Origin of the sequence: Paraburkholderia sp. DD10 (assembly GCF_049177125.1) — a bacterium.
In the GTDB taxonomy this organism is placed as follows: Bacteria; Pseudomonadota; Gammaproteobacteria; order Burkholderiales; family Burkholderiaceae; genus Paraburkholderia; species Paraburkholderia terricola.
Map to the genome: position 1 here is coordinate 3833493 of NZ_CP185393.1, position 57671 is coordinate 3891163.

Annotated in this window: 48 protein-coding genes (2 of these 48 cut by a window edge); 34 read left to right on the top strand and 14 right to left on the bottom strand. The window is 64.0% G+C overall.

Annotated features, from left to right (window positions below):
• Both ACOCG7_RS32755 and ACOCG7_RS32760 read left to right on the top strand, forming a co-directional pair.
• A protein-coding gene (locus ACOCG7_RS32755; protein WP_073432560.1) for an MDR family MFS transporter crosses the window boundary here: on the top strand, positions 1-1568 show its 3' portion. The gene continues 28 nt to the left of window position 1, outside the view; the window shows 1568 of its 1596 coding nt (coding positions 29-1596); its start codon lies off the left edge, out of view; its stop codon occupies positions 1566-1568.
• Between the two features lie 31 nt (positions 1569-1599).
• Positions 1600-2106, top strand: coding sequence for a MarR family winged helix-turn-helix transcriptional regulator (locus ACOCG7_RS32760; protein WP_114161864.1), 507 nt, complete (start codon positions 1600-1602; stop codon positions 2104-2106).
• Positions 2107-2191: 85 nt separating this feature from the next.
• On the opposite strand, the gene ACOCG7_RS32765 is transcribed toward ACOCG7_RS32760, so the two are convergent.
• Positions 2192-3469 (bottom strand): amino acid deaminase, encoded by a 1278-nt coding sequence (locus ACOCG7_RS32765; RefSeq protein WP_073432562.1) that lies wholly within the window; start codon positions 3467-3469, stop codon positions 2192-2194.
• A gap of 146 nt (positions 3470-3615) precedes the next feature.
• Between ACOCG7_RS32765 and ACOCG7_RS32770 the strand changes: the two genes are divergently transcribed.
• The 3 genes from ACOCG7_RS32770 (at position 3616) to ACOCG7_RS32780 (ending at position 6447) form a co-directional block, all read left to right on the top strand.
• On the top strand, positions 3616-4506 hold the full coding sequence (locus ACOCG7_RS32770; protein ID WP_073432563.1) for a MurR/RpiR family transcriptional regulator: 891 nt from the start codon (positions 3616-3618) through the stop codon (positions 4504-4506).
• Positions 4507-4509: 3 nt separating this feature from the next.
• On the top strand, positions 4510-5991 hold the full coding sequence (locus ACOCG7_RS32775; RefSeq protein WP_073432564.1) for an N-acyl-D-amino-acid deacylase family protein: 1482 nt from the start codon (positions 4510-4512) through the stop codon (positions 5989-5991).
• 69 nt (positions 5992-6060) lie between these two features.
• Complete coding sequence (locus tag ACOCG7_RS32780; RefSeq protein ID WP_073432565.1) at positions 6061-6447, top strand: RidA family protein; 387 nt, start codon at positions 6061-6063, stop codon at positions 6445-6447.
• 60 nt (positions 6448-6507) lie between these two features.
• Here the strand turns inward: ACOCG7_RS32780 and queF are convergent, their stop codons facing one another.
• The 3 genes from queF to ilvA are packed head-to-tail and all read right to left on the bottom strand — an operon-like array spanning position 6508 to position 9778.
• Positions 6508-7332 carry an NADPH-dependent 7-cyano-7-deazaguanine reductase QueF gene (gene queF, locus ACOCG7_RS32785; protein WP_073432566.1) on the bottom strand — a complete coding sequence of 275 codons (825 nt, stop codon included), beginning with the start codon at positions 7330-7332 and terminating at the stop codon, positions 6508-6510.
• Entirely contained in the window at positions 7329-8231 is a 903-nt protein-coding gene (locus ACOCG7_RS32790) for a 5'-nucleotidase (RefSeq protein ID WP_073432567.1), read from the bottom strand. The genes queF and ACOCG7_RS32790 overlap by 4 nt, the downstream gene beginning before the upstream one ends.
• Before the next feature lie 23 nt (positions 8232-8254).
• A complete protein-coding gene (gene ilvA / locus ACOCG7_RS32795; protein ID WP_114161865.1) occupies positions 8255-9778 on the bottom strand; it encodes a threonine ammonia-lyase, biosynthetic in 1524 nt (507 codons plus the stop codon).
• Between the two features lie 502 nt (positions 9779-10280).
• On the opposite strand from ilvA, the gene ACOCG7_RS32800 reads away from it, so the two are divergent.
• The 18 genes from ACOCG7_RS32800 (at position 10281) to ACOCG7_RS32885 (ending at position 33055) form a co-directional block, all read left to right on the top strand.
• Entirely contained in the window at positions 10281-14375 is a 4095-nt protein-coding gene (locus tag ACOCG7_RS32800) for a DUF3683 domain-containing protein (RefSeq protein WP_073428290.1), read from the top strand.
• 34 nt (positions 14376-14409) lie between these two features.
• Positions 14410-14838, top strand: a complete 429-nt coding sequence (locus ACOCG7_RS32805; RefSeq protein WP_073428289.1) for an HIT family protein — start codon at positions 14410-14412, stop codon at positions 14836-14838.
• A gap of 84 nt (positions 14839-14922) precedes the next feature.
• Complete coding sequence (locus ACOCG7_RS32810) at positions 14923-15336, top strand: gamma-butyrobetaine hydroxylase-like domain-containing protein (RefSeq protein ID WP_073428288.1); 414 nt, start codon at positions 14923-14925, stop codon at positions 15334-15336.
• A 66-nt stretch (positions 15337-15402) separates the two neighbouring features.
• The gene (gene ubiE, locus ACOCG7_RS32815; RefSeq protein WP_073428287.1) at positions 15403-16134 is read left to right on the top strand and encodes a bifunctional demethylmenaquinone methyltransferase/2-methoxy-6-polyprenyl-1,4-benzoquinol methylase UbiE; all 732 of its coding nucleotides are present in this window, start codon (positions 15403-15405) and stop codon (positions 16132-16134) included.
• A gap of 38 nt (positions 16135-16172) precedes the next feature.
• Entirely contained in the window at positions 16173-17162 is a 990-nt protein-coding gene (locus ACOCG7_RS32820) for a Tim44 domain-containing protein (RefSeq protein ID WP_114161866.1), read from the top strand.
• 154 nt (positions 17163-17316) lie between these two features.
• Positions 17317-17961 carry a ubiquinone biosynthesis accessory factor UbiJ gene (locus ACOCG7_RS32825; protein ID WP_114161867.1) on the top strand — a complete coding sequence of 215 codons (645 nt, stop codon included), beginning with the start codon at positions 17317-17319 and terminating at the stop codon, positions 17959-17961.
• 15 nt (positions 17962-17976) lie between these two features.
• Complete coding sequence (ubiB, locus tag ACOCG7_RS32830) at positions 17977-19554, top strand: ubiquinone biosynthesis regulatory protein kinase UbiB (protein ID WP_073428284.1); 1578 nt, start codon at positions 17977-17979, stop codon at positions 19552-19554.
• Positions 19555-19594: 40 nt separating this feature from the next.
• Positions 19595-20215 (top strand): thiopurine S-methyltransferase, encoded by a 621-nt coding sequence (locus tag ACOCG7_RS32835; protein ID WP_073428283.1) that lies wholly within the window; start codon positions 19595-19597, stop codon positions 20213-20215.
• 223 nt (positions 20216-20438) lie between these two features.
• Positions 20439-20834 (top strand): FmdB family zinc ribbon protein, encoded by a 396-nt coding sequence (locus tag ACOCG7_RS32840; protein ID WP_083084632.1) that lies wholly within the window; start codon positions 20439-20441, stop codon positions 20832-20834.
• A gap of 75 nt (positions 20835-20909) precedes the next feature.
• Entirely contained in the window at positions 20910-21563 is a 654-nt protein-coding gene (locus tag ACOCG7_RS32845; protein WP_073428281.1) for a DUF502 domain-containing protein, read from the top strand.
• 76 nt (positions 21564-21639) lie between these two features.
• Positions 21640-23439, top strand: coding sequence for an aspartate--tRNA ligase (aspS, locus tag ACOCG7_RS32850; protein WP_114161868.1), 1800 nt, complete (start codon positions 21640-21642; stop codon positions 23437-23439).
• A gap of 169 nt (positions 23440-23608) precedes the next feature.
• Complete coding sequence (nudB, locus tag ACOCG7_RS32855) at positions 23609-24163, top strand: dihydroneopterin triphosphate diphosphatase (protein ID WP_114161869.1); 555 nt, start codon at positions 23609-23611, stop codon at positions 24161-24163.
• On the top strand, positions 24160-25419 hold the full coding sequence (gene clsB, locus ACOCG7_RS32860) for a cardiolipin synthase ClsB (RefSeq protein WP_073428278.1): 1260 nt from the start codon (positions 24160-24162) through the stop codon (positions 25417-25419). Before nudB ends, clsB begins: the two co-directional genes overlap by 4 nt.
• Positions 25420-25650: 231 nt before the next feature.
• Positions 25651-26250 (top strand): TetR/AcrR family transcriptional regulator, encoded by a 600-nt coding sequence (locus ACOCG7_RS32865; RefSeq protein WP_073428277.1) that lies wholly within the window; start codon positions 25651-25653, stop codon positions 26248-26250.
• 114 nt (positions 26251-26364) lie between these two features.
• Positions 26365-28152, top strand: coding sequence for an acyl-CoA dehydrogenase C-terminal domain-containing protein (locus ACOCG7_RS32870; protein WP_114161870.1), 1788 nt, complete (start codon positions 26365-26367; stop codon positions 28150-28152).
• A 110-nt stretch (positions 28153-28262) separates the two neighbouring features.
• Complete coding sequence (locus tag ACOCG7_RS32875; RefSeq protein WP_114161871.1) at positions 28263-30698, top strand: 3-hydroxyacyl-CoA dehydrogenase/enoyl-CoA hydratase family protein; 2436 nt, start codon at positions 28263-28265, stop codon at positions 30696-30698.
• A gap of 293 nt (positions 30699-30991) precedes the next feature.
• Positions 30992-32191 (top strand): acetyl-CoA C-acyltransferase, encoded by a 1200-nt coding sequence (locus ACOCG7_RS32880; RefSeq protein WP_114161872.1) that lies wholly within the window; start codon positions 30992-30994, stop codon positions 32189-32191.
• A 93-nt stretch (positions 32192-32284) separates the two neighbouring features.
• Positions 32285-33055 carry an enoyl-CoA hydratase gene (locus tag ACOCG7_RS32885; protein ID WP_114161873.1) on the top strand — a complete coding sequence of 257 codons (771 nt, stop codon included), beginning with the start codon at positions 32285-32287 and terminating at the stop codon, positions 33053-33055.
• A gap of 36 nt (positions 33056-33091) precedes the next feature.
• Here ACOCG7_RS32885 and fdhD read toward each other — a convergent pair whose 3' ends face one another.
• Positions 33092-33922 carry a formate dehydrogenase accessory sulfurtransferase FdhD gene (gene fdhD / locus ACOCG7_RS32890; protein ID WP_421380613.1) on the bottom strand — a complete coding sequence of 277 codons (831 nt, stop codon included), beginning with the start codon at positions 33920-33922 and terminating at the stop codon, positions 33092-33094.
• Positions 33923-34100: 178 nt separating this feature from the next.
• Between fdhD and ACOCG7_RS32895 the strand changes: the two genes are divergently transcribed.
• Together ACOCG7_RS32895 and ACOCG7_RS32900 are read left to right on the top strand one after the other, a co-directional pair.
• Entirely contained in the window at positions 34101-34577 is a 477-nt protein-coding gene (locus ACOCG7_RS32895) for a nitrate reductase associated protein (RefSeq protein WP_073428271.1), read from the top strand.
• A 184-nt stretch (positions 34578-34761) separates the two neighbouring features.
• On the top strand, positions 34762-37872 hold the full coding sequence (locus tag ACOCG7_RS32900; RefSeq protein WP_083084624.1) for an EAL domain-containing protein: 3111 nt from the start codon (positions 34762-34764) through the stop codon (positions 37870-37872).
• Between the two features lie 43 nt (positions 37873-37915).
• Here the strand turns inward: ACOCG7_RS32900 and ACOCG7_RS32905 are convergent, their stop codons facing one another.
• On the bottom strand, positions 37916-38530 hold the full coding sequence (locus ACOCG7_RS32905; protein WP_114161875.1) for a glutathione S-transferase N-terminal domain-containing protein: 615 nt from the start codon (positions 38528-38530) through the stop codon (positions 37916-37918).
• A gap of 161 nt (positions 38531-38691) precedes the next feature.
• Between ACOCG7_RS32905 and ACOCG7_RS32910 the strand changes: the two genes are divergently transcribed.
• Complete coding sequence (locus tag ACOCG7_RS32910; RefSeq protein ID WP_114161876.1) at positions 38692-39621, top strand: LysR substrate-binding domain-containing protein; 930 nt, start codon at positions 38692-38694, stop codon at positions 39619-39621.
• A gap of 53 nt (positions 39622-39674) precedes the next feature.
• Here the strand turns inward: ACOCG7_RS32910 and ACOCG7_RS32915 are convergent, their stop codons facing one another.
• Positions 39675-40070 (bottom strand): acyl-CoA thioesterase, encoded by a 396-nt coding sequence (locus ACOCG7_RS32915; RefSeq protein WP_073428267.1) that lies wholly within the window; start codon positions 40068-40070, stop codon positions 39675-39677.
• Between the two features lie 319 nt (positions 40071-40389).
• Here ACOCG7_RS32915 and ACOCG7_RS32920 point away from each other — a divergent pair, with 319 nt between their 5' ends.
• A complete protein-coding gene (locus ACOCG7_RS32920; RefSeq protein ID WP_114161877.1) occupies positions 40390-42279 on the top strand; it encodes an ABCB family ABC transporter ATP-binding protein/permease in 1890 nt (629 codons plus the stop codon).
• Positions 42280-42332: 53 nt separating this feature from the next.
• On the opposite strand, the gene murU is transcribed toward ACOCG7_RS32920, so the two are convergent.
• Both murU and ACOCG7_RS32930 read right to left on the bottom strand, forming a co-directional pair.
• Positions 42333-43046, bottom strand: coding sequence for an N-acetylmuramate alpha-1-phosphate uridylyltransferase MurU (gene murU / locus ACOCG7_RS32925; RefSeq protein ID WP_421378863.1), 714 nt, complete (start codon positions 43044-43046; stop codon positions 42333-42335).
• A gap of 3 nt (positions 43047-43049) precedes the next feature.
• Entirely contained in the window at positions 43050-44138 is a 1089-nt protein-coding gene (locus ACOCG7_RS32930) for an aminoglycoside phosphotransferase family protein (RefSeq protein WP_114161879.1), read from the bottom strand.
• Positions 44139-44360: 222 nt separating this feature from the next.
• On the opposite strand from ACOCG7_RS32930, the gene ACOCG7_RS32935 reads away from it, so the two are divergent.
• The 4 genes from ACOCG7_RS32935 (at position 44361) to rsmA (ending at position 50150) form a co-directional block, all read left to right on the top strand.
• On the top strand, positions 44361-46727 hold the full coding sequence (locus tag ACOCG7_RS32935) for an LPS-assembly protein LptD (RefSeq protein WP_083084614.1): 2367 nt from the start codon (positions 44361-44363) through the stop codon (positions 46725-46727).
• Positions 46728-46800: 73 nt separating this feature from the next.
• Complete coding sequence (locus ACOCG7_RS32940; RefSeq protein ID WP_114161880.1) at positions 46801-48165, top strand: peptidylprolyl isomerase; 1365 nt, start codon at positions 46801-46803, stop codon at positions 48163-48165.
• Between the two features lie 5 nt (positions 48166-48170).
• Positions 48171-49181 carry a 4-hydroxythreonine-4-phosphate dehydrogenase PdxA gene (gene pdxA / locus ACOCG7_RS32945; protein WP_114161881.1) on the top strand — a complete coding sequence of 337 codons (1011 nt, stop codon included), beginning with the start codon at positions 48171-48173 and terminating at the stop codon, positions 49179-49181.
• Positions 49182-49277: 96 nt separating this feature from the next.
• Positions 49278-50150, top strand: coding sequence for a 16S rRNA (adenine(1518)-N(6)/adenine(1519)-N(6))-dimethyltransferase RsmA (gene rsmA, locus ACOCG7_RS32950; protein ID WP_114161882.1), 873 nt, complete (start codon positions 49278-49280; stop codon positions 50148-50150).
• A 93-nt stretch (positions 50151-50243) separates the two neighbouring features.
• Here the strand turns inward: rsmA and ACOCG7_RS32955 are convergent, their stop codons facing one another.
• Positions 50244-51179 carry a DMT family transporter gene (locus tag ACOCG7_RS32955; protein WP_114161883.1) on the bottom strand — a complete coding sequence of 312 codons (936 nt, stop codon included), beginning with the start codon at positions 51177-51179 and terminating at the stop codon, positions 50244-50246.
• A gap of 287 nt (positions 51180-51466) precedes the next feature.
• Between ACOCG7_RS32955 and ACOCG7_RS32960 the strand changes: the two genes are divergently transcribed.
• From ACOCG7_RS32960 to ACOCG7_RS32970, 3 genes are all read left to right on the top strand, one after another.
• Positions 51467-52588: a porin gene (locus ACOCG7_RS32960; protein WP_114161884.1), complete on the top strand. Its 1122-nt coding sequence runs from the start codon at positions 51467-51469 to the stop codon at positions 52586-52588.
• 87 nt (positions 52589-52675) lie between these two features.
• On the top strand, positions 52676-53062 hold the full coding sequence (gloA, locus tag ACOCG7_RS32965) for a lactoylglutathione lyase (RefSeq protein WP_073428257.1): 387 nt from the start codon (positions 52676-52678) through the stop codon (positions 53060-53062).
• Positions 53063-53095: 33 nt separating this feature from the next.
• Complete coding sequence (locus ACOCG7_RS32970) at positions 53096-53494, top strand: DUF4440 domain-containing protein (RefSeq protein WP_073428256.1); 399 nt, start codon at positions 53096-53098, stop codon at positions 53492-53494.
• A gap of 6 nt (positions 53495-53500) precedes the next feature.
• Here the strand turns inward: ACOCG7_RS32970 and ACOCG7_RS32975 are convergent, their stop codons facing one another.
• The 4 genes in view from ACOCG7_RS32975 to glyS are tightly spaced (at most 44 nt apart) and all read right to left on the bottom strand, a layout consistent with a single transcriptional unit that may run on beyond the window.
• Entirely contained in the window at positions 53501-54403 is a 903-nt protein-coding gene (locus ACOCG7_RS32975; protein ID WP_114161885.1) for a M48 family metallopeptidase, read from the bottom strand.
• 44 nt (positions 54404-54447) lie between these two features.
• Complete coding sequence (locus ACOCG7_RS32980) at positions 54448-55206, bottom strand: lysophospholipid acyltransferase family protein (protein WP_073428254.1); 759 nt, start codon at positions 55204-55206, stop codon at positions 54448-54450.
• 40 nt (positions 55207-55246) lie between these two features.
• Entirely contained in the window at positions 55247-55801 is a 555-nt protein-coding gene (gene gmhB, locus ACOCG7_RS32985) for a D-glycero-beta-D-manno-heptose 1,7-bisphosphate 7-phosphatase (RefSeq protein WP_073428253.1), read from the bottom strand.
• A gap of 10 nt (positions 55802-55811) precedes the next feature.
• Positions 55812-57671 carry the 3' portion of a glycine--tRNA ligase subunit beta gene (gene glyS, locus ACOCG7_RS32990; RefSeq protein ID WP_114161886.1) on the bottom strand. It continues 240 nt past the right edge of the window, so only the last 1860 of its 2100 coding nucleotides appear in the window; its start codon lies off the right edge, out of view; it ends in the stop codon at positions 55812-55814.

Genomic DNA, 57671 nt, shown 5'->3' on the forward strand with positions numbered 1-57671 from the left:
CGAGTGGGCAAGTCTTACCTTTCCGCGAATCGCTGCTGGCAATGCTCGGCATTTCCTTCGTCACGATGCTGGTCGCGCTCGACCAGACCGTGGTCGGCACCGCATTGCCCACGATCGTCGCCGAACTCAAGGGCTTCGAACTCTACGCATGGGTCGCCACGTCGTATCTGCTGACCTCGGTGATCACGGTGCCGATCTTCGGCCGCCTTGGCGACTACTATGGACGCAAGCCCTTCGTGATCGCGTCGATCGTCGTGTTCACGGGCGCGTCGGTACTGTGCGGCGCCGCCGACAACATGCTGTTCCTCGTGCTGGCGCGCGGGCTGCAAGGCATCGGCGGCGGCATGCTGGTCGGGACGGCCTTCGCTTGCATTCCCGACCTCTTCCCCGACTCGGTCGTGCGCCTGCGCTGGCAGGTGTTGATGAGCTCCGCATTTGGGATCGCGAACGCAGTGGGGCCGTCGCTCGGCGGTTTCCTCACGCAGTATTACGGCTGGCGCTCGGTGTTCTATGTGAATCTGCCCGTCGGTCTGCTGTCGCTATTTTTCGTCTGGCGCTTCCTGCCGCATCTGCGGCATGTCGAGCACGAAGGCAAGATGCGGCTCGACTGGCCGGGCGCGGTGCTGATCGCGGTGGCGCTCGGCTCGCTGCAACTCTTCGTCGAATTGCTGCCGAAGCACGGCGTCACGTTCAGCGCGTTTGCGCTGCTTGCGTTGAGCATCGCTTCGGCCTACGCGCTGTGGCAGTGGGAAAAGCGCTGCCCGACCGCGATCCTGCCGGTCGACATGTTTCGCAACCGCAGCCTCGCCGCGCTCTTCACGCTCGCGGTGCTGGGCGGCTTCACGATGTTCTCGCTGCTGTTTTACGCGCCGTTGCTGTTCCAGGGCGGCTTCGGCATGTCGCCGAAAGAAGCGGGGTTCGTCATCACGCCGCTCGTCGTGTTCATCACGATCGGCAGCATCGCCAACGGGCGCATCGTTTCTCGCGTGCGCAACCCGAATCTGATGCTATACGTCGGCTTTGCGCTGGTCGCGCTCGCGTGCCTCGGCATGGTGGTGGCGACGCGTTCCATGCCGCAATGGCTACTGATGTCGTTCATGATGGTCGGCGGCCTCGGGCTCGGTTTCGTGATGCCCAACCTCACGATCTTTGCGCAGCAGACGGCCGGTCGCGAACATCTCGGCATCGCCACGGCGCTGCTGCAGTCGTTGCGGATGATCGGCGGCATGATCGGCACGGCGCTCACCGGCACGCTGGTGAGCCACATGTACGCAAGCGGCGTGCGCAGCGCGCTGGAAAACGATCGCGCATCGCAATGGTTCGCCGATCTGGGCGATCCGCAAATCCTGATCAATCGTGACGCGCAAAGCGCCGTGCTCGGCCAGTTGACGCATGCCGGCCACGACGGCGCGATGCTGCTCGAAAGCGCGCGCGAGGCGCTCGTCGCGGCGATTCATCTGGGTCTCGCGCTGGCGGCGATCATCGCCGTGGTGTCGGTGTGGCAAAGCCGCCGCGTTCCGCCGATCAAGCTCCAGCGCAAGCTCGAGCCGGTGGTTCACGCGGACTGATTTTTTAGACTTACCGTTTTACTGACAAATCATGGAAGAACAGGACCGCGTCGCCGTCATGCAGCAATTCGGCCGCACTTATCGGGCGTTCATGTCGGCATTCGAGGCGCACGTCGGCCACCCGTTGCCGCGCTGGCGCATTCTGCTCGCGCTGCACGAGCAGGCGGGCGAGTCGTCGCAGAAGCGGCTGGTCGAGCGCTTGCGGGTCGATCCGGGCGCGCTCACGCGGCAGTTGAAAACGCTGGAGGGATTAGGCTGGATTGCGCGCAGCATGGATACGCGCGATAACCGCGTGACCAACGTGCGCTTGACCGAAGCGGGACTCTCGGCAACCGAAGCGAGCCTGCCGCGTCGCAATGCCTTTTTGCACGACACGATGGCCGCGTTGCCGGACGACGCGCTGAGCGCGCTGTCCGGCGCGTTGAAGATGCTGGAAGCGCGGATCGGTGAAGTGGCGGCGACGGCCGGCGTTACCGATCCGGCTGGTTCTTCTCAGGTGTCTGAAGCGGCGGTGAACAACGAGGGATCGCCGCGATAACCGGCGCGATCGCGACTGCATCAGGCGGTCGGCGACAACCGCGCGGCGCGCCACGTTGCCGTGAAACGCGCCGTTCTCGTCGAGATCAGAAGAACGTCTCGATCACTTCCGTGACCCGATACGACGGATCGACCACCAGCACCTGGCGCCACTTGTCGAACGTCAAGCACGGGTGCGAGATGTCGAACGCGATCATGTCGCCCACTTTGAGATCGGCGCCTGCGGGAATCCGCAGATAGGCGTGCTGGTCCATCAAGCCGAAAATCTCCCAGCCTTCGCTCGCCGCGATGTCGCGCGGCGCTTCGTTGCCCGGACGATAGTGGCGCGCCGGCTCCGGCATGCCGGCGTCGAACGCGGAGTCGCGCTTGCCCAGACCGATGATCGCGCGATCCGGCTCGGGAATCGACTGCACGTACGCCCATAGTTGCAACGCGGGGAGCAAGCCTTCGCCCATTTTCTTCGCGACCGGATTGCGCGCAAGGATGTCTGTCTGCGCCTTGCGGTAGATGCCGACGTCATGCGTCAGATAGCAGCCGGGACGTAGCACGACCTCGACCTTACCGGCTTCCGAGGCCTTCACGAATTCTTCCGCGACCACGTCGTACCACGCCGACCCCGCGCCGGACAACACCGCCGGCGTGCGAGCAAACCTCCCTTCGTCGACGAGTTTGCGCGTGAGCGCGACCGCGCTTTGCAGGAACGCGCGCACTTCGTGCTCTTCCTTCAACACGCCTTCGTACAACTCCACACCGGCGAGCTTCAATATGTTCGGATAACGCGCGATCGCGGAGAGCACCGCGTTGCGCTGTGCTTCGTCGCGCACGCCGGTGCGGCCGCCCGGCACACCGAGTTCGAGCAGCACCTGCAGCGGCTTGCGCACCGACGTGAAAAACTGGCCCAACTGATCGACGCCTTCAACCGAATCGACGAGGCAGAAGAATTCGAAATCCGGATCGCTCAGCAACTCGGCGACCATCATCATGTTGCGGCGGCCGACCAGTTGATTGGCCATCAAAATGCGCGAGACGCCGCCGTGATACGCCGCGCGCACCTGGTGCGCGGTGGCGAGCGTGATGCCCCACGCGCCGGTTTCCAGTTGACGCCGGAACAGTTGCGGCGCCATGGTGGTCTTGCCGTGCGGCGCGAGCTTGACGCCGTATTCCGCGACGAACGCCTGCATCCACTTCAGGTTGTGTTCCACGCGATCCGCGTATAGCACCGCGGCGGGCAGGCTCACGTCTTCGTTCAGCAGATTCCACTCGAGGCGCGCTGCATCCGTGAGCTGGATGCTGGTGCCCGGCACCATGCCGAGACCTTTGCTATAAGGATCAATCGTTGCGCCCTGATAGTTTGTAACTTTCATGTCACCCAGCTCCATCGTCCGGTTAAATTGAATCAGATTTGACTTTATCATGTTACCGAAAGTACGATGGATGAAGAAATGTTATTTAGTACCACGGCTTTGCGCCGGCTCGATATGAGCCGGTGCGCGGCCTTCCACGCTCTGCAATGAACTCAACCGCCGAACCGCTCGCTTTCGACATCGTCGCGCGCATCGCCGAATGCGCGCCGGAATTGCGCTCGGCCGAACGCAAGGTCGCCGCGCTGATTCTCGACGATCTCACCGGCGCGTCGCGCGCCAGCATCGGCGCGCTCGCACAGCAGGCGCAGGTGAGTGTCGCGACCGTCACGCGCTTTGCCAAGGCGGTCGGTTGCCGCGACGTGCGCGAACTGAAACTGCGGCTCGCGCAGGCCGCGGCGGTCGGCCAGCGGTTTCTGCAACCGGGCGGCGCCGTCGGCGCGCCCGAGCCGATCGCCACCCGCGTGTTCGACGAATTGCAGACCGCGCTTGCGCATAACCATCAGTTGCTGCGCCAGGCGCCGCTCGGCGAAGCGGCCGCCGCCTTGCGCGCGGCGCGCATGATCTACGTATTCGGCATGGGAGGCGGCTCGACCGCCCTGGCCGACGAAATGCGCTTCAGGCTGGTGCGTCTCGGCCGGCCGGTCGCGACCTATCAGGACGGCTTGTTGCAGCGCATGGTCGCCAGCACCGTATCGCGCGACTGCGTGGTGCTCGCGCTGTCCACCACCGGGCGCGTGCCCGAGATGGTCGAGAACTGCAAGATCGCGCGCAGCTACGGCGCGACCGTGATCGCGCTGACCGCGCCGGCCTCGCCGCTCGCGAAGCTTGCGGAATGGGTGATTCCGATCGTCGCGTTCGAGACCGATTTCATTTACAAGCCGTCGTCGTCACGTTACGCGATGATGATGGCGCTCGATGTGCTCGTCACCGAGCTTGCCGTCAGTCAGGGTGACGAGAGCCGCGAATTGCTGCGCCGCATGAAGCACGCGCTCGACGCGCACCGCGGCGGCGGCGATCGACAACCGTTAGGAGACTGATCCATGCATTCGCATCCTGAAGCCGCCGACACACTGATCGTTGGCGCGCAACTATACGACGGCACGGGCGCGCCGCCCGTCGAGCGCGACGTCGCGATCCGCGACGGCCACATTGTCGCGATCGGCAATCTGTCGAACTGGCTCGCCGAAGAGGTGATCGAGGCCAACGGCCGTGCATTGGCGCCCGGTTTCATCGACGTCCATACGCACGACGACACGCACGTGATCCGCTCGCCGCAAATGCTGCCGAAGATCACGCAGGGCGTGACGACGGTGATCGTCGGCAACTGCGGCATCAGCGCCGCGCCGGTTTCGCTGAAGGGCGATCCGCCCGATCCGATGAATCTGCTCGGCGAGCGCGACGCCTTTCAATACCCGACTTTTGCCGCTTACGTCGAAGCGGTGAACGCCGCGCGCCCGGCGGTGAATGTGGGCGCGCTGATCGGCCACACGGCGTTGCGCAGCAATCAGATGGACCGGCTCGATCGCGCGGCCACGCCGCAAGAAATCGAAGGCATGCGCGCTCAGTTGGAAGAGGCGTTGTCGCACGGCGCGCTGGGTTTGAGTTCGGGTCTCGCCTACGGCTCGGCCTTCGCTGCGCCCACCGAGGAGGTGATGGCCTTGGCCGAACCGCTCGCCGCCGCCGGCGCGCTGTACACGACGCACATGCGCACCGAATTCGACGCGATTCTCGACGCGATGGACGAAGCGTATCGCGTGGGACGTCACGCGCACGTGCCGGTGGTGATTTCGCATCTGAAGTGCGCGGGTCCGTCGAACTGGGGACGCAGCGAAGAAGTGCTGAAGTCGCTGGAAGGCGCGCGCCGCATGCAGCCGATCGGCTGCGACTGCTATCCGTACAACCGCAGTTCATCGACGCTCGATCTGAAGCAGGTGAGCGGCGACATCGACATCACGATCACATGGTCCGAGCCGCATCCCGAGATGGCCGGCAAGCTGTTGAAAGAGATCGCCGCCGAGTGGAGCATCACGCAGCAGGAGGCGGGCAAGCGTCTGCAGCCCGCGGGCGCCGTCTATCACAACATGTCCGAGGAGGACGTGCGGCGCATCCTGTCGCATCCCGCGACGATGGTCGGCTCGGACGGCTTGCCGAACGATCCGTTGCCGCATCCGCGCCTGTGGGGCGCGTTTCCGCGCGTGCTCGGCCACTATTCGCGCGACGCCGGCTTGCTGCCGCTCGAAGAGGCGGTGCGCAAGATGACCAGCTTGTCGGCGCGTCGCTTTGGTCTCGCGCAGCGCGGCGAGGTGCATATCGGCTATCACGCGGACCTGGTGTTGTTCGATCCCGCCAAGGTGCGCGACGCGGCGACGTTCGAGAAGCCGCAGCAGGCGGCGGACGGCATCGACGCGGTGTGGGTGAACGGCGTGTTGTCATACCGCGACGGCGAAGTCACGGGCGAACGCGCAGGCAAATTCGTGGCGCGTGGCGCGGCGTCGAAAGGCGACGCGCACGGCGCATTCTGATTTTTTGATGGATCGAGGCGCGCGGCGGTTTTGCCCGTCGCGCGCGAACCTTTTGTGAGGAGTTGGACGATGAAGCGATATGGCGTTGAAGGCGGGAAGGGAACGGGCGGTCAGCATATGCCGTTTGCCCGGGCAGTCGAAGCGGATGGTTGGCTGTTCGTTTCTGGACAAACGCCGATGGAAAACGGCGAGGTGATCAACGGCGGGATCGTCGAGCAAACGCACAAGGCGATTCAGAACGTGTTCGCGATTTTGAAGGAAGCCGGCTATGGCGCGGAGCATGTCGTCCGCTGCGGCGTGTGGCTGGACGATCCGCGCGATTTCGCGTCGTTCAACAAGGTGTTTCGCGAGTACTTCGGCGACAATCCGCCGGCGCGGGCTTGTGTCGTTTCCTCGATGGTGATCGACTGTAAGGTCGAAGTGGATTGCGTGGCTTATAAAAAGCCATCGGCGTAAAGCTTTCCTCGTTCGCCGCGAGCATGGATCATCGCCCGCGGCGCGCGAGACATTGACAGGCTACTGCCGGGCGAGCCGCATATTGTCCGGCATCGGCAAGTTGTAATTGGTGCGGAACGGATTGATGTCCAGCCCGCCGCGCCGCGTGTAGCGCGCATATACCGCGAGTTTCACAGGCTTGCACGCCTTGAGCACGTCGATAAAAATCTTCTCGACGCACTGCTCGTGAAAGCCGGTGTGATTCCGATACGAGATGATGTAGCGCAGCAAGCCCGCGTGATCGATCTGCGGGCCAATGTAATGAATCTGCACGCTGCCCCAATCGGGCTGCCCGGTCACGGGACAGTTGGACTTCAGCAGATTGGAAAACAGCGTTTCCTCGACCGGCGCTTCATCCAGCGCCGCCTTCAGCAACGAAGCATCCGGCTGATAAACGTCCGTATCCAGATCCAGCCGATCCAGCGACAAGCCCTCAAACTCTTCCATCTGCAACTTGCCGAACTCGTAAGGCGCCGTTAGATGAACGGAAACCGTTGCGCCGCAAGAAGCGGACACGTCTCGCTTGATCGTCTCCCGCACCGCGTCCATCGACTCGAAAGCCGTCTGCGCGAATGAGCCGAGATACAGCTTGAACGATTTCGACTCGACGATATTCGGCGAATCGGCCGGCACGAAAAAAGTCGCCACTGCGATCTGCGGCTTGCCGCGCGCGTTCAGCCAGGAAAGCTCATAGGCATTCCAGATATCGGTGCCGAAGAAGGGCAATGGCGCACTGATGCCGATCGCCTCGCGCGCATTGCCGCGCGCGATCGGGAACAGCAGCGAAGCGTCGTATTGTTCGGTGTAAGCGGAAGGCTTACCCAGCGGTGACTGTTCAGGTGTCATGATGCGTTCACGATGCCACTCAGCACGTGCCCCGTCGCCGTCACGACGCGGGCCGATTCGCAATGGCCGATTTGGTCGTCGAAGAAAAAGTCCGGCTCGAATTCGCGCAGGAATGCGCTCTTGTCGAGGCCGCCGAGGAACATCGCTTCGTCGATTTCGATGTTCCACGCCATCAAGGTGCGGATCGCGCGCTCATGTGCGGGGGCCGAGCGCGCCGTCACCAATGCGGTACGAATATGCATGGGCGCGGCTTCGTCCGCGAGTTTTTGCAGCCGGTGCAGCGCTTCGAGCAGCGGCTTCAACGGCCCGTCCGCGAGCGGCAGGTTTTTGTTGTGAATCTCGTGTCCAATGAATGCGCGCAAGCCATCTTGCTGGAACACGCGTTCGGCTTCGTCAGAAAACAGCACGGCGTCGCCGTCGAACGCAATGCGGATTTCGTCGGGATACTTGCTCGCCATTTTCGCCGATTCGGGCAGGACGCGCGCGGCCGGAAAACCAGCGGCGAGCGCGTCGCGCACGTCGTCCTGATTCGCGGACAAAAACAGCGACGCGTTCAGCGGCTTCAGATAGCCGAACGGCGCGCGTCCGCGTGTGAACACGCCGCGCTCGATCGCCAACCCGTGTTCGCGGCACGAATGAAACGCGCGCAGTCCGCTGATCGGATCGCTGCGCGACAGGATCACCACTTCCACGCGATGCCCGCCGGCGTTCAGCGCCAGCAGCTTGCGGATCAGCGGAAACGCTACGCCCGGCTTGGCGGGCACGGTCAGGCGGTCGCGCTGCAGCGCTTCATATGCTTGCAGATCGCCTTCCTCGTACACGCGGTTCTCTTCCTCGAAGTCGAACAGCGCGCGCGACGAGATTGCCACCACCAGTTTGTCGACAAGCGAAAGAGCCATCTGCGCGTTTCAATCCCAAAAGATCAGGCGAGGAATAAGCGGTACACCGGATTGCCGGTCTCTTCCCAATACGGATACCCCAGCGTCGCGAGAAAGCGTCCGAACTCGCTGTTCTCGCTGTCGGGCACCTGAATGCCGACGAGAATCGAGCTGTAGTCCGCGCCCTGGTTGCGATAGTGAAAGAGGCTGATATTCCAGTTCGGCGCCATCGACGACAGGAACTTCATCAGCGCCCCCGGCCGCTCGGGAAACTCGAAGCGGAATAGCCGCTCGTCGTGCGCGAGCGGCGAGCGGCCGCCGACCATGTAGCGGATGTGCTGCTTCGAGAGTTCATCGAAGGTCAGGTCGACAGTGGCGAAGCCGTGCGCTTCAAAGGCGCCCGCGATCTGCGCGGACTCGCTGCGGTTGCGGATCTGCACGCCGACGAAGATATGCGCCGAGCTCGCGTCCGCGATCCGGTAGTTGAACTCGGTGACGCTGCGCGTGCCGACCAGTTCGCAGAAGCGCCGGAAGCTGCCGCGCTCCTCGGGAATCGTCACGGCGAACACCGCCTCGCGCGCTTCCCCCACTTCGGCGCGCTCGGCCACGAAGCGCATGCGGTCGAAATTCATGTTCGCGCCCGACGTGATCGCGACCAGCGTCTGGTTCTCGATGCCTTCGCGCTCGGCATACTGCTTCGCACCGGCCACCGCGAGCGAGCCGGCAGGTTCGAGCACGCTGCGGGTGTCCTGGAACACGTCCTTGATCGCCGCGCACAGCGCGTCGGTGTTCACGAGCAGCACGTCGTCGAGATACTCGCGGCACAGGCGGAAGGTTTCCTCGCCCACCAGCTTCACCGCGGTGCCGTCCGAGAACAGGCCGACCTCGTTCAGCGTGACCCGCTCGCCGGCTTTCAGCGACGCGGCCATCGCGCACGAATCGTCGGTCTGCACGCCGATCACCTTGATCTCCGGGCGCACCGATTTCACGTACGCGGCGACGCCCGCCGCGAGTCCGCCGCCGCCGATCGGCACGAAGATCGCGTGAATCGGTCCCTGATGCTGGCTGAGAATTTCCATCGCGACGGTGCCCTGGCCGGCGATCACATACGGATCGTCGAACGGATGCACGAAGGTCAGGCCGCGCGCTTTCTGCAGCGTCAGCGCATGCGCGTACGCATCGCTATACGACTCGCCCGACTGCACCACCTCGACGGTCGGCCCGCCGTGCGCGCGCACCGCATCGACCTTCACCTGCGGGGTGGTGACCGGCACGACGATGATCGCCTTCACGCCCAGCCGTGCCGCCGACAGCGCCACGCCCTGCGCATGATTGCCCGCCGACGCGGTGATCACCCCACGCTCCAGCGCCTCGGCCGGAATGTGCGCCATCTTGTTGTACGCGCCGCGCACCTTGAACGAGAACACCGGCTGGTTGTCCTCGCGCTTCAGGTAGACCGGATTGCGCAGGCGCGCCGACAGATTCGGCGCGCGTTCCAGTTCGGTCTCGCGGGCCACGTCGTAGACGCGTGCGGTCAGGGTTTTCTTCAGGTAGTCGTGGGAAGCCATGCGGGTGGCGCGGTGCGCTTTATAAGACGGGAAAGGACCAATGATAGCGCCAACGGCGTGCGCTCCGGCTTCCGCGCGGCGGTCGGAGCCGCGCCCCGAGCGCCGCCTGACCGCCCGGTTGGTCAATTGGCCATATGCACGAAGGCGCGTGTGTTAGTGACGAAAACCCGCCAAGCCCCGCCACGCCTCCGATTTCAGCCGTCAACGCGCGGCGGGATCATGCGGTAGAATTCCATTTTGGAATAAGGATCGGAAGATGCACTGGCAGCCTCGGATCGCCCATTCGATGCCCATCCCGCGTGAGTGTTGCCCCGCGGCGGAGCGTCACGCCCGCCGGGCACGATCGTGTAGCTGCATCTGAGCGCCGTGAAGCGATCGATGTGAGGAAACCTTCGGTTGCGCTTCGCTCCACTAGAAATTTTCCAGCATTGCGCCCCACGCGCACCGTCAGCCGACGCCTTCCACCTGAGCGCGGCCGGTTGACCCACCGAGTCGTCCGAACATGAACGCACCTCAAGTATTCGATCCGCACGGGGCCGCCGCCGCGGTGGCCGCCGATCCCGAAGCGCGTCTGCGCGAAATTCCCTATAACTACACGTCCTTTTCCGACCGCGAAATCGTCATTCGTCTGCTCGGCGACGACGCCTGGGCGGCACTGGCCGAACTGCGCGCGGAGCGCCGCACCGGCCGTTCGGCACGCATGCTTTACGAAGTGCTCGGCGACATCTGGGTCGTGCGTCGCAATCCCTACCTGCAAGACGATCTGCTCGACAACCCCAAGCGCCGGGCGATGTTGATCGAAGCGCTGCATCACCGTCTGTCTGAAATCGAAAAGCGCCGCCGCGCCGATCTGGTCGAGCATGGCGACGAAGCGGGCGTCGACCGGGCCGCTCGGGTCGAAACCCTGGTCGAGGCCGCGCGCCGCGCCGTCGACGACTTCGAAAGCGAATTCCAGAAAACCTACGATCTGCGCCGCCGCGCGACCAAGGTGCTGGGCCGCGTCACCGAAAAAGACAACATCAAGTTCGACGGTTTGTCCCGCGTCTCGCATGTGACGGACGCCACCGACTGGCGCGTCGAGTACCCGTTTGTCGTGCTCACGCCGGATACCGAAGCGGAGATCGCCGGCATGATCAAGGCGTGTTTCGAACTCGGTCTGACTGTGATTCCGCGCGGCGGCGGCACTGGCTACACGGGCGGCGCGGTGCCGCTCACGCCGTTTTCGGCCGTCATCAACACGGAAAAGCTGGAACAACTGGGCGCGGTCGAGATGACCGAACTGCCGGGCGTCGAGCGCAAGGTGGCGACGATTTTCTCCGGTGCGGGCGTCGTCACGCGCCGCGTGACCGAAGCGGCCGAGCAGGCCGGCTTTGTGTTCGCGGTCGATCCGACCTCGCTGGATGCGTCCTGCGTCGGCGGCAACGTCGCGATGAACGCGGGCGGCAAGAAAGCGGTGCTGTGGGGCACGGCGCTCGACAATCTCGCCTGGTGGCGCATGGTCGACCCGGAAGGGAACTGGCTCGAAGTGACGCGTCTGGACCACAACCTCGGCAAGATTCACGACATCGAAGTCGCGCGTTTCGAGCTGAAATGGTTCGACGGCAACTACGCGCCGGGCGAGAAGCTGCTGCGCACGGAGGCGCTCGACATCAAGGGCCGCGTGTTCCGCAAGGAAGGTCTCGGCAAGGACGTCACCGACAAATTCCTCGCCGGTCTGCCGGGCGTGCAGAAGGAAGGCTGCGACGGGCTGATCACGTCCGCGCGCTGGGTGCTGCACAAGATGCCGGCGCACACGCGCACCGTCTGCCTCGAATTCTTCGGCCAGGCGCGCGACGCGATCCCGAGCATCGTCGAGATCAAGGACTATCTGTTCGAAACGTCGAAGCAGGGCGGCGCGATTCTGGCCGGCCTCGAACACCTCGACGAGCGCTATCTGCGCGCGGTCGGCTACGCCACCAAGAGCAAGCGCAACGCGTTTCCGAAGATGGTGCTGATCGGCGACATCGTCGGCGACGATGCGGACGCGGTCGCGCAGGCCACCTCGGAAGTCGTGCGCATGGCCAACGGCAAGAGCGGCGAAGGCTTCGTCGCGGTCAACGCCGAGGCGAGGAAGCGTTTCTGGCTCGACCGCAGCCGCACCGCCGCGATCGCCAAGCACACGAACGCGTTCAAGATCAACGAAGACGTGGTGATTCCGCTCGACCGCATGGGCGAGTACACGGACGGCATCGAGCGCATCAATATCGAGCTGTCGATCAAGAACAAGCTGCAACTGGTCGACGCGCTCGAAGCGTTCTTCAAGGCCGGCAAACTGCCGCTCGGCAAGAGCGACGACGCCAACGAAATCCCGAGCGCCGAACTGCTCGAGGATCGCGTGCAGCAAGCGCTCGATCTGTTGAAGCGCGTGCGCACGCGCTGGGAATTCCTGCGCGACAAGCTCGATCTCTCGTTGCGTGAAGCGCAGCACTACCTGGTCGGTCTCGGCTACGAAGCGCTGGCGGAGAAATTCGCCGATCGCGCGGACGCGCAGCCGGACGCCACCGTGTTTCACGTCACGCAAGACCGTACGATCCGCGTGTCGTGGAAGCAGGAGATTCGCGCCGAACTGCGGCAGATCTTCAACGGCGGCGAGTTCAAGCCGATCCTCGACGAAGCCCAGGCGATCCACAAGCAGGTGCTGCGCGGCCGCGTGTTCGTCGCGCTGCACATGCACGCGGGCGACGGCAATGTCCACACGAACCTGCCGGTCAACTCCGACAACTACGAGATGCTGCAGGACGCCCACACGGCGGTCGCGCGCATCATGAAGCTGGCGCGTTCGCTCGACGGCGTGATTTCCGGCGAGCACGGCATCGGCATCACCAAGCTCGAATTCCTCACCGACGACGAGATCGGCGAATTCCGCGCGTACAAGCAGCGCGTCGATCCGCATGGGCGCTTCAACGCCGGCAAGCTGCTCGCAGGCGCCGACCTGCGCAACGCCTATACGCCGAGCTTCGGGCTGATGGGCTATGAATCGCTGATCATGCAGCAGTCCGACATCGGCGCGATTTCCGAGTCGATCAAGGACTGCCTGCGTTGCGGCAAGTGCAAGCCGGTGTGCGCGACCCACGTGCCGCGCGCGAACCTGCTGTACAGCCCGCGCAACAAGATTCTCGCCACTTCCTTGCTGGTCGAGGCGTTCCTGTACGAAGAGCAGACGCGCCGCGGCGTGTCGATCAAGCACTGGGACGAATTCAACGACGTCGCCGATCACTGCACCGTCTGTCACAAGTGCGTGACGCCGTGCCCGGTGAAGATCGATTTCGGCGACGTGACCATGAACATGCGCAACCTGCTGCGCAAGATGGGCAAGAAGAAGTTCAATCCGGGCAACGCGGCCGGCATGTTTTTCCTGAACGCGACCAATCCGCAGACGATCAACCTCGCGCGCACCGCGATGATGGGCGTCGGCTACAAGGCGCAGCGCCTCGGCAACGACCTGCTGAAGAAGTTCGCGAAGAAGCAGACGGCGCACCCGCCGGCCACCGTGGGCAAGCCGCCGGTCACCCAGCAGGTGATCCACTTCATGAACAAGAAGATGCCGGGGAATCTGCCGAAGAAAACCGCGCGCGCGTTGCTGGATATCGAGGACAACAAGATCGTTCCGATCATCCGCAATCCGCAAACGACCAACGCCGACACGGAAGCGGTGTTCTACTTCCCCGGCTGCGGCTCCGAGCGGCTGTTCTCGCAAGTCGGGCTGGCGACCCAGGCCATGCTGTGGGAAGCCGGCGTGCAAACAGTGCTGCCGCCGGGTTATCTGTGCTGCGGCTATCCGCAGCGCGGCTCGGGCCAGTTCGACAAGGCCGAGCAGATCGTCACCGATAACCGCGTGCTGTTCCACCGCGTCGCGAATACGCTGAACTATCTCGACATCAAGACGGTGGTGGTGTCGTGCGGCACGTGTTACGACCAGCTCGCCGGTTACGAATTCGAAAAGATTTTCCCCGGCTGCCGGATCATCGACATCCACGAGTTCCTGCTGGAAAAAGGCATGAAGCTCGAAGGCGTGAACGGCGTGCGCTACATGTATCACGACCCGTGTCACACGCCGATCAAGACGATGGATCCGGTCAAGCTCGTCAACGAACTGATGGGCTCGGAGAAAGATGGCTACAGGATCGAGAAAAACGATCGCTGCTGTGGCGAGTCCGGCACACTGGCCGTGACTCGGCCTGACATTTCGACGCAGGTGCGCTTTCGCAAGGAAGAGGAAATCCGCAAGGGCGCGGCGAAGCTGCGCGGCATTCCGCTGCTCGCGGAAGCCGGCGCGAACGCGATCAATCCGGTCAACGCATCGGCCGGCTCGGCGGGCGCGCCGAACGGCTCCGTGCTGAAGGCCGGCGACGGTCCGCAGCCGAAGGGCGCCACCGACGTGAAGATCCTGACGAGCTGCCCGTCCTGCCTGCAAGGCCTGTCGCGTTACAACGAAGACGCGAATATCGACGCGGATTACATCGTGGTCGAGATGGCGCGTCATGTGCTCGGTGAAAACTGGATGGCCGATTACGTGCAGCGGGCGAACAATGGCGGAATCGAGCGCGTGCTGGTTTAATGCAAGCACTGACGATTTTTGCCTGAGGACGACGATGGATTGCGTTTTTTGCCATGAAGATGGCGGCGATGTGCTGTGGCAGGACGACACCTTGCGCGTCGTCCTCGCCGACGAACACGATTATCCGGGCCTTTGCCGGGTGATCTGGAACAGGCATGTAGCCGAGTTTTCCGATCTCGACGGAAGCGACCGCGATCGCGTGATGAAGGCCGTTTATGCGGTCGAACGCGCGATGCGGCGCATCCTTCAGCCGGTGAAGGTCAACCTGGCGAGCCTCGGCAACCAGGTGCCGCATGTGCACTGGCATGTGATTCCGCGTTTTTCGAACGACGCGCATTTCCCGCTGCCCATTTGGGCGCCACGCCAGCGCACGGTGTCCGAAGCCATGCTGTCGTCGCGCCGCGCGCAAGCTACCTTGTTGCGCGAAGCCGTGCGGCAGGAAATCGAACAAGCGCTTGGCTGAGCGCCCCGTAACCTGCCGCTACGCGCCAAGCTCCGCGACGGGGCGACATCTTGGGGCGGCCCGGCGTTTTCTTTTGAGGCCATCATGAGCGGACTGACCCCCGATACACCGGTGCCGACCGGCGTCGTCCTGCATTCGAAATCGCGCGTGCTCGAATTGCAGTATGCAAACGGCGAATCGTATCGCCTGCCGTTCGAACTGCTGCGCGTGTATTCGCCTTCGGCGGAAGTGCAGGGTCACGGGCCCGGCCAGGAAACGCTGCAAACCGGCAAGCGCGAGGTGACGATCACGATGCTCGAAGGCGTCGGCAACTATGCGTTGCAGCCGACTTTCTCGGACGGCCACGCCACCGGCATCTATTCGTGGGATTTGCTGTACGACATGGCGGTCCGCCAGGATGAACTCTGGCGAGCCTACCTCGCCAAACTGGAAGCCGCCGGAGTCGACCGCGATACGCCGATGGTTCCAGCCGGCGCTGCGCACGGGCATTGTCACTGATACGATTCGCCCCATCGCCGCACTGATGCGGCGCAACATTTCAGAATACGCGAAAGGACGAGCGCGATGAGCAAAACCCACTTCGGCTTTCAATCGGTCGACGAACAGGAAAAGGCGCAGAAGGTGGCGGGCGTATTCCACTCGGTTGCCGCTAACTACGACCTGATGAACGACCTGATGTCGGGCGGATTGCACCGGGCGTGGAAGATGTTCACGATCGCCCAGGCCAACGTGCGGCCGGGTTTCAAGGTGCTCGACATTGCGGGCGGCACGGGCGATCTGTCCAAGGCGTTCGCGAAGCAGGCGGGCGACACGGGCGAGGTGTGGCACACCGACATCAATGAATCGATGCTGCGGGTGGGCCGCGACCGCCTGCTGGACAAGGGCGTGATCACGCCGGCGCTGCTCTGCGACGCCGAAAAAATCCCCTTTCCGGACAATTACTTCGACGTGGTGACCGTGGCATTCGGCTTGCGCAACATGACGCATAAGGATGTCGCGCTGGCGGAAATGCGCCGCGTGTTGAAGCCGGCGGGCCGTCTGCTGGTGCTGGAATTCTCGAAGGTATGGGACCCGCTCAAGAAGGTCTACGACGTCTATTCGTTCAGAGTGTTGCCGTGGCTCGGCGACCGCTTCGCGAAGGACGCCGAGAGCTACCGCTATCTCGCCGAGTCGATCCGGATGCACCCGGACCAGGAAACCTTGAAAACAATGATGGAACAAGCGGGCCTCGATGGCGTCAAATATTACAATTTGTCAGCTGGCGTGGTAGCTTTACATGTGGGGACCAAATACTAGGGTTCCTAACCCATCGATTTTTAAAGGAAAGTACGAAAATGTCCGATTCAGGTGTGTCATCTCCCCGTAAGGTGTCGAGGTCGTTGGTGAGAAGAATCGGACTGATCGCAATGGTCGGTCTGATCATGGCCGGCTCGCTCGCCTCGCTCGACGCGGAAGCTCGCCGCATGGGCGGCAGCCGCAGCATCGGCCGTCAGTCGAATACCGTTCAGCAACAGCAGGCGGCGCCGACCCAACCTTCACCGACCAATCAGGCTACGCAGCGTGCCCAGCCGGCCCCCGCGCCTGCGGCGCCGGCCCCGCAGCCCAACCGGTCGCGCTGGCTCGGGCCGATCGCCGGTCTGGCCGCCGGTCTCGGCATCGCGGCGTTGCTGTCGTACTTCGGTCTGGGCGGTGCGTTCGCCAGCGCCATGGCCAACATCATCGTGATTGCCTTGATCGCGATGATCGCCATCTGGTTGATCCGCCGCTTCATGGGTCGCAAGCGCGATGCGGCGCACCCGGCCTACGCGGGCGGCGCGCCGACTCTCAATTCGGGCGGCACCGGCTACTCGCAGGAACCGCGTTACACCGCACCGCCCACCGGCTCGTACCTCGAACCGCAAGGCAATCCGTTGACCACGCCGTCCATCAACGCTGTGCCCGCCGTGCCGGCCGGCTTCGATTCGGAAGCGTTCCTGCGCAACGCCAAGGTGTATTTCGTGCGGCTGCAAGCCGCATGGGACGTCGGCAACATGGACGACATCCGCGAGTTCACCACGCCCGAAATGTTCGCTGAAGTGAGGGTCGATCTGTCTTCGCGCGGTGCAGAGCCCAATCAGACCGACGTGGTGCAGCTGAACGCCGAACTGCTCGGCGTTGAGGAGCGCGCGAACGAGTACTTCGCCAGCGTGCGCTTCTCCGGCTTGATTCGCGAGGCACCGGGTGCGGCGGCGGAACCGTTCGTCGAAGTCTGGAACCTGTCGAAGTCGAACCGGGCCGGCGAAGGCTGGCTGCTGGCCGGCATCCAGCAGGTTGCGCAGCACTGAGGCGCGAGCAGGGAAGAGCCGAAGCGGTAGGGCTTAGCCCTGACTTTGCACAAAGCGTTGGCCGTTTGGCATAGCGAGCCGCGAAGCGAACGGACGTTACAATAGGAACCCGCGTGGGCACCTCGCCCGCGCGGGTTTTTTCTTGCCACTTTCAATGACCCTCGCCGCCAAGCCTTTCGCTGCTGCTGTCAATCATCTGCTCGCCCGCGAATCGTGGGCTCGTGAGCGCCTCGCCCCCTACGCGGGCAAAACCGCCAGGCTGACGTGCGCGCCAGTCGTGCTGATGTTGCTGGTGCAGCCGGATGGTTATCTGAGTGCGGTCGGCGAAACCGAGGCGCAACGGTTCGATGTGACCATTTCGGTGCCGTCCGATGCATTGCCGGCCTTCGTGCAAGGCGGCCAGGCCGCCGTGATGAAGCACGTGAAGATCGAAGGCGACGCGGAGTTCGCGCAGGTGATAGCCAAACTCGCCGAGCATCTGCGCTGGGAGCCCGAAGAAGATCTTGCCAGGCTAATCGGCGACGGTCCTGCATGGCGGGTTGCCTCGGTCGTGCGCTCGGTCGGCCAACACGTGCAGCGCACCGGGCGCAATCTGCTCGACACGGCCGCCGAATATCTGCTCGACGAGAACCCGCAACTGGTGCGCCGCGTTGCGCTGGAAGACTTCAATGTCGAACTGGCGCGCGCGCGCGATGCCCTGGCGCGTGTGGAAAAGCGCATCGAGCGTCTTCAACAGAAGGTCGAAGCCCGCGGCGCAGATGCGCCAGGCGGCGCCGCCACGTCGCGCGGCACGCGCTAGTCACTGGGCACAACCATGCGTTTTCTGCGTTTCCTCAAGATTTTTTTCACGGTTATCCGATTCGGTCTCGATGAGATGATGCTCGGGCGCATCAACGACCGGCGCGTGCGTCTGCTTCTGCGCATCACCACCATCGGCCGCAAGTTCGATGCGCCGCCCGGCGTGCGTTTGCGGCTCGCGCTGGAAAGCCTGGGGCCGATCTTCGTCAAGTTCGGTCAGGTGTTGTCCACCCGGCGCGACCTGCTGCCGGTCGATATCGCCAACGAACTCGCCAAGCTTCAGGATCAGGTGCCGCCGTTCGATTCGACGGTCGCGATCGGGCTGGTGGAAAAGTCGCTGGGCGCACCGGTCGACGTGCTGTTCGACGACTTCGAGCGGGTGCCGGTGGCGAGCGCGTCGATCGCGCAGGTGCATTTCGCCAAGGTGAAGGCCGGCCAGCATGCGGGCAAGGCGGTTGCGGTGAAGGTGCTGCGGCCGAACATGCTGCCGGTCATCGACTCCGACCTCGCGTTGCTGCGCGACATCGCTGTCTGGGCCGAGCGCCTGTGGGCGGACGGCAAGCGCCTCAAGCCGCGTGAGGTGGTGGCGGAATTCGATAAATATCTGCACGACGAACTCGACCTGATGCGCGAGGCGGCCAACGGCAGCCAACTGCGGCGCAATTTCGCCGGGCTCGATCTGCTGTTGGTGCCGGAGATGTACTGGGAGTTCTGTACGCCCACAGTGCTGGTGATGGAGCGCATGGTCGGCGTGCCGATCAGCCAGGTGGAAACGCTGCGTGGGGCGGGCGTCGATATCCCGAAGCTGGCGCGCGAGGGCGTGGAAATTTTCTTCACTCAAGTGTTCCGCGACGGTTTTTTCCATGCCGACATGCACCCCGGCAACATTCAGGTGAGCCTCGACCCTGTGCATTTCGGCCGCTATATCGCGCTCGATTTCGGCATCATCGGCGCGCTGTCGGACTTCGATAAGAACTATCTGGCACAGAACTTCCTCGCGTTCTTCAAGCGCGACTATCATCGCGTCGCCACCTTGCACCTGGAGTCGGGCTGGGTGCCGCCCACCACCCGCGTCGAGGAACTCGAAAGCGCGATCCGCGCGGTCTGCGAGCCGTATTTCGACCGCGCGCTGAAAGATATTTCGCTGGGCCAGGTGCTGATGCGGCTGTTCTCGACCTCGCGCCGCTTCAACGTCGAGATTCAGCCGCAACTGGTGCTGCTGCAAAAAACCATGCTGAACGTGGAAGGGCTCGGCCGCTCGCTCGATCCTGAACTGGATCTGTGGAAGACCGCGAAGCCCTATCTCGAACGCTGGATGAACGAGCAGATTGGTCTGCGCGGCTGGTACGAGCGCCTGAAAATCGAGGCGCCGCAGTGGAGCAAGACGCTGCCGCAGTTGCCGCGCCTGATCCATCACGTGCTCGCTGAGCGTCACGACCACGGTCGCGGCATGAACGACGACATGATTCGCCAGATTCTGCTCGAGCAGAAACGCACGAACCGGTTGCTGCAAGGCTTGCTGCTATTCGGCGTGGCGGTCGGTGTCGGCGCAGTGTTGGCGCGGGCGTTTCTGGCTTTCGCTTACGGCGGTTGAGGCCGATCCAGGTCCAGGTCTACATTCAGGCGAGCATTCCATGAGCGACCCAACGCAACCCTCCGCGCCCGACTTTGCAAGCCGCGACCCCAACTCGCCGGAGTTCTGGGACGAGCGCTTCGAGCGTCACCACACACCGTGGGATCAAGGTGGCGTGCCGTCCGCGTTTCAGTCGTTCGCGGCTCGTCACAGCGGCGCGGCCGTGCTGATCCCTGGTTGCGGCAGCGCCTACGAAGCGCTCTGGCTGGCCGAGCACGGCAACCCGGTGCGGGCGATCGATTTTTCGCACGCTGCGGTCGCAGCCGCGCATGAGCAGTTGGGCAAGCATGCGCACCTCGTCGAACAGGCGGATTTCTTCGTCTATGAGCCGCCGTTTTCGCCCGCATGGATCTACGAGCGCGCATTCCTGTGCGCGTTGCCGCCGTCGCGCCGCGCCGACTATGCGCAGCGGGTAGCGGAACTGTTGCCTGCGGGCGCGCTGCTGGCCGGTTTCTTCTTTATCGGATCGACGCCGAAAGGACCGCCGTTCGGCATCGAGCGTAACGAGTTGGACGCACTGCTCACGCCCAATTTCGAACTGATCGAAGATGAAGCCGTGAACGATTCGATTCCCGTCTTTGCGGGACGTGAGCGCTGGCTCACTTGGCGTCGGCTGGCTTGAGGGCTGCCGCGCCGCACTCCGGCGCGGCTCGGTCAACGTTTTCGCGCGGCGCGGCACGGCTCCAAAACGGCTCGGACCGCACTTGATTCGGCGGCCGCCGCCCCCATCTGCCGCAACGGCGGCCGCGTCGATCGCCCGCCCCGAAATCCGGGGAGGGGAGATCGTTTGCGGCTATAATTCAAGGCTTTGCAAGCGTTTACAAGATTTCAGTAGGGAAAAGATCATGCCGATCTACGCTTATCGTTGCGAATCATGCGGCTTCGGGAAGGACGTGCTTCAGAAGATGAGCGACCCCCAGTTGACGCAATGTCCCGAATGCGGGAAAGACAGCTTTCGCAAGCAGGTGACTGCGGCCGGCTTTCAGTTGAAGGGCTCCGGCTGGTACGTCACCGATTTCCGCGGCGGCAATAGCGGCGCGGGCGCGCCTGCCAAACCCGACGCGAATGCCGCTTCGAATGGCGGCTCGGGAGAAAGCGCTGCAGCCGCGAATGGCGGCGGCGCCAAATCCGACACGGCTTCGGCCAACGGCGCGGCCGCAGCCGGTTCATCGAGCGTGGCTGCAACGCCTGCCGCGCCAGCTGCTGCACCGGCCGCCACGAGCGGTGCCGGCAGCGCCTAGCGGGACTGCCGCTCAAACGAGCGGCGCACACGCCGCGCGCCGTTTACCGGCTCGCGCGGCTTTCTGGCGGTACACATGACGACGAAAAAAACGACGCTCAAATCGGTGTTCCTGACTGGCCTGCTGGTGCTGGTGCCTCTGGCTATCACACTGTGGGTGCTCGGCCTGATCATCGGCACGATGGACCAGACGCTGTTGCTCCTGCCGCGCGCGTGGCAGCCCGAGCGCATATTCGGCTTTCGCCTGCCCGGCCTGGGCGCGGTGCTCACGCTGGCGTTCATCTTTGTCGTCGGCTTGTTGACGCAAAACTTCGTCGGGCAGAAGCTCGTGAAGTGGTGGGAAGTCGTGGTCGCCCACATTCCGGTGGTCGGGCCGATCTACACCAGCGTCAAGCAGGTGTCGGACACCTTGCTGTCGAGCAGCGGCAACGCGTTTCGCAAGGCTCTGCTGATCGAGTATCCGCGCCGCGGCTCCTATACGATCGCGTTTCTGACCGGCATTCCGGGCGGCGACGTGGCCAATCACCTGAAAGAAGATCACGTCAGCGTGTATGTGCCGACCACGCCGAATCCAACGTCCGGCTTCTTCCTGATGGTGCCCAAGAGCGAAGTGATCGAACTCGACATGACGGTCGACGCCGCGCTCAAGTACATCGTCTCGATGGGCGTCGTGGCGCCGTCCGCGCCGCCGGCGCCGATGCGCCGCACGACAGTCGAGCCTCCGCTGTAATGCCGGCGCGCAGCGTTTCACGCAGGGTCCAACTGCGGCGCGCCGTTCAACCAATGCAAAACGAAAGACAAACATCATGTCGATGAGATCTGAATACTGCGGTCTGGTGACCGAAGAACTGCTGGGCCAATCCGTCTCGCTGTGCGGCTGGGTAAGCCGCCGCCGCGATCACGGCGGCGTCATCTTCATCGACCTGCGCGACCGTGAAGGCCTCGTCCAGGTCGTTTGCGACCCGGACCGCGCTGAGATGTTCAAGGCGGCCGAAGGCGTGCGCAACGAATTCTGTCTGCAGATCAAGGGCGTGGTGCGCAGCCGTCCGGAAGGCACGACGAATGCCGCGCTCAAGAGCGGCAAGATCGAAGTGCTGTGTCACGAACTGATCGTGCTGAACCCGTCCATCACGCCGCCGTTCCAGCTCGACGACGACAACCTGTCGGAAACCACGCGTCTCACGCATCGCGTGCTCGACCTGCGCCGTCCGCAGATGCAGCACAACCTGCGTCTGCGTTATCGCGTCGCGATTGAGGTGCGCAAGTATCTCGACGCGCAAGGCTTCATCGACATCGAAACGCCGATGCTCACCAAGAGCACGCCGGAAGGCGCGCGCGACTACCTCGTGCCGTCGCGCACCAACCCGGGCCAGTTCTTCGCGCTGCCGCAGTCGCCGCAACTGTTCAAGCAGCTTTTGATGGTGGCGAACTTCGACCGCTACTACCAGATCGTCAAGTGCTTCCGCGACGAAGACCTGCGCGCCGACCGCCAGCCGGAATTCACGCAGATCGACTGCGAAACCTCGTTCCTCTCGGAACAGGAAATTCGCGACCTGTTCGAGGCGATGATCCGTCACGTCTTCAAGGAAACGATCGGTGTCTCGCTGGACGTGAAATTCCCGGTCATGCTGTATTCGGAAGCGATGCGCCGCTTCGGCTCGGACAAGCCGGACCTGCGCGTGAAGCTCGAATTCACGGACCTGACCGATGCGGTGCGCGACGTCGACTTCAAGGTGTTCAGCACGCCGGCCAACACCAAAGACGGCCGCGTCGCGGCGATCCGCGTGCCGAAGGGCGGTGAACTCACGCGTGGCGATATCGACAGCTACACGGAATTCGTGCGCATCTACGGCGCGAAGGGCCTCGCGTGGATCAAGGTCAACGAAGTGGCGAAGGGCCGTGACGGTCTGCAAAGCCCGATCGTCAAGAACCTGCATGACGAAGCGGTCAAGGCCATCATCGAGCGCACCGGCGCGCAAGACGGCGACATCATTTTCTTCGCGGCGGATCGCGCGAAGGTGGTGAACGACAGCCTGGGCGCGTTGCGTCTGAAAATCGGTCATTCGGAATTCGGCAAGGCCAACGGTCTCGTCGAGTCGGGCTGGAAGCCGCTGTGGGTGGTGGACTTCCCGATGTTCGAGTACGACGAGGAAGACAACCGCTACGTCGCCGCGCATCACCCGTTCACGAGCCCGAAGGACGAGCATCTCGAGTATCTGGAAACGGACCCGGCGCGTTGCCTCGCGAAAGCCTACGACATGGTGCTGAACGGCTGGGAAATCGGCGGCGGGTCGGTGCGTATCCATCGCGAGGAAGTGCAGAGCCAGGTGTTCCGCGCGCTCAAGATCGGCGCGGAAGAGGCGCAAGCCAAGTTCGGCTTCCTGCTGGACGCGCTGCAATACGGCGCGCCGCCGCACGGCGGTATCGCATTCGGTCTCGACCGCATCGTCACGATGATGGCCGGCGCCGATTCGATCCGCGACGTGATCGCATTCCCGAAAACGCAACGCGCGCAGTGCCTGCTCACGCAGGCGCCGAGCGAAGTGGACGAGCGTCAGTTGCGCGAGTTGCATATCCGTCTGCGTACGCCGGAACCGAAGGCATAAGCCGAAGCTGTCTGAAAACGACAGCCCGAGGTGGATGAAAAAGCGAAACGAAAAAGGCGCCATGCGCCTTTTTCGTTTTTTGCGTTACAGTCGATGCAACGGCTTTCGACCGCTCACTGCACCATTCGCCGACATGTAGCGCGCAAGCGTTGCGCCCAGTTTTCACGCCATGCCGAAACCGCCGAAGATTCCGCAATCCGTGCTCGTCATCATCCATACGCCCTCGCTCGACGTGCTGCTGATCGAGCGCGCCGACCACGCGGGTTTCTGGCAGTCGGTGACGGGTTCCAAAGACCAGCTCGACGAGCCGCTCATCGAGACGGCGGCGCGTGAGGTCGCGGAAGAGACCGGCATCGTGGTCGGCAGCAAGCTGGTGCCGACGAGCGCGTTATTCGATTGGCAGTATTCGATCGAATACGAGATCTACCCGGAGTTCCGGCATCGTTATGCCGAAGGCGTGATCCACAACACCGAGCATTGGTTCAGTGTGGAGGTGCCCGAGCAGCTAGAGGTGACGCTCGCGCCGCGCGAGCATACGGCGTTTCTGTGGCTGCCGTATGAGGAGGCGGCGTCGCGCTGTTTTTCGTCGTCGAATGCGGATGCGATCTTGCAGTTGCCCAGCAGGCTCGAAGCCCGGCGGCGGCTCGATGCTTCGCTCGACGCGCTGTCTGGTGAGCGGCCGGACACGCCCATTGATGGGCGCTCCAAGGAGCGCGGCCGGTGAGCGTCGGCGGCGCGCGCCGTTTCGCTCGACTGCGGCAATCGCTGCTCGGCCGCCGCTATTGGCAACGCTACCGCTTCACGAGCGGCAACGACGTCAAGCTGCTGCGTTCCGGCGACGAGTTCTTCGCCGCACTGGTCGAACGGATCGACGCGGCGCGCGACGACGTGGTTCTGGAAACCTACATCTTCTGCGATGACAACGCCGGCCAGGCCGTCAGCGCGGCGCTGCTGCGCGCGGCTTCGCGCGGCGTGAAGGTGCGCGCGATCACCGACGGCATCGGCACCGCGCGGCTGCCGATGTTCAACGAGTGGCCGGTTGCCGGCATCGACCATCGGATCTACAACCCGCATCTGTTCGGCCGCTTCGGCTTTTCGCGCACGCACCGCAAGCTGGCGGTGATCGACGATCAGTACGCGTATTGCGGCGGCATCAACATCGTCGACGATTACGAGAACAACGGCGTAACGCTGCCTTACCGCCGCTGGGACTTCGCGGTCGAATTGCACGGGCCGGTGGTCGCGGACGTCCGTCAGGCGTTCGAACTGCAATGGCGGCGGATTCGCCTCGGGCATCGTCCGATCGAATCCCTGGAGCCCGATCTCGGGCCCAAGACCACTGCGTCGCTCGGCAGTCTGCGCCGGCGCCGCCGTCGCCGTAACGAGGCACTGTGGGCCGGCGGCCAACCGTGCGTGGCCTTCGTCGCGCGCGACAACCTGATCAACCGCCGCGCCATCGAGAAGGCGTATCTCACCGCGATCGGCCAGGCGCGCAGCGAAGTGCTGCTCGCCAATCCGTACTTCATGCCGGGGCGCAAGCTGCGGCGCGCGCTGGTGCTGGCGGCGCGGCGCGGCGTCGAGGTAAAGCTCATCATCGGGCGTAAGGAGTTCAAGGCGCTCGATTACGCGGTGCCGTTTCTGTACCGCGCGTTGCTCAAGGCCGGTGTGCAGATCGCCGAGTACGAGAAGACCATGCTGCACGGCAAGGTCGCCGTGGTGGATTCCAACTGGGGAACGGTCGGGTCGTCGAACCTCGACGCGTTGAGCCTGATGCTCAACAACGAAGCCAACGTGGTGCTGGTGAACGATCCGTCGATCGAGGCTTTGCGCGAAGCGATCCTCGTCGCGTTCAGGGATTCGCGCCGGATTGACGAGGCACGTTACGACGCGCGTCCGGCCGGCGAGCGCGTGCTCAACTGGCTCGCTTATACGACCTACCGCGCAGTGATGAAGCTGCTGACGGTAGGCGGGTACGATTAGCGCCGCGTCTGCCGACCGCCTCACCCTCCTTCCTTCATTGCAAGCCGTTCGGCACAGAATAAAAGACAAACGCCTCTAAAAAATCTCATTCCACTGATTGACGGATGCCGCAGAATTGAAGCCAGGTTAGAAACCGGTTTCTAATAAAGTCCTTGTTTCGCGGACGGCCGCACACAATAATAGTACGGCCGTTCGATTTTATTTCGGTCACATTAGAACGGTAGGGAAGCTATGCGAAAAGGCGAACAAACACGAGCCGCGATTCTCGAAGCAGCACTCGATCTGGCAAGCCGCGACGGACTCGAAGGTCTGACGATTGGGCTTCTGGCCGAGCGCATGCAGATGAGCAAAAGCGGTGTGTTCGCGCATTTCGGGTCGCGCGAGGATTTGCAGGTCGAAGTCGTGCGCGAATATCACCGTCGTTTCGAAGACGAGGTGTTTTTCCCGAGCCTGCGCGAGCCGCGTGGCTTGCCGCGCTTGCGCGCCATGATTTCCCGCTGGATCGAGAAGCGCATTCAGGAAGTCACGACCGGCTGCATCTACATCAGCGGCGCGGTCGAATACGACGACCGCGCGGACAACCCGGTGCGCGAGCAACTGGTGTCGAGCGTGACGATGTGGCGTGCGGCGCTCACTCGCGCGATTTCGCAGGCGGTGGAAGAAGGGCATCTGCGTGCCGATACCGATCCGCAGCTCATGCTGTTCGAACTGTATAGCTTCACGCTCGGTCTGCATCACGACGCGCGCTTCCTGCACTTGCCGGACGCTGTGCGTCTCACGTGGGCCGCGCTGGAAAAACTGATTGTTTCGTATCAAAGCGAAAGCCGTTAGCAGCGCCGCCGAACCGACAGACGGGACCCACCGGACCCAGCGGATTCAGCGGCGCGGAATCCGACCACGGACTCAGCTAACAGCCTGGCTTCTTGTCAAACTTTGGAGAGAGTCATGGGACAGTACGCCGCGCCGCTGCGCGACATGCAATTCGTGTTGCACGAACTGCTCAACGTCGAAGCCGAAATCAAGCAGATGCCGAAGCACGCGGATCTCGATGCCGACACGATCAACGCGGTGCTCGAAGAAGCCGGCAAGTTCTGCTCCGAAGTGCTGTTCCGGCTCAATCACAGCGGCGATCAGGAAGGCTGCACGTATGTCGGCGACGGCGTCGTGACCACGCCGAAGGGCTTCAAGGAAGCTTATCGACAGTACGTGGAAGCGGGCTGGCCCGCACTGGGCTGCGATCCTGAATACGGCGGCCAGGGTTTGCCCGCGTTCGTCAACAACGCGCTGTATGAAATGCTGAACTCGGCCAACCAGGCCTGGACGATGTATCCCGGCCTTTCGCACGGCGCATACGAATGTCTGCACGCGCACGGCACGCCGGAGTTGCAGCAGCGCTATCTGCCGAAGCTGGTCGCGGGCGTCTGGACCGGCACGATGTGTCTGACCGAACCGCATTGCGGCACCGATCTCGGCATCCTGCGCACCAAGGCCGAGCCGAACAGCGACGGCTCGTACGCGATCAGCGGCACGAAGATTTTCATCTCCAGCGGCGAACACGATCTCGCCGAGAACATCGTTCACCTGGTGCTCGCGCGTCTGCCGGATGCGCCCACGGGCACCAAGGGCATTTCGCTTTTCATCGTGCCGAAGTTCATCCCGAACGAAGCGGGCGCGCCGGGCGAGCGCAACGGCGTGAAGTGCGGTTCCATCGAGCACAAGATGGGCATTCACGGCAACGCGACCTGCGTGATCAATCTCGACAACGCGAAGGGCTGGCTGGTCGGCGAGCCGAACAAGGGCTTGAACGCGATGTTCGTAATGATGAACGCGGCGCGTCTGGGGGTCGGCATGCAGAGCCTGGGCCTGACCGAAGTCGCGTATCAGAACTCGCTGACGTATGCGAAAGAACGTCTGCAAATGCGTTCGCTGAGCGGCCCGAAGGCGCCGGAAAAAGCCGCCGATCCGATCATCGTCCACCCGGACGTGCGCCGCATGCTGCTCACGCAAAAGGCCTACGCCGAAGCCGCGCGCGCCTTCTCGTACTGGTCCGCGCTGCATATCGACAAGGAGCTGTCGCACGGCGACGAAGCGGTGCGCAAGGAAGCCGCGGATCTCGTCGCGCTGCTCACGCCGATCCTGAAAGCGTTTCTGTCGGACAACGCGTTCGAAAGCACCAATCACGCGATGCAGATCTACGGCGGCCACGGCTTCATCGCGGAGTGGGGCATGGAGCAGTACGTGCGCGATGCGCGCATCAACATGATCTACGAAGGCACCAACGCGATCCAGGCGCTGGACCTGCTGGGCCGCAAGATCCTCGGCGACATGGGCGCGAAGATGAAGAAGTTCGGCAAGCTGGTGTCGGAATTCGTCGAAGCGGAAGGCGTGAAGCCGGAAATGCAGGAGTTCATCAACCCGCTCGCCGACATCGGCGAAAAGGTGCAGAAGCTGACGATGGAAATCGGCATGAAGGCGATGCAGAACCCGGACGAAGTCGGGGCGGCCGCCGTGCCGTATCTGCGCACCGTCGGCCATCTCGTGTTCGCGTACTTCTGGGCGCGCATGGCGCGCGTCGCGCTGGACAAGCAGGCATCCGGCGATCCGTTCTACAAGGCGAAGCTCGCCACCGCACGCTTTTACTTCGCGAAGCTGCTGCCCGAAACCGCAATGACGATCCGTCAGGCGCGCGCGGGTTCGAAGTCGCTGATGGAAGTCGACGAAGCGCTGTTCTAAGCCCACATCACGGCAAGCGCCGCGCTATGCAAGCGTGGCGCTCCGCCAGCCACACATCGCGAAGCGACGAAACACATTCGCGACACCGCATAACTCCCCGGAGGAACGACGTGAGCAATCTGATCATTCGCAAGGTAGCCGTGCTCGGCGCCGGCGTGATGGGCGCGCAGATCGCCGCGCACCTGATCAACGCCAAGGTGCCCGTGCTGCTGTTCGACCTGCCCGCAAAAGAAGGCCCGAAGAACGCGATCGCCCTGAAGGCGATCGAAAATCTGAAGAAGCTGTCGCCCGCGCCGTTCGGCGTGAAGGACGACGCGCAATACATCCAGCCCGCCAACTACGACGACGATATCGCCAAACTCGAAGAGTGCGACCTCGTGATCGAAGCGATCGCCGAACGCATGGACTGGAAGCACGACCTGTACAAGAAGGTCTCGCCGCACATCGCGCCGAATGCGATCTTCGCGACCAACACGTCGGGCCTGTCGATCACCGAACTCTCGCAAGGTTTCGCGGACGAACTGAAGGCGCGCTTCTGCGGCGTGCACTTCTTCAATCCGCCGCGCTACATGCACCTGGTCGAACTGATTCCCACCGCGACGACGCGCCCGGAAATCCTCGATCAACTCGAATCGTTCCTGACGAGCGTGGTCGGCAAGGGCGTCGTGCGCGCCAAGGACACGCCGAACTTCATCGCCAACCGCGTCGGCATTTTCTCGATCCTCGCGGTGATGACCGAAGCCGCGAAGTTCGGCCTGCGTTTCGACGAGGTGGACGACCTGACGGGCGCGCGCCTCGGCCGCGCGAAGTCCGCCACGTTTCGCACCGCCGACGTGGTCGGTCTCGACACGATGGCGCACGTCATCAAGACGATGCAGGACAACCTGAAGGACGATCCGTTCTTCCCGGTCTACGAAACGCCCGCCGTGCTGGCCGAACTGGTGAAGAAGGGCGCGCTCGGCCAGAAAACCGGCGGCGGCTTCTATAAAAAGGAAGGCAGGGCCATCAAGGTGCTCGACCCGAAAACGGGCGAGTACGTCGACGGCGGCGCGAAAGCGGACGAACTGGTCGGCCGCATTCTGAAGCGTCCGCCGGCGGAGCGTCTGAAGCTCTTGCGCGAATCGGAACATCCGCAGGCGCAATTCCTGTGGTCGATCTTCCGTGACGTATTCCACTACATCGGCGTGCATCTGGAATCGATCGCCGACAACGCGCGCGACGTCGATCTCGCGATCCGTTGGGGCTTCGGCTGGAACGAAGGCCCGTTCGAAGGCTGGCAGACAGCCGGCTGGAAGCAGGTCGCCGAGTGGGTGCAGGAGGACATCGCCGCCGGCAAGGCGCTGTCGGATGCGCCGTTGCCGTCGTGGGTGCTGGACGGTCCGGTCGCGGAAAAGGGCGGCGTGCATGCGAACGAAGGTTCGTGGTCGCCGGCTTCGAAGACGTTCGTGCCGCGTTCTTCCCTGTCGGTGTACGACAAGCAGGTGTTCCGCGCGCCGCTGGTCGGCGAAACCTTGGCTGATCCGAAGACCTACGGCAAGACGCTGTTCGAAACCGATGCGGTGCGCGCATGGGTCGACGACCGCGCGGGCGAGAACGACGTGCTGATCGTGTCGTTCAAAAGCAAGATGAACACGATCGGACCGTCGGTGATCGACGGTCTGACGCAGGCAATTGAACTCGCCGAAAAGGACTACAAGGGTCTCGTCGTATGGCAGCCGACGTCGCTGAAACTCGGCACGCCGGGCGGCCCGTTCTCCGCCGGCGCGAACCTTGAAGAAGCGATGCCCGCGTTCATGATGGGCGGCGCCAAGGGCATCGAGCCGTTCGTGAAGAAATTCCAGCAAGGCATGCTGCGCGTGAAGTACGCGAGCGTGCCGGTCATCTCGGCGGTGTCGGGCATCGCGCTCGGCGGCGGCTGCGAACTGGTGCTGCATAGCGCGAAGCGTGTCGCGCACATCGAAAGCTATATCGGCCTGGTGGAAGTCGGCGTGGGCCTCGTGCCTGCTGGCGGCGGCCTGAAGGAAGCGGCGCTGCGCGCGGCGGAAGCCGCGACGCAAGTGGGCGCGACCAACGACCTGCTGAAGTTCGTGCAGAAATCGTTCGAAAACGCGGCGATGGCGAAGGTCTCGGCCTCCGCGCTCGACGCGCGCGCGATGGGCTATCTGAAGCCGTCGGACACGATCGTCTTCAACGTCTTCGAACTGCTCGACGTCGCGAAGAAGGAGGCGCGCGCGTTATCGGCGGCCGGTTACCGTCCGCCGCTGCGCGTCACGCAAGTGCCGGTCGCGGGGCGCTCGGCGATCTCGACCATCAAGGCATCGCTCGTCAACATGCGCGACGGCCGCTTCATCAGCGAGCACGATTTCCTGATCGCGAGCCGCATCGCGGAAGCGGTGTGCGGCGGCGACGTCGAAGCGGGCAGCCTGGTCGACGAGGAATGGCTGCTGCAACTCGAACGTCGCGCGTTCGTCGATCTGCTCGGCACGCAAAAGACGCAGGAACGGATCATGGGCATGTTGCAAACCGGCAAGCCGGTGCGTAACTGAGCGAGTGGGATACGACTGCATGCGACCGGAGGCAGCGCTGAAGTGCTAACTCCTGCCGACCGCGATAGAACTGCATGGGACGGAAGTAAGCGCTAAAGCGCTAACTCCTGTCGACCGCGATAAAACTGCATGGGACGGAAGTAAGCGCTAAAGCGCCAACTCCCGTCGACCGCGATAGAACCGCATGGGACGGAAGTAAGCGCTAAAGCGCTAACTTCCGTCGACCGCGATAGAACTGCATGGGACAGGAGTAAGCGCTGAAGCGCTAACTCCTGTCGACAAAGGAGCTTTAAATGACGAAGCAATTGCAAGACGCCTACATCGTCGCCGCGAGCCGCACGCCGATCGGTAAAGCGCCGCGCGGCATGTTCAGGAACACGCGCCCGGACGAACTGCTCGTGCACGCGATCAGATCGGCCGTGGCGCAAGTGCCCGGCCTCGACACGAGCGTGATCGAGGACGCGATCGTCGGCTGCGCGATTCCCGAAGCGGAACAAGGGCTCAACGTCGCGCGGATCGGCGCGTTGCTGGCCGGCCTGCCGAACACCGTCGGCGGCGTGACGGTGAACCGTTTCTGCGCGTCGGGCCTGACCGCGCTCGCGATGGCGGCCGACCGCATTCGCGTCGGCGAATCGGACGCGATGGTCGCGGGCGGCTGCGAGTCGATGAGCATGGTGCCGATGATGGGCAACAAGCCGTCGCTGTCGCCGCATATCTTCGATCGCAACGAGGACGTGGGCATTGCCTACGGCATGGGTCTTACCGCCGAAAAGGTCGCCGAGCGCTGGAAGATCAGCCGCGAGGCGCAGGACGCGTTCTCGGTCGAATCGCACCGTCGCGCGATCGCCGCGCAGCAGGCCGGCGAATTCAACGACGAAATCGCCGCGTACACGATCACCGAGCGTTTCCCCGATCTCGCCAGCGGCGAAGTGCGCGTGAAAACGCGCGAAGCGTCGCTCGACGAAGGCCCGCGCGCGGACACGTCGCTCGAAGGTCTCGCCAAACTGCGCACGGTGTTCGCGAACAAGGGTTCGGTGACGGCGGGCAATAGCTCGCAAACCTCGGACGGCGCGGGCGCGTTGATCGTCGTGTCGGAAAAGATCCTCAAGCAGTTCAATCTCACGCCGCTGGCGCGCTTCGTCAGTTTCGCCGTGCGCGGCGTGCCGCCGGAAATCATGGGCATCGGTCCGAAGGAAGCGATTCCGGCCGCGCTGAAGGCCGCGGGTCTCAAGCAGGACGACCTCGACTGGATCGAGCTGAACGAAGCGTTCGCCGCGCAATCACTGGCGGTGATTCAGGATCTCGGCCTCGATCCGTCGAAGATCAACCCGCTCGGCGGCGCAATCGCCTTGGGTCATCCGCTTGGGGCGACGGGCGCGATTCGGGCGTCGACGGTCGTGCATGGCCTGCGCCGCCGCAACTACAAGTACGGCATGGTGACGATGTGCGTCGGCACCGGCATGGGCGCGGCGGGCATCATCGAGCGCCTGTAAGATCGGCTCGATCAAGACCGTAATGAACGGAACGGTTCGCAGGCTGCGTGGCTTGCGAACCGTTTTTCACATTCGCAGCAGGACTACGAGGAGATGACGATGGATATTCTGATCGGGCGTGCCGACGGCGTGCTCACGATTGCCTTCAACCGGCCCGACAAGAAGAACGCGATTACGGCCGCGATGTATCAGACGATGGCCGACGCGTTCGTCGAAGCGCAAGGCGATGCCGCGGTGCGGGTCATTCTGATTCGCGGCAGCGCGGGCATTTTCAGCGCCGGCAACGATCTCGAGGACTTCATGAAGGCGCCGCCGGCGGGCGAGGACGCGCCGGTGTTCCGGTTCCTGCGCGCGATCAGTTCGGCGGAAAAGCCGGTGGTGGCGTCGGTGGCGGGGCCGGCGGTCGGCATCGGCACGACGCTGCTGCTGCACTGCGATCTGGTCTATGCGGCGGACACGGCGAGCTTTTCGCTGCCGTTCGCACAACTCGGGTTATGTCCGGAAGCGGCGTCGAGCCTTCTGTTGCAGCGTGTCGCCGGCTATCAGGCGGCGGCGGAAAAGCTGCTGCTGGGCGAAGCCTTCGACGCGCGCGAAGCGCAACGCATGGGCTTCGTGAATCGTCTGCTGCCCGCCGCCGAAGTCGACGCGTTCGCGGCTTCGCAGGCCGCTAAACTGGCCGCGTTGCCGGCCTCGTCGTTGCGTGTGACGAAGAGCTTGATGAAGCGCGCGAGCCACCACGACGTGCAAACCCAGATCACCGACGAAGCCGTGCACTTCGGCAAGATGCTGCTGGCGCCGGAAGCGCGTGAGGCGTTGAAAGCGTTCTTCGAGAAGCGCAAGCCGGACTTCCGGCAGTTCGATTGAACCCTCGCGCGTGCAGGCGAGAGCCGGCGGCGCGGCTCACGACTGCGCCGGCTGCAACGTGTCGTAGTCGACGTAGCTCGTTTCGCGGCAGAAGCTGACGAGCCGCACGCCCGCCTTGCGCGCAATCGCAATCGCGAGCGACGACGGCGCCGAGATGGTGGCGAGCATCGGCACGCCGACGCGAGCGGCCTTGCGCACCAACTCGTAGCTCGCGCGGCTCGACAGAAACACGAACCCGTCTTGTGTGTCCACGCGATCGAGCACGAGCCGGCCGATCAGTTTGTCGAGCGCGTTGTGACGGCCGACGTCCTCGAACGCGTAGCGGATCGCGCCTGCCGCGTCGCACCATGCGGCGGCGTGCAGGCCGCCGGTCAGCCGCGTCAGCGCCTGGTGCTCGGGCAATTCGCGCGCGGCGCGAGCAATCGCATCCGGCGCGAGCCGTTGCAGAAAGCCGGTATCGGGCACCCGCTCAGGTTGCAGATCCAGCAGATCGATGCTTTCGATTCCGCACACGCCGCAGCCGGTGCGCCCGGCCAGCGCGCGGCGCTTTTCCTTCAGCGCGACGAACGCCTGCTGCACGACCTGCAATTGCACTTCGGCATGCGGCAATTCGCCGTCGTCGTGCAATTCGACCTCGATGTCCTGAATATCGCTGCCGCGCCCGACGATGCCTTCCGAAATCGCGAAGCCGACCGCGAACGCTTCGAGATCGCAGGGCGTGCACATCATCACCGCGTGCGAAATGCCATTGAAGACGAGCGCCACCGGCCATTCCTGACCGATGTGATCGGTAACGGTTTCGACCGCCGCGCCGCGATGCCGGCGCACCTGGCGCTCGACCGCGCCCGGCTGTCCGGCTGTTTCCATATCGTTCAAGCTGGTTCACTCCTTTGCCATGCCGCGCGCCTGCGCGCTTGCGGCCTCTGCCCGCCCCGCGCCGCCAAGGGTAGCGACGGCTTGAAGCCGCGCCGCCTTTACGCGAATAAGGTTCTAAAATACCCCAAGCCGGGCTTGCGCGTTGCCCGTCATCCAAGAGGAACTTGTCATGGGACTCAACGAAGCACCGCTGCTGTTCAACTTCGAGGTCGAGTCCTCGGAGAATTTCACGTATATCCCCATGTCGGTGCGGTTCAATCTCGACCGTTTCGGCCTGCGCATCACGCTCGCGCAGTGGCAGTTGCTGCCGCTCGAGGACCGCAAATTGCTGGCGCGTTTCCCGGTGGAGGAAGACGCGGAAATCGAGCCGAACTTCGATCACGCGCTGTTCGAGATGCTGCGCACTCACGCGAACGTCGAGCCGGAATGGTTCACGCCCGAGGAGTCACCGGCCTGGCGCCGCATCGACAGCGTGCCGGAAGGCGTCGCGCAGCAAGCGGGGCTGGCCGGTCTCGCCGCGCCGAGCGTCGCCCAGTGGGCCGCCCTCGCGCCATTCAAGCGCTACGTGCTCGCCAAATTGTCGCGCAAGCCGGAAGCCAATCACGACTTCGTCCCCGCGATGAAGGAATTCGGTGCGGCCGGCTAGGCGCGGCCGGCTAGGCCGGCCAGCCAGGCACCCCCCGCGATTTTTTTCACTCACCCCCCTCAACCTGTCCCGAACGCTGCCGTTATCCATGAGTTGGCGCGTAAAAGGACTTGCCTCGATGCGCCGCGGCGCATCGGCAGCGGCCGCGCGCTCCCGTCAAGAGAACGATTGACGTTCGGAACCCATGACTCCTTTTCTCACGAAGCGGCTGCTGATCAATATAGCGGTCGTCGCCGCCGCGCTCGGCGCGAATGCGTTCGTCGCCTATACGCAGATTTGCGGCCAGCGCGACGCCGACGCACGCATGCTGCGTTCGACGAACGTGCGCCAGAACCTCGACGCGTACCAGGCCGCGCTCGACGGCGGACTCGCGGCGCTGGGCCGTTTCGAGGCATCGGGCGAGCCGGCGCCCGCGCATGCGGCCACCGCGCTGAGCGCAACGCTCGCCGGTCTCGAGCGCGATCTGCGTGCCGAACTCGCCGGCGAGCCGGCCATGCTCGCCGCGCTGGCGAGGCTGAGCGCGGACAGCCTGGCGCTGCGCCATGATCTCGACGACGCGCTCGTCAAAAGCGCCCACGCCGAACCGGATACCTCACGCACGTGGGCGGCATCCGCCTATACGCATCTCGGGCTCGTGCTGGATCGCGTCGAAGCCGCGCTGGCGGCCCTGCGCAGCGAGGAGAACCGCGCGTTGAAGGCGTCGCTCGCGGCGTCGGCGAGCGAAACCCGGCGCGCGACGTTTCTGCTGATCGTGACGATGCTGGCCGGCAGCGCGCTGTTGATTCTCACGTTCAGCGCACGCGAAAACAGCGCGCGCGAGAAGCTGCGCAGCGTCCGCGCGCTCGGCCGCAACGACGAGCGCTTTCGCAGCCTGTTCGACGATCATCCGGTGCCGATGTATATCTTCGATCGCGAGACGCTGCGCTTTCTCGCCGTCAACGCGGCCGCGATTCAGCAATACGGTTACACGGAAACAGAATTCCTGCGCATGACGATTCGCGCGATCCGGCCGGACAGCGAAGTCCCGCGTCTCGAATCGCACTTGCAGCGCAGCGACGCGGTGTCGCACGGCCGCACGATGGCGGGCATCTGGCATCACCGGCGCAAGGACGGCTCCACGATCAGCGCCGACATTTCGTATCACGCGCTGAATTTCATGGGGCGCGCCGCGCTTTTCGTGCTGGCCGACGACGTCACCGAGCAGATCAACGCCGAGGCCGAAGCGCGGCGTTCGAACCAGATGCTCGAAACGGTGATCGACAACATTCCGCAGCGCATCTTCTGGAAGGATCAGCAATCGCGCTATCTCGGCTGCAACATGGCGTTCGCGCGCGATGCCGGGCTCGCCTATCCCGAGCAGGTGGTGGGCAAGAGCGACGCCGACATGCCGTGGCGCGCGTTCGCCGATCTGCTGAATCAGCACGACCAGGAGGTGGTGAGCACCGGCGTGCCGAAGATGAATTTCGAAGTCGACGTGATGATCGGCGGCGTGCATCGCACCACGATGACGAGCAAGCTGCCGTTCACCGACGGCGACGGCCGCGTGATCGGCGTGCTCGGTTCGTATACGGACATTACCGAGCGCAAGCGCGCCGATCTCGCGTTGCGTCTGCAAAGCCGCGCGCTCGACGCCAGCGTCAACGCGATTCTGATCACCGCGCCATCGCCGGCGGGCAATCTGATCGAATACGTGAATCCGGCGTTCATGCGCATCACCGGTTACGATCCCGCCGAAGTGATCGGCCAGGATTGCCGCGTGCTGCAGCGCGACGACCGCGACCAGGAAGGCGTCGCCTCGATTCGCCAGGCGCTCGCGGCGAACCGCGAAGTGAGCGCGGTGGTGCGCAACTATCGCAAGGACGGCGCGCTGTTCTGGAATCAACTGTTCATCGCGCCGGTGCCGAACGCGGAAGGCGTGATCACGCATCACATCGGCGTGATCAACGACGTGACCGACCTGATGCGCTATCAGGAACAACTCGAATACCAGGCCAACTACGACAGCCTCACGCGGCTGCCCAATCGCAACCTGCTGCGCGACCGTCTGCAGCACGCGTTGATCGTCGCGCAGCGGCAGCACAAGGGCGTCGCCGTCGTGTTCATGGATCTGGACGGCTTCAAGAACGTCAACGACAGCCTCGGCCATAGCGTCGGCGACCGTCTGTTGAGCGTGGTCGCGGAACGGCTCGCGCGCTGCACGCGCACGAGCGACACCGTGGCGCGGCACGGCGGCGACGAGTTCGTGATCGTGATGACCGATACGGTCGACGAGCAATCGCTGATCGCATGGATGGAGCGCGTGCGCGCGTCGATTTCCGAGCCGGTGTGGCTCGACGGCACCGAGCTGTACGTGGGTTGCAGCATGGGCGCGAGCCTCTTCCCGCAAGACGGCGACGACGCCGAAACGCTGATGAAGAAGGCCGACCTCGCGATGTATCGCGCGAAGGACATGGGCCGCAACACGTTCCAGTTCTATCAGCCGGAGATGAACGCGAGCGCGAGCGCGCGGCTGAACCTCGACCGGCGTCTGCGCCGGGCGCTGCGCGACAACGAATTCCTGCTGCACTATCAGCCGCAGGTGGACATCGTGAGCGGACAGATCGTCGGCACCGAAGCGCTGGTGCGCTGGCGCGATCCCGAAGCGGGGCTGGTGCCGCCGTCGTCGTTCATTCCGGTCGCGGAGGAAAGCGGGCTGATCGGGCCGCTTTCGGAGTGGGTGTTGCGCGAGGCGTGCCGCCAGAACAAGGCCTGGCAGGATGAGGGTTTGCCGCCGGCGCGCGTATCGGTGAACCTGTCCGCGCGGGTGTTCCAGCAGCGCGACATCGCCAAGCTGGTGATGCAGGTGCTGGCCGAGACCGGGCTCGAACCGCGGTATCTGGAACTCGAACTGACCGAGAGCACGATCATGCGCAACGCCGAGGAGGCGGTGTCGATGCTCAACGAACTGCATGCGCTCGGCATCGGTCTCGCCATCGACGACTTCGGCACCGGCTATTCGAGCCTCAGCTATCTGAAGCGCTTTCCGGTGGACCGCCTGAAGATCGACCGCTCGTTCGTATCGGACATCGGCATTTCTGGCGACGATGAAACCATCACGTCGGCGATCATCGCGCTGGCGCACTCACTGAAGCTGCAGGTGATCGCCGAAGGCGTGGAGACGTCCGCGCAACTCGATTTCCTGAAGGAGCGCGCGTGCGACGAAATGCAGGGCTTCTACTTCGCGAAGCCTTTGTCGACGGACGCGATTTCCGCATTGTTTCAGGGCGGCGTGGGGCGCGAACTGGCGACGGTGTGACGCGCGGTGCGGCGAGCGCGGTCGAGCGCTCGCCGCGACACGCTCACACCGGGGGCGTGCTCACGAATTCCGGCAGTTGCTCGGCGCGCGCGGCGAACGCCTGCAAGCGCGGATGGTCCGCTGCGCTGACGATCTGCGGCAACATCATCTGCGTGAAACGCCAGGCCACGGCCACCGTGACGTCGGCCGCGCCGAAGTGATCGGACTCGATCGGCAGCGGTGCCGCCGCCACTTCCTGCTCGAGTTCGCCGTAGGCCGCGAGCATTTGCGAGCGCACGCGCTCCATCCAAGGCTCATGCTGCTTATCCGCCGGGCGCAGATTGCGTTCGTAGACGATCTGCACGGTCTTGTCGCACGCGGCAAGCGCGAGCCCCGTGAGACGGGCGGCGCGCAGGCAGGCGTCCGGGCGCGACGGGAAGAGCCGTTGCTCCGGCCCGGCGAGCGTCGCGAGGTACTGAAGAATCACCGTCGAATCCATCACGCTCTGGCCGTTGTCGGCGATCAGCGTGGGCGCCTTGACGACCGGGTTGATTTTCGCGAACTGGTCGTAGGTGCTGAACACGGAGATCGACTGGTGCTCGAAGTCGAGCTTCAGCAATTTGAGGCAGATCGCGACGCGGCGCACGTAAGGCGAATCGAGCATTCCGATCAGTTTCATCGCATTTCCCGTTAGAGGATCTATCATTGCGCGCCTCGGTTCGCGGCACTGCGGCTAGCCGGTCAGTGGCGGTGACGGTGGCGCATCGAACCGATAGCTTAAGCATCTCTTCGCGCCAAAAAAAGCGACATTATTCGACGGTTTACGTCAGAATTTCTTACATGAAACCCATCCCGCCTTTAACCGCGCTTCGCTGTTTCGAAGCCGTCGCCCGCTTGGGCGGCGTGACTCAGGCCGCGCGCGAGTTGCATGTCACGCATTCGGCCGTGAGCCAGCAAATCAAGGTGCTGGAAGAGTCGATGGGGGTCGCGCTGTTCGTGCGCGAGGCGCGCGGCCTGCGGCTCACCGAGGAAGGACGTTTCTACGCGCTCGAAATCCGCGCGGCGCTGCGCGACATCACGCAAGCCACGCGCCGCGCGCAGGCGCGTCCGCACGAAAGCGAACTGGTGATCGCGACCTTGCCGTCGTTCGCGCAACATTGGCTCGTGCCGCGTCTCGCGAGCTTTCGCCATGCGCATCCTTACTATCGGGTCCGTTTGCTGACAAGTTTGCAGATCGAGGACTTGCGCCAGGGCGTGAGCGACGTCGGCATTCGCATGGGCCAGGGGCACTGGCCGGACGTCGCGCAACAGAAACTGTTCGACGACGAGATGGTGGTGGTTGCCGCGCCGCATTTCGCGCTCGCGCCGAACGGCCGCTTTCCCGTCAGCGCCGAGGACGTGATCGCCTGCCCGCTGATTTCAAGCCCCGACGCGCCGTGGGCGCCGTGGTGTCAAGCGGCCGGGGTGGCGGAGCCGGACGCCGAAGCGGTGGTGCTGTCGTCGAACGATTCGAACATCGTTCTCGGTGCAGTCCTGCTCGGGCAGGGCGTGGCGCTCGAACGGCGCAGCCTGGTCGCGCATGCGCTGACGCGCGGCGAACTGGTGCAGATCACTGAGATTCGCGTGCCCTACCGGTATCCGTATTGGCTGGTGTGGCAGCAGCGCGAAACCCTCGATGCCAGGCAGGCGCATTTCGCGCAGTGGATCGAAGGGCAGGTCGACGCCTATTTGCGTGACAGCGGCTCGCCTTTGTCGATTGCCGCGAAGTAGCTTCGCGCTTCGCGCGCTGGTTCGTGCAGCGCGAGCCTCTTTGCGCGAGCCGCTCAGTCCAGCACCGGCAGCGCGCGCGGACGGCGGTCGCTGTCGGTGGCGACGTAGGTCAGGGTCGCCTCGGTCACCTTCACGACATCTTGCGTCAGGCTCATACGCTGCGCGTAGACCTCGACCGACACCGTCACCGACGTGTTGCCCGTCTTGACGATATCCGCGTAAAAACTCAGCAGATCGCCGACGAACACCGGCTGCTTGAACACGAACGAATTGACCGCGATGGTGGCGACCCGCCCGTTGGCGCGGCGGCTTGCCGGAATGGAGCCGGCTATGTCCACCTGAGCCATGATCCAGCCGCCGAACACGTCGCCGTGGACATTCGCGTCCGACGGCTGCGGCACGACGCGCAGCGCGCAAGGCTTTTGCGGGAGTTGCGGAAGATCGGTCATCGGGACACCCTTGAAAACGTATGTGGCTCGGTCGGCTCGACCGGCAGGCGGGGATTCACGACAACGGTACGACACGGCCGTGGGGCACGACCGCGCGGCCAACGTGAACGATGGGCCGGACAACCCGTGGAAAGCGGCGCCAGCCGGCTTCTGCGACAATGGAAAGACTAGGAATTGTACGGGAAAGCGCCCAGCCGGGTCGCGCGACAAAAACCAGTGTGACGGGCCGGGAGGCCGCGTCCGCTGGGTCACTCAAGTGTCGTCGCGCGCGCCGTTCGCTGCGAACTCCGTCGCTTCCACCCTCTCCCCAGCCGATCCCATGCGCCGCACGCCCTCGTCCGAACCCTCGCCGATTTCCACCCAGCCGCGCAACGACTGGCAGACGATCCTGTCGCTGCTGCCGTATCTCGCCACCTACAAATGGCGCGTCGCGTTCGCGCTGAGTTGCCTGATCGGCGCGAAGATCGCCAACCTCGGCGTGCCGATCGTGATGAAGCGGATCGTCGACAATCTCGCCTCGGTGCAGCATCTCACCGCGCTCGGCCGCGCGCAGGATTCGCCGGGTATCGTGCTGCTGGGCGGCGTCGGCTTGCTGGTGGTCGCGTATGCGGTGGTGCGGCTCTCCACCTCGCTCTTCACCGAGTTGCGCGAGATCCTGTTTTCGAAAGTGACCGAAAGCGCGGTGCGCCAACTTGCGCTGAAGGTGTTCCGCCATTTGCATGCGCTGTCGCTGCGGTTCCATCTGGAACGGCAGACGGGCGGCATGTCGCGCGACATCGAGCGTGGCACGCGCGGCATCACGCAACTCATTTCGTATTCGCTGTACAGCATTCTGCCGACGCTCGTCGAAGTCGGTCTCGTGCTTGGGTTTTTTGTCGTCAAATACGAGGCGTATTACGCGGTGGTCACGTTCATCGCGCTCGCCGTGTACATCGTTTTCACGGTGAAGGTCACCGAATGGCGCACGCATTTTCGCCGCACGATGAACGATCTCGATTCGAAGGCGAACTCGCGCGCGATCGATTCGCTGCTCAACTACGAGACCGTGAAGTACTTCGGCAACGAAGAGTGGGAAGCGCAACGCTACGACGAAAACCTCAAGCGCTACCGCACGGCGGCGATCAAGTCGCAGCGCTCGCTGTCGGCGCTGAATTTCGGTCAGCAGGCGATCATCGGCACGGGGCTCGTGTTCATTCTGTGGCGCGCGACCGAGGGCGTGATGGCCGGGCGCCTCACGCTCGGCGATCTGGTGCTGATCAACACGTTCATGTTGCAGCTCTATATTCCGCTGAATTTTCTCGGCGTCGTGTATCGGGAACTGAAGCAAAGTCTCACCGACATGGACCGCATGTTCACGCTGCTCGGCGCCGCGCGGGAAGTGCCCGATCTGCCGGACGCGCCGGCGTTGAAGGTGAGCGGCGCGCAAGTGCGCTTCGAGCATGTGAACTTCGCGTATGAGCCGGCGCGGCAGATTCTGCACGACGTGAGTTTCACGATTCCCGCCGGCACCACCACGGCGGTGGTCGGTCATAGCGGCTCGGGCAAATCCACGCTCGCACGGTTGATGTTCCGCTTCTACGATCTGGACCGCGCGACGGGTGGCGCGATCACCATCGACGGTCAGGACATTCGCGACGTCACGCAGGATTCGCTGCGCGCGTCGATCGGCATCGTGCCGCAGGACACCGTGCTGTTCAACGACTCGATCTACTACAACATCGCTTATGGCCGCCCGTCGGCGGCACGCGAGGAAGTGATCGCGGCGGCGCGCGCGGCGCACATTCACGAATTCATCGAAGGCTTGCCGAAAGGGTATGAGACGCCGGTCGGCGAGCGCGGGTTGAAACTGTCGGGCGGCGAGAAGCAGCGGGTCGCGATTGCGCGGACCATCCTCAAGAATCCGCCGATCCTGCTGTTCGACGAAGCGACCTCCGCGCTCGATTCACGTTCGGAGCGCGCCATTCAGCACGAACTCGACCAGATCGCCCGCGAGCGCACGACGCTGATCATCGCGCACCGGCTGTCGACGGTGGTGCACGCACAGCAGATCATCGTGATGGATAGAGGGCGGATCGTCGAGCGCGGCACGCACGCCGAATTGCTGCGCGCGAACGGCCTGTTCGCGCAGATGTGGGCGTTGCAGCAGCAACGCGCGGCGGAGACGCCGGAAACGGTGGGCGCGATCGACGCGGGCGAAGGCGGGCGTTGATTTACTGCTTTCCGGTGTGCGCTTCTCGGTGGGCGCTTTTCAGCGAGTATTTCTCAGCGCCCGTTCAAACGCTCATCCAACGCGTGCAACTGCGCCGGCGTGCCGACGTTTTCCCACAAGCCTTCGAATAACTCGCCCCTCGCGAGGCCGCGCGCGATCGTCTCGCGGTAGTACGGCCTGAGCGCGCGCCGCGTGCCGCGCGGCAGATCGCGAAACATGCGCGTGTCGTAAAGCCCGATATTGCCGAACGTGAAGCGCGGCTGTGCATCGATCGAGAGCGCGCCGTCGATCAAACCGAAGTCGCCTGCCGGATGAAACGCCGGGTTCGGCACCATCACCAGATGCATGCCCGGCTCGGGCATTGCCGCGAGCCGGGCAGCCGGTGCGTTCAACGCGGCGTAATCGTAATCGGCGTATACGTCACCGCTGACCGCGACGAATACTTCGCTAGCGCCGCGCTCTTCGAGCAACGGCAAGGCCTGCACGATTCCGCCCGCCGTTTCCAGTGCTTCGTGCTCGGCCGAATAGCGCAACTGGACATGCCAGCGCGAGCCGTCGCCGAGCGCGGCTTCGATCCGCTCGCCGAGCCACGCATGGTTGATCACGATGGTTTGAAAGCCCGCGCTCGCGAGCCGTTCGATCTGCCACACGATCAGCGGCTTGCCGCCCACCTCGAGTAAAGGCTTGGGGCACGCGTCGGTCAACGGACGCATGCGTTCGCCGCGGCCCGCGGCGAAAATCATCGCTTTCTTCAGGGGCATCGTCATTGGTCAGAAGGTGTAGCCCACTTCATTCGCGCGGCCTTCGAGATCGTCGAGCAGCTTCGCGAACGGACGCAGCGGCGCATAGCGTTCAGCCACCTTGCGCGCATAGCCGATGAAACGCGGCAGATCTTTCATGTAATGCGGCTTGCTGTCGCGATAGTTGATCCGGCAGAACAGGCCCAGCACCTTGATGTGCCGTTGCAGGCCCATCCATTCGAGCTGGCGGTAGAACTCGCCGAAGTCGGGGTCGACCGGCAGGCCGGCTTTTTTCGCGCGCTCCCAGTAGTACACGAAGCAATCCAGTTCGAACTCTTCGTCCCAACTGAGAAACGCGTCGCGCAGCAGCGAGGCCACGTCGTAGGTGATCGGACCGTACACCGCGTCCTGGAAGTCGAGCACGCCCGGATTGGGTTCCGCGATCATCAGATTGCGCGGCATGAAATCGCGCAGCATGAACACTTGCGGCTGCGCCCGCGCGCTCGCGATCAGCAGCGCGAAGGTGCGATCGAGCAGCCCGCGGGTTTTTTCGTCGACCTCGCGACCCAGGTGCCGGGCGATGAACCATTCCGGCATCAACTCCATCTCGCGGCGCAGGAAGGCTTCGTCGAATGGCGGCAGCACGTTTTCACGCGACGTGAGCTGCCAGCGGATCAGCGCGTCGAGGGCGTCGCGCATCAGCGTGCGGGCGCGGCGCGGCGCGTTGGTGTCTTGCGCGTCGCGCGCATCGTCTTGCGCGCCGGTCAGCGCGCTCAGATAAGAGTCGGTGCCCAGATCGGTGACGAGCATGAACCCGGCCTCCAGATCGAGCTCCAGCACGCGCGGCACATGCACGCCGGCCGCATCGAGCAACTGCGCGATCTGCGCGAACTCGCGGCACTTTTCGGGGGGAGGCGCATCGACGGCGATCAGCGTGCCGATGTCGTCGCCTTCCGCCGCCTTACCGGCGAGCCGGAAATAGCGGCGAAAACTGGCGTCGGACGAGGCCGGGGCAAGCGTCTCCAGCACGAGCGCATAGCGCGCCGCATGGCCGTGCAGCCAGGCCTTGAGCAGTTCGAGGCGGGTATCTGTGAAGTCTTTGGAAGGGGGCAGCGTCATGAAAACCGGCGGCAAATTCAGGGGGGCAACGTCTTGCCATATAATACCCCACGACTTTTTTGACGCGACTCACGCCAGCTTTTCGCGTATTCCGCTTTGCCGCCCGCCTCACCGTTCGACCGATTGTAAATTTGATGTGCAGCCGACTGTCACGGTCGTGGTGCGCAGGCGGTGGATCGTGACTACGAAAGCTGACGGACGGGCCGATTCGCCAAACGATACATGCCGCCTAGACAGCTTTCCCATACGATTCCCTCTTGTGCCTTAGTGCCACGCAAAAGGCGGCTCGTCGCGGCGTTGATCGCCGTTCCGGGCCTGATGCCCGCGCTTGCGCACGCCCAGTTGGTTGGGGAAGCCGCGCAGCCGCAATCGATCGACGCACCTTGGGGCATGCGGCTCGCCCCGCAGCTCGAAGAACACCCGTTGCCGGCTGGCCAGAAGCCGGCCACGTTCGTGCTTGGCGACAGCACCAGCGGCACGACGGACCAGGACATGGCCGCCAAGGGCTCGGCCGAAGTGCGCCGCAATACCGCGGTGATCAAGGCCGACGCGCTGCATTACGACCAGGACACCGACATGGCCGACGCATACGGCCAGGTTCGCGTGATCAACAACGGCAACTCGTTCGCCGGACCGGAAGCGCATCTGCGTGTGGATTCGAGCGAAGGCTACATGTCCGCGCCGAAGTACCGCTTCAACATCACGGGCGGCTCGGGCAGCGCGGAGCGCGTCGATCTGCTCGACAACGAGCGCTCGGTATTTACGAAGGGCACCTACACCGCCTGCGCGTGCGCGGACGATCCCGCCTGGTACATCAAGGGCAGCGAATTCGATTTCGACACCGGCGCGGACGAAGGCGTCGCCTATAACAGCGTGCTGTTCTTCCAGGGCTTGCCGGTATTCGCGTCGCCGTGGCTGTCGTTCCCGCTTTCGGGCGCGCGGCGCAGCGGCATCTTGCCGCCCACCTTCTCGCTGAGTTCGTCGAACGGCTTCGAACTGTCGGTGCCGTATTACTTCAATATCGCGCCCAATCGCGATCTGACGATCACGCCGCGTGTGATCTCGAAGCGCGGCGTGCAGGTGCAGTCCACGTTCCGTTATCTGTCGCCCACCTACGCGGGCTCGATCACCGGCGAATTCCTGCCCAACGACCGGCTCACGCGGACCAACCGCTACGCGCTGTACATTCAGCACAACCAGAACTTCGGCAACGGGTTCGGCGGCTACATCTACTACAACAAGGTCTCGGACAACACGTATCCGGAAGACCTGTCGTCGTCGGTCAATCAGTTCATGAACGGCACCCAGCTCCTGTATCAACAGGAAGCCGGGTTGACGTACAACAACGGTCCGTGGTCGGTGCTCGCGCGCGAACAGCACTGGCAGACGCTGACGCCGTCCATCGCGCCGTATGGCCGCGAGCCGCAGTTGAACGTGAAGTACGCGAAGTACAACGTCGGCGGCTTCGACTTCGGCGCGGAAGCCGACTACACGAATTTCCGCATCACCACCCAGGACATGACGCAAGGTCAGCGGGTGATGTTCAACCCGTACCTCTCGTATTCGGTGGTCGGGCCGGGCTACTTCGTCACGCCGAAGGTGCAATGGCACTTCGCGTCGTACAACCTGAACAACATTTCGAACGACGTGCCGGCTGGCACGCCGAAGAACTTCAACGAATCGATCCCCACGCTCACCTTCGACACGGGGCTGATTTTCGACCGTTCGGTGCGCCTCTTCGGCCAGGATTACATTCAGACGCTCGAGCCGCGGCTGTACTACGTGTACACGCCGTATCGCAACCAGGCGTCGGCGCCGCTGTTCGACACGGCCGATTCCGACTTCGGGCTGGCGGAGATTTTCACGCCGAACACCTTCGTCGGCAACGACCGGATCGCGGACGCGAACCGTCTGACCGCGGCCATCACCACGCGCTTCATCAATCCGGCCACCGGCGACGAACGCGCGCGCTTCGTGCTCGCGCAGCAGTACTATTTCCAGGACCAGCGGGTCACGCTGCTGCCGAATCAGACCAGCACGCAGGCCACGCATTCGGACCTGATCGCGGGGGCGTCGATCAAGCTCGGCGCCGGTTTCGCTTCGGAAACCGCGTTCCAATATAATGCCGACAACAACCAGTTGGTGAAGACGAGCATCGGCTTCGGGTTCAGTCCGGGCACCAACAGGGTGATCAACGTCGCGTATCGCTACACGCGCGCGAACACCACGCTGGACAACCAGCCGATCAACCAGGTGCTGATTTCGGGGCAATGGCCGCTGTCGCACCGGGTGTACGGCGTGGGCCGTTTCAATTACGACCTCGGCGGGCATCGGATCGTCGACGGCCTGGTCGGGCTGCAATACGACGCCGACTGCTGGACGCTCGGCGCCGGGATTCAGCGTTATGCGAACGGTCTGAACACGTCGTCGCAGCATCAGTCGAGCACGCGGTTTCTCGCGCAGTTGACGTTCAAGGGCTTGTCGACCGTCGACAACGGGCTGATGACCGCTTTCCGCAACAGCGTGGCGGGTTACACGCCGTTGCCGCCGCCGCCGCCGCCGGAAGCGCGCTTCACCAATTACGAATGACGCTGGTCCGACAGCGGTCGTTTATAGAATGCGAAAAGACGGGCCAGGCGCGCCCGACATCATTGGAGTATCTGTGGCAATCATGAAAAAGCTTCGCTTGGCAACACTCGCGGCCGGTCTTGCCGCCGCGGCGTCTTTCCTGTCGGTTGCGCCGGTGCAGGCGCAGGCGCTGAACGGCGGTCGCGGTCAGACGGTCGACACCATCGCCGCAGTGGTCAACAACGGTGTCATCACGCGGCGCGAACTCGACGAGCGCACGAGCCTGATCACGCGCCGGCTGAATCAGCAGAACGCGCCCCTTCCGCCGACGGACCAGCTGCGCCAGCAGGTGCTCAACCAGATGGTGCTCGAACGCATCCAACTGCAAAAAGCGAAAGAAGACGGCATCAACATCGACGACGCCACCGTGCAAAAAACGCTCGAGCGGCTCGCCCAGGCGAACAACCTCACGCTCGACACCTATCGCGCGCGCATCGAGGCGCAAGGCGTGCCCTGGACCACCTTCACCAGCGACGCGCGCACCGAGCTCACGCTCTCGCGTCTGCGTGAGAAGGAAGTGGACAGCAAGGTCACGGTCTCGGACGCCGAGGTCGCGAACTACATCGCCAGTCAGCGTGGCCCGAACGCCGGCCTGACGAGCGACCTGCATATGCAGCACATTTTCCTGAAGGCGCCGCTCAACGCGTCGGAAACCGACATCGAGGCGGCGCAGAAAAAGGCCCAGGCGCTGCTCGCCGAAGCCAAGGGCGGCGCCAACTTCGAAAAGCTGGCGAAGTCGAATTCGCAGGCGCCCGATGCGTCGAAGGGCGGCGATACCGGTTTCGTGTCGCCTTCCAAGCTGCCGCCTGAGTTCGTCAAGGCGGCCTCCGCGCTGCGCCCCGGTCAGGTCAATGCCGATCTGATCCGCACCAACGACGGTTTCGAAATCGTGCGCCTCGTCGAGCGCCGCGCGGGTCAAGGCGCCGGCTCGGCGGATGCCGTCAAGCTCGTGCAAACGCACGTGCGCCACATTCTGCTGCGCGTCGGCGACGGCATGTCGGAGCCGCAAGCGCGTCAGAAGCTGCTCGAGATCAAGAACCAGATCGCCGCGGGCGGCGACTTCGCCAAGTTCGCGCACACCTACTCGCAAGACGGTTCGTCGTCGCAAGGCGGCGACCTCGGCTGGATCAGCCCCGGCGAGACGGTGCCGGACTTCGAGCGCGCGATGAACAGCCTGCAGGACGGCCAGATCAGCGACCCGGTCCGCAGCGAATACGGCTACCATCTGATTCAGGTGCTGGGCCGCCGCGAATCGGAAGGCTCGGCTGCGCAGCAGATGGACCTGGCGCGTCAGGCAATCGGCCAGCGCAAGGCGGAACAGGCCTACGCCGACTGGCTGCGCGAATTGCGCGACACCGCCTACGTGGAAGTGAAGCCGAACCTCTCGGCTTTGCCATAAGCATCATGACAAGCGCCGCGCCGTCCGCCAGCCTTCCGTTGCAGATCGCCATCACGACCGGCGAGCCCGCGGGCGTCGGCCCCGAGCTGACGGCGCAGGCGCTGGCCGGCGCGGCAACCCATTGGCCCGGCGCGGAGTTCACCGTGCTGGGCGATGCGGCTTTGCTCGCCGACCGCGCGCGCGCGGTCGGCGTCGACTGGGCCGCGTTGTTGGCGCACGGCAAGCGCGTGCAGGTGCAGCACCGGCCGCTCGGCGCACCTTCGCAGGCGGGCAAGCTGAACGCGGCCAATGGCCGCTACGTGCTCGATCTGCTCGATAGCGCGATCGACGGCGCGATGGCCGGCACCTTCGACGCGATCGTCACCGCGCCGCTGCAAAAAAGCACCATCAACGACGCCGGCGTGCCGTTCACCGGCCACACCGAATATCTGGCCGAACGCGCCCACACGCCGCGCGTGGTGATGATGCTGGCCGGCACCGGCAAGCGTCCGCTGCGCGTCGCGCTGGCTACCACGCATCTGCCGCTCAAGGACGTCTCCGCCGCGCTGTCGGTCGAGGGCATCGTCGAGACCTTGCGCATCGTCGATCACGACTTGCGCCACCATTTCGGCTTGCCCGCGCCGCGCATTCTCGTGACGGGGTTGAACCCGCACGCGGGTGAAAACGGTTATCTCGGCCGCGAGGAAATCGACGTCATCGCGCCGGCGCTGAAGCTCGTGAATGACCAGGGCATCGACGCGCGCGGGCCCTATCCGGCCGACACGCTGTTCCAGCCGCGTTACCTGGACGAGGCCGACTGCGTGCTCGCGATGTTCCACGATCAAGGCCTGCCGGTGCTGAAATACGCGACTTTCGGCGAAGGCATCAACATCACGCTCGGCTTGCCGATCATCCGCACCTCGGTCGATCACGGCACCGCGCTCGATCTGGCCGGCACCGGTCGCGCCGACGCGGGCAGCCTGATCGCCGCGATCGATACGGCGGTGTCGATGGCGCAGCACCGCCGCGCGGGCTGATTCGGCGGCTTGCTGCGCGCGGCCCGTCGTTGCGGGCTCGGCATGCGTCGAGCGTGCTCTTTTTCTCAAGCAGTTCTCTTTCTTAGCGTTTCTTCGATGTCCACCAGCAGACAGCAACAGGGCCGGCACCAAGGTCATATCGCACGCAAGCGTTTCGGTCAGAACTTCCTGGTCGACATGGGCGTGATCGATTCGATCGTCGACGTCATCCGGCCGCGGCGCGGCGAACGCATGGTCGAGATTGGCCCGGGTCTCGGCGCGCTCACCGAACCGCTGATCGAACGTCTAGCGACGCCCGAGTCGCCGTTGCACGCCGTCGAACTCGACCGCGATCTGATCGGGCGTCTCAAGACGAAATTCGGCGACCTGCTGCAACTGCATGCGGGCGACGCGCTCGCCTTCGACTTCGGCTCGCTGGCCGCGCCCGGAGATAAAGCGTCGCTGCGCATCGTCGGCAATCTGCCGTACAACATTTCGAGCCCGCTGCTGTTTCATCTGACCGCGTTCGCGCAGCGCGTCATCGATCAGCACTTCATGCTGCAGAACGAAGTCGTCGAGCGGATGGTGGCGGAGCCGGGCACCAAGGCGTTCGGCCGTCTTTCGGTGATGCTGCAATACCGTTACGTGATCGACAAGCAGCTCGACGTGCCGCCCGAAGCCTTCAATCCGCCGCCCAAGGTCGACTCGGCGATCGTGCGGATGATTCCCTACGAACTGCATGAACTGCCGGCCGTGAACGAGCGCGTGCTCGGCGAAGTGGTGACGGCGGCGTTCTCGCAGCGCCGCAAGATGCTGCGCAACACGTTGGGCGCGTTTCGCGATTCGGTGGACTTCGACGCGCTCGGCTTCGATTTGCAGCGTCGCGCGGAAGATGTGCCGGTTGCCGAATATGTGCGCGTGGCGCAGGTGGTTCAGGCGCTGCCGTCGCGCGGCGCGGCAGCCGGTGGGAGCGACGCGGACGAAGCTTGAGTCGACGCGTGCCGTGTCTGTCAGTCACAAACAGGTTCGTTCGAACGAGGCGCGCCATGCGCTTGCCGGCGCACCTGAAAATCTCCTCAGCCCTTAACCGGCAACCCGTTTTGCCGGCGCGTTGACGAGCGCAATGCCGGTCAATACCAGCATCGCCGCCATCAGAAAGCGCAGGCTGAACGATTCGCCCAGCAACAGCACGCCGAAGGTCACGCCGAACAGCGGCGTCAGGAACGAGAACACCGACAGGCGCGATGCGCTATACCGCGTCAACAACCAGAACCACACCAGATAGCTGACGAACGCGACCACCACCGCCTGATACGCGAGGCTCATCACGGCCAGCGGCGTGACGGCTTCGACGCGCGCCTGGCCGAGTCCCAGCGCTAGCGCGAGCAGCACCACCGCCGACACCGTCAGTTGATAGAACAGCGTCTTGCTGGCGCTCGATTGCGCGAGACGCGTGGCGCGCACGACCACCGTGGTCGCGGCCCAGGCGACGCCGGCCAGCACGCCGAGCGCGTCGCCGGCGACCCCTCGCAGCGTCGAGCCCTGCGCCGGATGGCCGTGCAGAAAGCCGTCCGCGAACGCCAGCGTCATGCCCGCGAACGCCGCGAAGATGCCGACCCACTGAATCCGCCGCATGCGCTCGCCGTCGACGAACCAGTGCAGGCCGAGCGCCGTGAAGCAGGGCGCGGTGTACAGAAAGACCGCCATGCGCGACGCGCTGGTCAGCGTCAGACCGAGAAAAATGCACACGAATTCGCCGGCGAACAGCACGCCCGCGAACAGGCCGGCGGCGAGCGTGCCGTCGTCGCGAAAGAGCGGCGTGCCGCGCGAACGCGCCCAGCCCCACACCAGCACGGCGGCGATCGCCGAGCGCAAGCCCGCCTGAAAGAGCGGCGGCAGCGCCGCGTTGGTGCTCTTGATCGCGACTTGCTGGAGTCCCCAGATCGCGCACAAACCGATCATCAGCACGATCGCGAAGCTATCGGGGGCGCGGCGCGCGGGCAGGGCGGTAGTGCTCATGGGGGGATGGCCATATGAAGGGTCGGTGATTGCTGGCCGTACGATAACAAACCTGCCCGCCGAGCTTCGCGATGACCCCACCGCCCGCGCGTGCTTCGTTCTTCGCCGCCCACGATTCGCGGACTTAACAACACCCACGTCACACTAATTTCTTACCGTTGCCGTTTCGCGCTAAGGTTGCGCCACATGCGTTTCGTCGGGTGGACCGTGCGTGTGATGAGTCGATTCGTGCCGCCAAAACAGACGAACCGTATCCGCACAATGCGGAACCCGGACGAGGAGACGAGATGAGCAAGGCAAGGAGGTGGACGGCGATCGTGATGCCCGCGGCGCTGGCGTCGTTGGCTTGCCCGATGGCGCAGGCTCAGTCCAGTGTGACGCTGTACGGCGTGGTCGACGAAAGCGTGCGTTATCTGACCCACGCCAACAAGGCCGGCGATTCGTCGCTCGGGCTCGGCGCCGGCGGCATGACGGAGAGCCGCTGGGGGCTCAAGGGCGTCGAGGACCTGGGCGGCGGCTGGTCGACTTTCTTCAAGCTGGAAAACCGTTTTTATATCAACGGCGGGCAGAGCGACCCCACCTTGCCGTTCTTCAACGAAGCACAAGTGGGCATCCGCTCGAATGTTTATGGCCAGGTGATCATTGGGCGTCAGTACAACCTGATGATCGAAGGCATTTCGGTGGCCGGCTACGGCAGCAATCTCTGGATCCCCTACGATTTCAGCTTCCAGCCGGAAGTGACGATGACCGGCGGTATCTGGACCAGCAACCAGGTGCAGTATCAGGCGCGATATAACGGCTTCAATTTCGCCGCGGGCTACGCGTTCGGCGGCAACGCGGGCAATTCATACGGCAGCCAGATCGGCGCGGCCGCGGCTTATGCGCCGGCGGGCGGTCTGTTCAGCATTGGCGGCGCCTATGAAGTATCGAAGGATTCGGTCAACGGCTCGTCCGCCACGGCATGGACCTTCGGCGGCTCGTACACGTGGAACAAGACCCGCTTTTCCGCAGGCTATATCGTCAATCAGAACGACGCCGGCTTTTCGACGTTCGCCAACGGGCCGTTCTCCGCGGCCGCGCTCGTGGCGCTGAAGTACACGGACTTTTCGCGGCGCCGCATGATCATGGGCGGCATCACGCAGCAAGTCGGCAATGCATGGCACCTCGCCGCGAACGTGTGGCGCACGCTGCAGGACGGCAAGCGCGCCGCGCAGGACGGCTCCGCCTGGCAGTATCAACTGGTCGCCGACTACGACCTCTCGAAGCGCACCGACGTCTATCTGGAAGGCGATTACTCGCTCTATCGGGGCGGTCTGATCGGCGCGCAACTGCAAGGCGTGAACGGCGCGGGACTCGCGCAGAAGGGCACGCAGATCGGCTTGATGGCGGGCGTGCGGCATCGGTTCTGAGCACGCCTCGCGGCGTGTGGCGCGCTGCAGCGCCGCGTGATTCCGGGTACATTGACGGTCTCCATATCACGCAACAGGGAGTGCACAATGCGCCTGCTTCACACCATGCTCCGGGTCGGCGACCTGGACCGTTCCATCGCTTTCTATACCGAACTCCTCGGCATGAAACTGCTGCGCCGTGACGACTATCCCGACGGCAAATTCACGCTGGCCTTCGTCGGCTACACGGACGAGCGCGACGGCACGGTCATCGAACTGACGCACAACTGGGACACCCCGTCCTACGATCTCGGCAACGGTTTCGGGCATCTGGCCGTCGAGGTTGAAGATGCGTATGCCGCATGCGAAAAGATCAAGGCCCAGGGCGGCAACGTCGTGCGCGAAGCGGGCCCGATGAAGCACGGCACCACGGTGATCGCGTTCGTGACGGACCCGGACGGCTATAAGATCGAGTTCATCCAGAAGAAGAAATGACGTAAGACACGCGTCCCTGGCCGAGATCGGGCAATGAATAACAGCAATCCCTACTTCAAGGAACTCGACGACATCCACGTCGAAATCGAGGCTCTGTTCGACGGCTCAGCGGATGACGGTGCGCTCGAGCGCATCATGGCGCGTTTCGCCGAGCCATTCACGTTGATCATGCCGTCCGGTCTCGTGCTGGATCACGCCGCGTTGCGCGAGACCTTCGCGAAGCTGCGCGGCGCGCGTCCCGGCTCGCGGATCAGCATCCGCGATAGAGAGATCGTCGCCGACTATCCGTCGGGCGCGGTGGTGAAATATCGGGAGTATCAGCGCGACAACGCGGGCAACGCGAACGTGCGGCGCTCCACGGCGGTGATGAACCTCGACGCGCACGGCAGGGTGACGTGGCGCCATTTGCAGGAAACGTTCTGCACTGAGTGAGCCGCATCAAAGCGTCGGCAGCAACTCCGGCGGATGCGACTTCAACGTCTGCCGCGCTTCGCGGAACTCGGGAAAAATCGACTCGACCGTTTGCCAGAAGCGCGGACTGTGATTCATCTCACGCAAATGCGCGAGTTCGTGCGCGACGACGTAATCGATGATCGAAAGCGGAAAATGGATCAGCCGCCAGTTCAGGCGAATCTTGCCGTCGCTCGAACAACTGCCCCAGCGCGTGGCCGCCGACGAGAGCGCATAGGCGCGATAGTTCACGCCCAGCTTCTCCGCGTAAATCGCCAGACGCTCGCCGAACACGCGCTTCGCTTCGCCTTGCAGCCAGCCTTGCACGCGGTCCTTGATCTGCTGCGGATCCGCTTGCAGCGGCAACGGCAGTTGCAGCGCCGCATCGTCCACGCTGAACGCGAGCGTGCCTTGCGGCGAACCGAGTGTCACGCGCACCGGCTGGCCGAGATACGGCACTTGCGCGCCGTCTTTCCAATCGACCTTCGGCAACGCGCGCTGCTCCACACGTGTTTGCCATTCGATCAGCTTCGTGAAAATCCACCGCTGCTTCTCGGTGATCGCGGTTTCGATATCGGCGAGCGTGACCCAGCGTGGTGCGGTGATCGTGAGACCGGTGCTGTCGATTGCAAAACCAATCGAGCGGCGCGCGGAACGCTTGAGCGCGTAATGGAGCGTGCGTGAACCGAGCGCGAGGCTGCGCAATTTGCTGCCGTCCGGCGCGAGCGGCACGGCCGGTTGCTGGCCGCCTTGCGAGCCCGTTGAAGAGCCGGGCGCAGGCGCGGACGGTGACGGTGACGACGACGTCGATCCCGGCTCGGCAAAAAGCGGGAGATCGAGCTGCCGGTTATCGAGCGCCGCAGCGGGTTGCGGCGTAGGAGACTTCTGCATCGGATTAGGCTTCGCGCAAATACGCCTTCGAGGGCGTGGGCGCGTCAGATTGGTGCGGCGGCGGAACTGCTTTCCGCCGCGCGGTACGCGGTTGGATCGATGCGACGCATTTCAGCTTCGATCCACTTTTCGACGCGCGTGTTCACTTCGTCGGGCGTGAGCCCCGTCGTCTCAATCGGCTTGCCGATCGACACTGTGACTATACCCGCATATTTGAGAAACGAGTTGCGAGGCCACACGCGTCCGGCGTTGTGCGCGATCGGCACGACGGGTGCGCCGGTGGCGATCGCAAAACGCGCACCGCCGGTTTTGTATTTGCCCTGCTTGCCGGTCGGCGTGCGCGTGCCTTCCGGAAACATGATGACCCATGCGCCTTCGGCCATGCGCGCCTTGCCTTGCCTGATGACCGACTCGAACGCGTACTTGCCTTCCTTGCGGTCGATGTGAACCATCTTCAGCATGCCGAGCGCCCAGCCGAAGAACGGCACGTACAGCAGCTCGCGCTTGAACACGTAGCACAGCGGCCGCGGCATCAACGCCGGAAACGCCAGCGTTTCCCATGCGGATTGATGCTTGGACAGCAGCACGGCGGGACCGTCGGGCAGGTTCTCATAGCCTTCGATCCTGTAGCGGATGCCGTTCAGCCAACGCACCGTGTTGAGCGTGGCGCGGCACCAGCCGGCCGCCATCCAGTAGCGGTGGTCGGCGCGCATGAACGGGAACGCGATGAAGCACGCGGTTGCGTACGGCACCGTGAACAGAACGAAGTAGATCAGCAGCAGGAAAGAACGAATGAAGCGCATCGGCGTGGTCGGTGAGGGTTGGGGACGCGCGTGGCGCGCGTCACTCTTGAGCGTCGGCGAGGAAGTCGAGCACGAACGCGCGCAGATCGTCGTGGACGCGCGTGCCCTCGGGCAGGCCGCCGGCCGCGAGCGTCTTACGGCCCTTGCCGGTCAGCACCAGATGAATCGGGCAGCCGAGCGCGGCGCCCGCTTGCAGATCGCGCAGCGAATCGCCGACCGTGGGCGTATGTTCCGGATCGACGTCGAAGCGCTCGATGATCATCTGCAGCATGCCCGGCTTCGGCTTGCGGCACTCGCAGTGGTCGTCCGCCGTGTGCGGGCAGAAGAACACTGCGTCGATGCGCCCGCCGACCGCCGCCGCCATGCGATGCATTTTCAGATGCATCGCGTTGAGCGCGTTCATGTCGAAGAGCCCGCGGCCGATGCCGGACTGGTTGGTCGCAACCGCGACGCGATAACCGGCCTGGCTCAGCCGCGCGATGGCTTCGAGCGAGCCGGGCAGCGCGACCCATTCGTCGGGCGACTTGATGAACGCGTCGGAGTCGGCGTTGATCACGCCGTCGCGGTCGAGGATCACCACTTTTTTGGTCGGCATGGCGCGGGGCTCAGGCGGCGAGTCGCGAAATGTCGGCGACGCAATTCATCTGCTGATGCAGCGCGCCGAGCAAAGCCAGCCGATTGGCGCGCAGCGCGGCATCGTCGGCGTTCACCATCACGTCGTTGAAGAACGTGTCGACCGATTCGCGCAATGCGGCGAGCGCGGTTAGCGCGCCCGTGTAGTCGCGTGCGGCAAGCTGCGATTGCACGCGCGGCGCGACCTGTTCGAGCTGCGCATGCAGGGCTTTTTCCGCCGATTCGACGAGCAGCGCGGCCTGCACGCCGCCGTTCGTCGCGCCTTCCGACTTCTTCAGGATGTTGGAAATGCGCTTGTTGGCCGCGGCGAGCGATGCTGCTTCGGCGAGTGCCGCGAATTCGCGCACCGCATCCAGACGCGCGACGATGTCGTCGAGACGCGTGGGATCGAGCGCCAACACCGCGTCGATTTCGCCCGGCGCGTAGCCGCGTTCGCGCAGCAGACCGCGCAGACGGTCCATGCAGAATTCGTAGATCGCCTGCGTGGAATCGGCGACGTTCGGCACCGCGGCGAATTGCGCGTAAGCGGTGCGCAGCAGTTCGATCACGTCGACCGGCAGTTGCTTCTCGACGAGGATGCGCAGCACGCCGAGCGCGTGACGGCGCAGCGCGAACGGATCTTTTTCGCCGGTGGGTTGCAGGCCGATGCCCCAGATGCCGACCAGCGTTTCGAGCTTGTCGGCCAGCGCGACGACGGTGCCGGTTGCGGTGGCCGGCAATGCGTCGCCGGAGAAGCGCGGCTGATAGTGTTCCGAGCACGCGAGCGCGACTTCTTCCGGCTCGCCGTCGTGGCGCGCGTAGTACGTGCCCATCGTGCCTTGCAGCTCGGGGAATTCGCCCACCATGTCGGTGATCAGATCGGCCTTTGCGAGACGCGCGGCGCGCATGGCGAGCGCCACGTCCGCGCCGATCAACCCGGCGATCGCGCCGGCCAGCGCTTCGACGCGCTCGACGCGTTGCAGCGCCGAACCCAACTTGTTGTGATACACGACGTTCGCGAGCAGCGGCACGCGCTCGGCGAGCGGCTTCTTCTTGTCCTGCTCGAAGAAGAACTTCGCGTCGGCCAGGCGCGGACGCACCACACGCTCGTTACCTTCGACGATATCGCCCGGCGTGGCCGTTTCGATGTTCGACACGATCAGGAAGCGCGAGCGCAGCTTGCCGTTCGCATCCGTGAGCGCGAAGTATTTCTGGTTCGTCTGCATCGTCAGGATCAGGCATTCCTGCGGCACTTGCAGGAACTCGTCCTCGAAACGGCAGGCGTAGACCACCGGCCATTCGACCAGCGACGTCACTTCATCCAGCAGCGCTTCGGGCATCACCACCTGATCGCCGTCGGCTTGCGCGAGCAGGTGCGTGCGGATGGTTTCCTTGCGGTCGGAGAAATTGGCGACCACGCGGCCTTTGTGCATCAGCGTGTCGGCATAGGCGTCCGCGTGCTGGATCTGCACGAAGCCTTCGGACAGGAAGCGGTGGCCGAGCGTGGTGTCGTCGGCGTCGATGCCGAGCGCGCTGACCGGCACGATCCGCTCGCCGTGCAGTGCGGTGAGACGATGCGCGGGACGCACGAACTGCACATTGGTGCCGTCCGGGCGCTGATACGTCATGAACCTCGGAATCGGCAGCTTGCCGAGCGTTTCGTCGAGCGCGCTTTGCAGTCCTTCGGCGAGCGTGGCGCCGGGCGCCGCGTAACGCAGGAAGAAGGCCTCCGCCTTGCCGTCTTGCGCGCGCTCCAGGTCGCTCACTGAAAAATCGGGGAAGCCGAGCGCGGCGAGTTTCTTGGCGAGCGGCGCGGCGGGCTGGCCGTCTTTATCCAATGCGACGGAAACCGG

Coding starts and splice junctions, on each gene's coding strand:
- ACOCG7_RS32760 (WP_114161864.1), top strand. CDS start 1,600: ATGGAAGAACAGGACCGCGTCGCCGTCATGCAGCAATTCGGCCGCACT.
- ACOCG7_RS32765 (WP_073432562.1), bottom strand. CDS start 3,469: ATGAAAGTTACAAACTATCAGGGCGCAACGATTGATCCTTATAGCAAA.
- ACOCG7_RS32770 (WP_073432563.1), top strand. CDS start 3,616: ATGAACTCAACCGCCGAACCGCTCGCTTTCGACATCGTCGCGCGCATC.
- ACOCG7_RS32775 (WP_073432564.1), top strand. CDS start 4,510: ATGCATTCGCATCCTGAAGCCGCCGACACACTGATCGTTGGCGCGCAA.
- ACOCG7_RS32780 (WP_073432565.1), top strand. CDS start 6,061: ATGAAGCGATATGGCGTTGAAGGCGGGAAGGGAACGGGCGGTCAGCAT.
- queF (WP_073432566.1), bottom strand. CDS start 7,332: ATGACACCTGAACAGTCACCGCTGGGTAAGCCTTCCGCTTACACCGAA.
- ACOCG7_RS32790 (WP_073432567.1), bottom strand. CDS start 8,231: ATGGCTCTTTCGCTTGTCGACAAACTGGTGGTGGCAATCTCGTCGCGC.
- ilvA (WP_114161865.1), bottom strand. CDS start 9,778: ATGGCTTCCCACGACTACCTGAAGAAAACCCTGACCGCACGCGTCTAC.
- ACOCG7_RS32800 (WP_073428290.1), top strand. CDS start 10,281: ATGAACGCACCTCAAGTATTCGATCCGCACGGGGCCGCCGCCGCGGTG.
- ACOCG7_RS32805 (WP_073428289.1), top strand. CDS start 14,410: ATGGATTGCGTTTTTTGCCATGAAGATGGCGGCGATGTGCTGTGGCAG.
- ACOCG7_RS32810 (WP_073428288.1), top strand. CDS start 14,923: ATGAGCGGACTGACCCCCGATACACCGGTGCCGACCGGCGTCGTCCTG.
- ubiE (WP_073428287.1), top strand. CDS start 15,403: ATGAGCAAAACCCACTTCGGCTTTCAATCGGTCGACGAACAGGAAAAG.
- ACOCG7_RS32820 (WP_114161866.1), top strand. CDS start 16,173: ATGTCCGATTCAGGTGTGTCATCTCCCCGTAAGGTGTCGAGGTCGTTG.
- ACOCG7_RS32825 (WP_114161867.1), top strand. CDS start 17,317: ATGACCCTCGCCGCCAAGCCTTTCGCTGCTGCTGTCAATCATCTGCTC.
- ubiB (WP_073428284.1), top strand. CDS start 17,977: ATGCGTTTTCTGCGTTTCCTCAAGATTTTTTTCACGGTTATCCGATTC.
- ACOCG7_RS32835 (WP_073428283.1), top strand. CDS start 19,595: ATGAGCGACCCAACGCAACCCTCCGCGCCCGACTTTGCAAGCCGCGAC.
- ACOCG7_RS32840 (WP_083084632.1), top strand. CDS start 20,439: ATGCCGATCTACGCTTATCGTTGCGAATCATGCGGCTTCGGGAAGGAC.
- ACOCG7_RS32845 (WP_073428281.1), top strand. CDS start 20,910: ATGACGACGAAAAAAACGACGCTCAAATCGGTGTTCCTGACTGGCCTG.
- aspS (WP_114161868.1), top strand. CDS start 21,640: ATGTCGATGAGATCTGAATACTGCGGTCTGGTGACCGAAGAACTGCTG.
- nudB (WP_114161869.1), top strand. CDS start 23,609: ATGCCGAAACCGCCGAAGATTCCGCAATCCGTGCTCGTCATCATCCAT.
- ACOCG7_RS32865 (WP_073428277.1), top strand. CDS start 25,651: ATGCGAAAAGGCGAACAAACACGAGCCGCGATTCTCGAAGCAGCACTC.
- ACOCG7_RS32870 (WP_114161870.1), top strand. CDS start 26,365: ATGGGACAGTACGCCGCGCCGCTGCGCGACATGCAATTCGTGTTGCAC.
- ACOCG7_RS32880 (WP_114161872.1), top strand. CDS start 30,992: ATGACGAAGCAATTGCAAGACGCCTACATCGTCGCCGCGAGCCGCACG.
- ACOCG7_RS32885 (WP_114161873.1), top strand. CDS start 32,285: ATGACGATGGATATTCTGATCGGGCGTGCCGACGGCGTGCTCACGATT.
- fdhD (WP_421380613.1), bottom strand. CDS start 33,922: ATGGAAACAGCCGGACAGCCGGGCGCGGTCGAGCGCCAGGTGCGCCGG.
- ACOCG7_RS32895 (WP_073428271.1), top strand. CDS start 34,101: ATGGGACTCAACGAAGCACCGCTGCTGTTCAACTTCGAGGTCGAGTCC.
- ACOCG7_RS32900 (WP_083084624.1), top strand. CDS start 34,762: ATGACTCCTTTTCTCACGAAGCGGCTGCTGATCAATATAGCGGTCGTC.
- ACOCG7_RS32905 (WP_114161875.1), bottom strand. CDS start 38,530: ATGAAACTGATCGGAATGCTCGATTCGCCTTACGTGCGCCGCGTCGCG.
- ACOCG7_RS32910 (WP_114161876.1), top strand. CDS start 38,692: ATGAAACCCATCCCGCCTTTAACCGCGCTTCGCTGTTTCGAAGCCGTC.
- ACOCG7_RS32915 (WP_073428267.1), bottom strand. CDS start 40,070: ATGACCGATCTTCCGCAACTCCCGCAAAAGCCTTGCGCGCTGCGCGTC.
- ACOCG7_RS32920 (WP_114161877.1), top strand. CDS start 40,390: ATGCGCCGCACGCCCTCGTCCGAACCCTCGCCGATTTCCACCCAGCCG.
- murU (WP_421378863.1), bottom strand. CDS start 43,046: ATGACGATGCCCCTGAAGAAAGCGATGATTTTCGCCGCGGGCCGCGGC.
- ACOCG7_RS32930 (WP_114161879.1), bottom strand. CDS start 44,138: ATGACGCTGCCCCCTTCCAAAGACTTCACAGATACCCGCCTCGAACTG.
- ACOCG7_RS32935 (WP_083084614.1), top strand. CDS start 44,361: ATGCCGCCTAGACAGCTTTCCCATACGATTCCCTCTTGTGCCTTAGTG.
- pdxA (WP_114161881.1), top strand. CDS start 48,171: ATGACAAGCGCCGCGCCGTCCGCCAGCCTTCCGTTGCAGATCGCCATC.
- rsmA (WP_114161882.1), top strand. CDS start 49,278: ATGTCCACCAGCAGACAGCAACAGGGCCGGCACCAAGGTCATATCGCA.
- ACOCG7_RS32955 (WP_114161883.1), bottom strand. CDS start 51,179: ATGAGCACTACCGCCCTGCCCGCGCGCCGCGCCCCCGATAGCTTCGCG.
- ACOCG7_RS32960 (WP_114161884.1), top strand. CDS start 51,467: ATGAGCAAGGCAAGGAGGTGGACGGCGATCGTGATGCCCGCGGCGCTG.
- gloA (WP_073428257.1), top strand. CDS start 52,676: ATGCGCCTGCTTCACACCATGCTCCGGGTCGGCGACCTGGACCGTTCC.
- ACOCG7_RS32970 (WP_073428256.1), top strand. CDS start 53,096: ATGAATAACAGCAATCCCTACTTCAAGGAACTCGACGACATCCACGTC.
- ACOCG7_RS32975 (WP_114161885.1), bottom strand. CDS start 54,403: ATGCAGAAGTCTCCTACGCCGCAACCCGCTGCGGCGCTCGATAACCGG.
- ACOCG7_RS32980 (WP_073428254.1), bottom strand. CDS start 55,206: ATGCGCTTCATTCGTTCTTTCCTGCTGCTGATCTACTTCGTTCTGTTC.
- gmhB (WP_073428253.1), bottom strand. CDS start 55,801: ATGCCGACCAAAAAAGTGGTGATCCTCGACCGCGACGGCGTGATCAAC.